The organism is Pallidibacillus thermolactis (genome assembly GCF_025660415.1).
GTDB classification, from domain to species: domain Bacteria; phylum Bacillota; class Bacilli; order Bacillales; family Caldibacillaceae; genus Pallidibacillus; species Pallidibacillus thermolactis.
Genome location: NZ_JAOUSE010000021.1, coordinates 1 through 44,800, shown reverse-complemented (window position 1 = coordinate 44,800; position 44,800 = coordinate 1). Strand labels below are relative to the sequence as shown.

General features: G+C 35.1%; 37 protein-coding genes and 2 other annotated features. Of the genes, 3 read left to right on the top strand and 34 right to left on the bottom strand.

What is annotated here, in order from left to right; translation table 11 throughout:
* Window positions 1–68 precede the first annotated feature (68 nt).
* The 26 genes from OEV82_RS08395 to citZ form a co-directional block, all read right to left on the bottom strand.
* Window positions 69–626, bottom strand: coding sequence for a hypothetical protein (locus OEV82_RS08395; protein ID WP_173661911.1), 558 nt, complete (start codon window positions 624–626; stop codon window positions 69–71).
* Window positions 593–2,470 carry a site-specific integrase gene (locus OEV82_RS08390; RefSeq protein WP_263061582.1) on the bottom strand — a complete coding sequence of 626 codons (1,878 nt, stop codon included), beginning with the start codon at window positions 2,468–2,470 and terminating at the stop codon, window positions 593–595. The genes OEV82_RS08395 and OEV82_RS08390 overlap by 34 nt, the downstream gene beginning before the upstream one ends.
* Complete coding sequence (locus OEV82_RS08385; RefSeq protein ID WP_263061581.1) at window positions 2,460–4,319, bottom strand: hypothetical protein; 1,860 nt, start codon at window positions 4,317–4,319, stop codon at window positions 2,460–2,462. Before OEV82_RS08385 ends, OEV82_RS08390 begins: the two co-directional genes overlap by 11 nt.
* A gap of 542 nt (window positions 4,320–4,861) precedes the next feature.
* A complete protein-coding gene (locus tag OEV82_RS08380) occupies window positions 4,862–5,794 on the bottom strand; it encodes a tyrosine-type recombinase/integrase (RefSeq protein ID WP_263061580.1) in 933 nt (310 codons plus the stop codon).
* 26 nt (window positions 5,795–5,820) lie between these two features.
* Window positions 5,821–6,192 (bottom strand): hypothetical protein, encoded by a 372-nt coding sequence (locus OEV82_RS08375; RefSeq protein ID WP_173660797.1) that lies wholly within the window; start codon window positions 6,190–6,192, stop codon window positions 5,821–5,823.
* Window positions 6,193–6,422: 230 nt separating this feature from the next.
* On the bottom strand, window positions 6,423–6,611 hold the full coding sequence (locus OEV82_RS08370; protein WP_263061579.1) for a DUF1294 domain-containing protein: 189 nt from the start codon (window positions 6,609–6,611) through the stop codon (window positions 6,423–6,425).
* 77 nt (window positions 6,612–6,688) lie between these two features.
* Entirely contained in the window at window positions 6,689–7,048 is a 360-nt protein-coding gene (gene rplT, locus OEV82_RS08365) for a 50S ribosomal protein L20 (protein ID WP_173660795.1), read from the bottom strand.
* A 39-nt stretch (window positions 7,049–7,087) separates the two neighbouring features.
* On the bottom strand, window positions 7,088–7,276 hold the full coding sequence (gene rpmI, locus OEV82_RS08360) for a 50S ribosomal protein L35 (protein WP_173660793.1): 189 nt from the start codon (window positions 7,274–7,276) through the stop codon (window positions 7,088–7,090).
* A 17-nt stretch (window positions 7,277–7,293) separates the two neighbouring features.
* Window positions 7,294–7,803, bottom strand: coding sequence for a translation initiation factor IF-3 (gene infC, locus OEV82_RS08355; protein WP_173660791.1), 510 nt, complete (start codon window positions 7,801–7,803; stop codon window positions 7,294–7,296).
* A gap of 79 nt (window positions 7,804–7,882) precedes the next feature.
* Window positions 7,883–8,020: a sequence feature (ribosomal protein L20 leader region), on the bottom strand.
* A gap of 239 nt (window positions 8,021–8,259) precedes the next feature.
* Entirely contained in the window at window positions 8,260–10,200 is a 1,941-nt protein-coding gene (gene thrS / locus OEV82_RS08350) for a threonine--tRNA ligase (protein ID WP_173660789.1), read from the bottom strand.
* A gap of 51 nt (window positions 10,201–10,251) precedes the next feature.
* Window positions 10,252–10,492: a binding site (T-box leader), on the bottom strand.
* Between the two features lie 93 nt (window positions 10,493–10,585).
* Window positions 10,586–11,428, bottom strand: a complete 843-nt coding sequence (gene ytxC, locus OEV82_RS08345) for a sporulation protein YtxC (protein WP_173660787.1) — start codon at window positions 11,426–11,428, stop codon at window positions 10,586–10,588.
* Between the two features lie 165 nt (window positions 11,429–11,593).
* Entirely contained in the window at window positions 11,594–12,526 is a 933-nt protein-coding gene (gene dnaI / locus OEV82_RS08340) for a primosomal protein DnaI (RefSeq protein ID WP_263061578.1), read from the bottom strand.
* A 12-nt stretch (window positions 12,527–12,538) separates the two neighbouring features.
* Entirely contained in the window at window positions 12,539–13,918 is a 1,380-nt protein-coding gene (locus OEV82_RS08335; protein WP_173660783.1) for a replication initiation and membrane attachment family protein, read from the bottom strand.
* Between the two features lie 20 nt (window positions 13,919–13,938).
* Complete coding sequence (gene nrdR, locus OEV82_RS08330) at window positions 13,939–14,409, bottom strand: transcriptional regulator NrdR (RefSeq protein ID WP_173660781.1); 471 nt, start codon at window positions 14,407–14,409, stop codon at window positions 13,939–13,941.
* A 281-nt stretch (window positions 14,410–14,690) separates the two neighbouring features.
* Window positions 14,691–15,716, bottom strand: coding sequence for a glyceraldehyde-3-phosphate dehydrogenase (locus tag OEV82_RS08325; RefSeq protein ID WP_173660779.1), 1,026 nt, complete (start codon window positions 15,714–15,716; stop codon window positions 14,691–14,693).
* A gap of 1,153 nt (window positions 15,717–16,869) precedes the next feature.
* Window positions 16,870–17,469, bottom strand: a complete 600-nt coding sequence (gene coaE / locus OEV82_RS08320; RefSeq protein WP_263061577.1) for a dephospho-CoA kinase — start codon at window positions 17,467–17,469, stop codon at window positions 16,870–16,872.
* 584 nt (window positions 17,470–18,053) lie between these two features.
* Window positions 18,054–18,710: a sporulation membrane protein YtaF gene (ytaF, locus tag OEV82_RS08315; RefSeq protein WP_263061576.1), complete on the bottom strand. Its 657-nt coding sequence runs from the start codon at window positions 18,708–18,710 to the stop codon at window positions 18,054–18,056.
* A 146-nt stretch (window positions 18,711–18,856) separates the two neighbouring features.
* Window positions 18,857–19,684, bottom strand: a complete 828-nt coding sequence (mutM, locus tag OEV82_RS08310; RefSeq protein WP_173657651.1) for a DNA-formamidopyrimidine glycosylase — start codon at window positions 19,682–19,684, stop codon at window positions 18,857–18,859.
* Window positions 19,685–19,837: 153 nt separating this feature from the next.
* On the bottom strand, window positions 19,838–22,468 hold the full coding sequence (polA, locus tag OEV82_RS08305) for a DNA polymerase I (protein ID WP_263061575.1): 2,631 nt from the start codon (window positions 22,466–22,468) through the stop codon (window positions 19,838–19,840).
* Between the two features lie 204 nt (window positions 22,469–22,672).
* Window positions 22,673–23,608 carry a protease modulator HflC gene (hflC, locus tag OEV82_RS08300; protein ID WP_173657653.1) on the bottom strand — a complete coding sequence of 312 codons (936 nt, stop codon included), beginning with the start codon at window positions 23,606–23,608 and terminating at the stop codon, window positions 22,673–22,675.
* Entirely contained in the window at window positions 23,601–24,572 is a 972-nt protein-coding gene (gene hflK, locus OEV82_RS08295; protein ID WP_173657654.1) for an FtsH protease activity modulator HflK, read from the bottom strand. Before hflK ends, hflC begins: the two co-directional genes overlap by 8 nt.
* Window positions 24,573–24,929: 357 nt before the next feature.
* The gene (pnpS, locus tag OEV82_RS08290) at window positions 24,930–26,690 is read right to left on the bottom strand and encodes a two-component system histidine kinase PnpS (protein ID WP_173657655.1); all 1,761 of its coding nucleotides are present in this window, start codon (window positions 26,688–26,690) and stop codon (window positions 24,930–24,932) included.
* Complete coding sequence (locus tag OEV82_RS08285) at window positions 26,687–27,400, bottom strand: response regulator transcription factor (protein ID WP_173657656.1); 714 nt, start codon at window positions 27,398–27,400, stop codon at window positions 26,687–26,689. The genes pnpS and OEV82_RS08285 overlap by 4 nt, the downstream gene beginning before the upstream one ends.
* Window positions 27,401–27,597: 197 nt before the next feature.
* Window positions 27,598–28,539 (bottom strand): malate dehydrogenase, encoded by a 942-nt coding sequence (mdh, locus tag OEV82_RS08280; RefSeq protein ID WP_173657657.1) that lies wholly within the window; start codon window positions 28,537–28,539, stop codon window positions 27,598–27,600.
* Window positions 28,540–28,668: 129 nt separating this feature from the next.
* The gene (gene icd, locus OEV82_RS08275) at window positions 28,669–29,937 is read right to left on the bottom strand and encodes an NADP-dependent isocitrate dehydrogenase (RefSeq protein WP_173657658.1); all 1,269 of its coding nucleotides are present in this window, start codon (window positions 29,935–29,937) and stop codon (window positions 28,669–28,671) included.
* Window positions 29,938–30,047: 110 nt separating this feature from the next.
* The gene (gene citZ, locus OEV82_RS08270; RefSeq protein ID WP_173657659.1) at window positions 30,048–31,160 is read right to left on the bottom strand and encodes a citrate synthase; all 1,113 of its coding nucleotides are present in this window, start codon (window positions 31,158–31,160) and stop codon (window positions 30,048–30,050) included.
* A 581-nt stretch (window positions 31,161–31,741) separates the two neighbouring features.
* Between citZ and ytvI the strand changes: the two genes are divergently transcribed.
* The gene (ytvI, locus tag OEV82_RS08265; RefSeq protein WP_263061574.1) at window positions 31,742–32,848 is read left to right on the top strand and encodes a sporulation integral membrane protein YtvI; all 1,107 of its coding nucleotides are present in this window, start codon (window positions 31,742–31,744) and stop codon (window positions 32,846–32,848) included.
* 53 nt (window positions 32,849–32,901) lie between these two features.
* Here ytvI and OEV82_RS08260 read toward each other — a convergent pair whose 3' ends face one another.
* The 8 genes from OEV82_RS08260 to dnaE all read right to left on the bottom strand — a co-directional run bounded on the left by OEV82_RS08260 (window position 32,902) and on the right by dnaE (window position 43,687).
* Complete coding sequence (locus OEV82_RS08260) at window positions 32,902–33,288, bottom strand: FxsA family protein (protein ID WP_263061573.1); 387 nt, start codon at window positions 33,286–33,288, stop codon at window positions 32,902–32,904.
* Between the two features lie 49 nt (window positions 33,289–33,337).
* Window positions 33,338–35,098 (bottom strand): pyruvate kinase, encoded by a 1,761-nt coding sequence (pyk, locus tag OEV82_RS08255; protein ID WP_173657661.1) that lies wholly within the window; start codon window positions 35,096–35,098, stop codon window positions 33,338–33,340.
* A 21-nt stretch (window positions 35,099–35,119) separates the two neighbouring features.
* A complete protein-coding gene (gene pfkA, locus OEV82_RS08250) occupies window positions 35,120–36,079 on the bottom strand; it encodes a 6-phosphofructokinase (RefSeq protein ID WP_173657662.1) in 960 nt (319 codons plus the stop codon).
* 330 nt (window positions 36,080–36,409) lie between these two features.
* Window positions 36,410–37,384 (bottom strand): acetyl-CoA carboxylase carboxyl transferase subunit alpha, encoded by a 975-nt coding sequence (accA, locus tag OEV82_RS08245; protein WP_173657663.1) that lies wholly within the window; start codon window positions 37,382–37,384, stop codon window positions 36,410–36,412.
* Window positions 37,384–38,244 carry an acetyl-CoA carboxylase, carboxyltransferase subunit beta gene (accD, locus tag OEV82_RS08240; protein ID WP_173657664.1) on the bottom strand — a complete coding sequence of 287 codons (861 nt, stop codon included), beginning with the start codon at window positions 38,242–38,244 and terminating at the stop codon, window positions 37,384–37,386. The genes accA and accD overlap by 1 nt, the downstream gene beginning before the upstream one ends.
* A gap of 74 nt (window positions 38,245–38,318) precedes the next feature.
* Window positions 38,319–38,945, bottom strand: coding sequence for a FadR/GntR family transcriptional regulator (locus tag OEV82_RS08235; RefSeq protein ID WP_173657665.1), 627 nt, complete (start codon window positions 38,943–38,945; stop codon window positions 38,319–38,321).
* A 14-nt stretch (window positions 38,946–38,959) separates the two neighbouring features.
* Window positions 38,960–40,189: an NAD(P)-dependent malic enzyme gene (locus OEV82_RS08230; protein ID WP_263061572.1), complete on the bottom strand. Its 1,230-nt coding sequence runs from the start codon at window positions 40,187–40,189 to the stop codon at window positions 38,960–38,962.
* 153 nt (window positions 40,190–40,342) lie between these two features.
* Complete coding sequence (dnaE, locus tag OEV82_RS08225; RefSeq protein WP_263061571.1) at window positions 40,343–43,687, bottom strand: DNA polymerase III subunit alpha; 3,345 nt, start codon at window positions 43,685–43,687, stop codon at window positions 40,343–40,345.
* Window positions 43,688–43,926: 239 nt separating this feature from the next.
* On the opposite strand from dnaE, the gene OEV82_RS08220 reads away from it, so the two are divergent.
* Together OEV82_RS08220 and ytrI are read left to right on the top strand one after the other, a co-directional pair.
* Entirely contained in the window at window positions 43,927–44,259 is a 333-nt protein-coding gene (locus OEV82_RS08220) for a YtrH family sporulation protein (protein WP_173657668.1), read from the top strand.
* Complete coding sequence (gene ytrI / locus OEV82_RS08215; RefSeq protein WP_263061570.1) at window positions 44,256–44,762, top strand: sporulation membrane protein YtrI; 507 nt, start codon at window positions 44,256–44,258, stop codon at window positions 44,760–44,762. The genes OEV82_RS08220 and ytrI overlap by 4 nt, the downstream gene beginning before the upstream one ends.
* The last annotated feature ends 38 nt before the right edge of the window (window positions 44,763–44,800 follow it).

The following is a 44,800-nucleotide window of genomic DNA, read 5'->3' as shown; positions in this document are numbered from 1 at the left end:
GCTATTCATTATAGCTTGTTCTTTATGAATCTTTGGGTTCAACTATCTCTAATTCCTTAGATATTATATCAACTGAAGGATACAATTTTTTTATTATTCTGATTAGCAACTTCCTTACGCAATTTATTGTTTTCAATTTCTAATTTTTGAATATCCTTTTGTCTATCTTCTATTTGTTGGATAAGACGTTTATTTTCAGCTTCCAACTTTTCTATATATAATTTCATTTCGAAGCTGTCAACTACTTTCTGTCTTAATCCATCTATATACATGGAAAGCTCCGCTTTTTCACTTTTGAGCTTTTTAGTCCTATTAATATTTAAAATGTCTTCTTTTTCAATTTCTTGAATTCGTTTTTCAATATAGAGTTTTAATGTATTTGTATTTAGGTTAATCTGACTTCTTGGTACTTTTGCCCCCGTTGAAACAGCGGAAATAGATAGTTTACTAGACTGCTTTATTTGTTCTTTTAATTGTCTTTGTTTCATACAGACCTTTTGTAGATATTCTTCTAACAAAATCAATTGTTCCTGTATTTTTGTGCTGCTAATTTCACTTAATTCACCAATCCCATATCTTAGAGTGTTTTCATTTACACATTCTTTAAGTTCAATGTCGATGCCCATTTGGTAATCTCCTCGTTAACATTTTCAATATCGGAAATTATGATTTCTAATTGTGGATAAGAAGATAAGATGAATTCTTTTCCTTTCTCGTTCAAAATAGAAAGAAGTAATTCATGCTCTTGTAAAACTCGGTTTTGATAAAACTTAATTAAAGAAGAATATTCATTCTCATAATCTCTTTGATACTTTGAATCCTGTTGAACTAATTCTTTATTATGTTGAACGATTTTTGACTTATCAATAAATCGTTTATAAGTGAAATCAAACGATTCAATATTAGGTACTTTTGGACTTAGAAAATACCATTTTTCAAAGGTTGCAAGACGATATTGACGCTCACACAACATTCCTAAATGTTTAGTACATACCCCAACGATACTTTCACGTAAGGGGTTATATTTTAAGGTATTGATAATTTCATCAATATCCTTAAAAATATTGAATTTCTTCTTTTTGAGAAATTTATTAATCTCTTCATATGCTTTTATTAATTCTGGTTCTGATAGTTCTTTTTTTATAAAGTGATTTTGATTGTTTAGTTCCAAACCTAAAGAAGTTCCATCATTCGTTGCCCGATTGAATAGTGTTTCCTTTATAAGTTCGTCTCTAAAATAATGCTTTGTCATTTCTTCAGACAAATGATTCATATGCTCTCTTATCCATTGCAAACTAACTTTATCTTTTAGGATATTAGCCACGGCTACTCTAAATTGATGAGGATTTAAAGTATAAAAAGTATCACCTATTTTAGGAACATTTGGTAAAGTTTTTGGGATTGTACCTTTTAAATAGCTGTCAATTTTCAGTAAATGTATTTGGGCTTTTTCATATTCAGAAATGTTATCAAACAATTCATTTTGATTTCTATAAAAAAAGGTATCAAAGAGATTATCAAACGTTGTCCGACCATATATCTTATTAAACTTGTTCAAAAATAAATAATTCGTGCTTCCTTTTTTTCTCATGTCTTTTGAAAGTTTCATAAGAGTTCGATAAGCCTGTACAGTTTCAGGAAAAGCGATTGTTTTAGTCCATTTGCCATTATTTTCAGCAGTTGTTTTAAAAGTAAAAAATTCAAGTATAAATGCTTTTGCTTTTTTGTTTAATATTGTTATGTCCTTTAATTTACCAGCTTCTAATCTGTGAAGTTCACCTTTTCTCATACCTGTGTGGGTTAAAATAACAATTAGACACGCCATCATACGATCTTGTTTTCTAAGGCTTTTATCCTTCATATCTTTTAAGGCACATTTAACAACAAGATTAAAAATTCTTTCTGGGATATTTGGTGTTTTACGGACCTCTTTTTCCGCTTTCCTTTCTGCTATCGGAACAGTAAGTATCTTTTGAAACTCCGATAAATCTATGTCATATCCAGCGAATTGAACTTCCTGTAAAAACCTACCAACACTTTTAAGAAGCATTGATAAATAGTTTTTTGTTAAATTATTTTTTTTAAGAGTTTCCACATATTCCTTAATGATCTCTGGTGATAGGTATCTTAAATCATACATATATTTTTCTTTTTCCAGATAAAAAATGAATCTTCTTATCTCACTGAATCTGCTATAAACTGTGCTGGTTCTATTTCGTTTATTAAACAGCTCACGCAGCATAATTTTTTTCAATAATACTCTAAACATTTTTGACTTGATAGGGGAAAAATCAAGTGGGTGTGCCTTTGGGTGTAGTTTATCGGCAATCTCCCATCTATTATCAGAAAACCTCAAATTTGTCCTAATCAAGAGGGGTGGTTCATCAATAAAATCACTTTTTAGGTAATTCTGTTGCCCGGATAATGTACTTGCATTATCTATATTCCACTCTATTTTCTCAGTGTTCATTTTCCCCCTCCTTAATCGAATACATTTTTGATAAGTAACTTCCATACAACTCCATCAAACCCGAATAAAAGTTCCTTTCAGCAACTGAGGTCGAATTTTCTTTATTTTTTTTATAAACTTTCATTTTCTCTTCAAAATAAGAACTACGTTCAATAGTTGTTACAAACTTTTTACAAGTCAAACACTTATAAAAACTATCTTCGTCCAGTTCAACTTTTATACATGATTCACTTGCACAATTACCAGCACCATGTTGAACAGGTGGTAAGTCTTTAACTGATTCAATATCAACAATTTCTCCCTGTAATTCATCATCCAAAATTGAAACTTCATAGAGTGCCTCAACATACCGTTTTGTATTCTCTCTATCACGATAATGTTTAGCTGCAACTCCGGCTGTGTTTCCCGTGATTACGCCAACCTCTAATGTTGAAATAAGACCATCCTCAACCATTTGCCAAGCTCTCTCAATATATGTATCTCGTAAATTATTAGGGCTGTATTGTAAACTAATTTTCTCTTGATCATATAAGTTTTTACAAATTTCTTTAAATAAACGATTAAATCTGTCCTTTAATTTAATCACTTTATTATCAAGATAGTAATGACTACAAATAAAAATATACTTTTTTAAAGGTGAATCTGCTTTTTCATAAATTGCTTGAGTTAGTTTTAAAGCCCTTTCAATTAATCGAATATGTTCTATCATGAAGACCTCTGTCTTATATTTTCTTCCGGAAGTCTTAGAGTAATATTTAATTGTGCCAAATTCACCACTTTCATCAATTGATACAACGCAATCTCTTTCTAATCCTAATATCTCACCGTGGCGAAGTTTTGTTTCAATAGATAATTGTAAAACAATTAATAATGTTTCATCTTCTTTATTCTTTACTCTTCGAGTAAATTCCTTTTGTATTTCAGTAAAGTCTTCTGATGGAATTGGAATTCCACCCTTATTTTCAATTTGAATTGAACTGAATTGGTCAATACTCAACATAGTAATGCTATATTTTCGTTGAATATGCTTTAGATAACTGCGTATGATACCAATTCGTGACTTGGTTGTTTTATCGTTGTATTTTTCATTTGATATGAGACTTGCATGATAGAAAATTAAAAATCTATTTGAAAAAGGTTTAACCTCACTTGATCCCAATAGTTTGTCGGATACCGTTAATGAAGGTTTTAAGGTCAATACTTTTAATTCATCTTGATAATAAATTTCTGCTTGATTTAAAAAGTCTACTAAGACATAAAATTGGTTGTAAGTACCTCGATATGTCAAATCAGATTTCCATATGTAATCTTTTAAGTCCTCTCTAAATTCGATATTGTGTACTTTTTCAAAGTTCATAAAAGAATTATTAATGTTTCCTATGTGAGTTCCACTTTTATTAAGGTCAGCAACAACAAACCATTTATCACATTCAGGATAGTCGCCTATTCCATTGGTGTTTACAACCTCATAGCCCTCTTCAAGACTTTTCTGATATAAGATATGAGTAAAAAGATCACTGTTGAAATAAAATGAATTGAATAACCTTTCTCCGTTTTCTTCTAAGTAAATATCATCTATGGATCTATAAAACATTGCAAGAAAAGGGTAGGCTTCATGTTTTCCGACAGGGTTATATTCTTCAATCATTTGTTTGAAAAAGAGCAATTGTTTTTTAAATGTATCTTTGTTAAAATCCTCAAACCTATCAATTTTGTAACCACTCAAACTATTCTCAAATAATGTAGTCATAACTCTATGATGGACGGTAAATTTGTAACCGCTTTTTTGATCAAAATCCTCTAAAAAACTTTTCATAATTCTAAATAAAAACTTATTCTCCGTAGGCATAAAAAAATTGCCGTATATGAACTTATTATGAGCGTGGTAGCCTACCTGTATAATTTGTCCAACCTTTGAATTAATCGGAAAATTGGTACTGATACTTCAATAAAAGGAGTTATATTAAGTTTTTTCTTACTTCTCACTTCAAACTCGTATGGCAAGAAAAGATTTCTATAATTTACTATAAACGATTTCACTTCGGGATTCGTAATCACATCAAAAGAGATGATATTTTGATATAAATTGCTAATCATCTCTCTTGATGTTTGAGAAAAATTACCAAGTTTAGAGATTTCATGAAAAATGAAACAATAATTTTCCCAATTAAAATCCTCTTGGCATCGTATGTATTTTCCGATAATTAACAAAATTTTTTAATATACAATAATTTCAAGTTTCCTCTTTTTGCTTTGAATTTCCGTTTCATCAGAATGTCGCAGGTATCCTTAGTTTGAAGCCATTGCCAAATAAAATTTTTTATTTGCAAATCGGATTCAAGAGATGCAATTATTGAGAAAATCGTCTCGTTTTCAATGTCAGTATAATAATCATTTGTTTTTGTCTTTATCATAAGTCTCTTTGTACCTTTCGTTGTTTTTCCTCAATAATTCTACTTTATCTTCATCATCAGGATTATAATAGGCTTCACAACTTTTCGGACTTGCATGACGAAGTTCTTTTTGCAGCTCTAAAATTTGCATTCCGTTTTTTACTCGATTCATAGCAAAAGCATGTCGAAAACGATGGCTTAGATTAGTAGATTTTGAACCTATATCTACATGAATCCCTGCTTCTTTGAAAATCCCCCGAAGAACATACCCCCATCCAGCCTGTGTAATAGGAGTATAGTGTTGGTGATTTAGAAAGATATATTGATTCTCATTGTTTACAAGGGGAGTCATACTAACCCTGTCTGCTTTTGCAATATTTTTTAGGTTTTCCCTTTTTATTGAACTTTTACTTAAAAGAATGTCATCTCTCGATTCGTCTATGTATTCTTGAATCAATTCTGCCATTTCTTCTTCTATTAGGACCGTCTGGTATCCAAGGTGATTACCTTGTTCTCTATACCAAGCATCATTATATTCATCTTTCGATGTAGGTGTTATAACCCCTTTGGCCCTTTGTGTAGGCTTGTCAGACATTCTATCACGGATGATGAGGTTATAATAACCTTCTTTATATGATGGCACTATATCTTCAAATGTTAGCCCTAAAACCTCTCCTATACGCAGCCCATAATTATACATCAAATCAATAATCACTTTTTCACGTATTCCATAGCTCTTTTCAATTACATCCATAATTCTTTCGTATTGATAAGGCTTTATGTATTTCGGAACAGATTGTTGCTTAAATACTTTTTTATTTGCCTTGTATCTTTCCTGTGTCCCTCTATTTGCATGTGCAAAGAATCCATTACCTATAGTTGTACCTATTGTTATCGTTTCAAACAAAAATGAATCTGTTAGGCCATACATTTTCTCTAAAAAGTTCCTATAAACATTTAGATAGTTGTTATATGTCTGATTGTCTCGTCTAACCCGAAGATCAACGCTCCTACACTACCTTCTTTTTTTCCCCCTTCTAAAAACAAGCGTAGATCCCTAATATCACTGTTAGTTAAATTTTGTGGATTATCAATATGTACAAGTTCCAAAAAAGAGTAGAACACCTTTAAAGCTGAAAAAGCAGTTTCTCTTTTTTTATATTTGTCATCGCCAATCTTTTCATTCAAATAGATATTGGCATCTTCTATTAAGTTTCCTTTTAAATCTGTTATTATGAAGTAAGTTTTCCTTCTTACGGTTGATAGCTTAATAAAGCCAATTATCCCAAACTTTTGGATAAGCTTCATTTTTACTGTCGTATCGTTCATAAACTGTTCCTAACGATGTTTGTCTATCCTTAATTACCCCCATATAGTTTTACCCCCATGGTATAAGGTCCTCGGTCTATCGACCTGCGGATACGCCTCCCGCTGTGGGCTACGTCCCCATCCAACTGCAATTAGACTTTTATGTTTTTCTTTATAACTGAATATAGACAATAACCCCACTAATCATAAGTATAGAACATCATAAAAAAATATCCAATACTTTCCTGAAATCATGTACAGATACTTGGCTTTTCATAACCGAAAGTCGTACCTACCGCTCCCATAAAAAAAGCAATAAGCCATAATGTTTTTTCTGGGATACGCCACATTTGTTTAACAGCTCGTCTTTTATCTAGCCCCATCACCAAAAAACCGATGACATTTACGATAATGAAAACTAGAGTGAAAATGTTTTCCAATAAGATCCCCCTATTCTTTTACCACACAAAATAAAACAGTCACTCTTCATAAGGAAGAATGACTGATTTCGTTAAACTTATTTATTTAATTGAGCTTTCGCTGCGTTTACTAACTCAGTGAATGCTTTTGGATCTGTAACTGCTAAATCAGCTAGCATTTTGCGGTTCACTTCGATACCAGCAAGTTTTAATCCATGCATTAAACGGCTGTAAGAAATACCGTTTTGACGTGCTGCCGCATTAATACGAGTGATCCATAATTTACGGAATTCACTTTTTCTTTTACGACGGTCACGATATGCATATACTAAAGATTTCATTACTTGTTGATTTGCAACTCTATATAAAGTATGTTTTGAACCGAAATAACCTTTTGCTAATTTAAGTACTCGTTTACGACGTCTACGCGTAACAGTACCACCTTTAACACGTGCCATAATAAAAACCTCCTAAAATTTCTTAAAGCTGTTTAAAAATTAGATCATATGTTTAATGCGTTTGTAATCTCCAGATGAAACGACTGCACTTTTACGTAATTTACGTTTTTGTTTTTGAGATTTATTTGCGAATAAATGGCTTGTATAAGCATGGGAACGTTTTAATTTACCAGTTCCTGTTCTTTTAAAACGTTTTGCTGAGCCTTTGTGTGTCTTCATTTTAGGCATGAGTATTCCTCCTTAAATTACTTATCCTTATCGGTTTTTGGTGCTAAAATTAAGAACATGCTTCGACCTTCCATTTTTGGTTTTGTTTCAATTGAAGCAATATCTGCACATTCTTCTGCAAATCGATCAAGCACCTTTTGACCAATTTCTTTATGTGTAATTGCACGACCTTTAAAGCGCAAGGAAGCTTTCACTTTATCGCCCTTTTGTAAGAACTTGCGAGCATTTTTTAATTTTGTATTAAAATCATGCTCATCAATTGTTGGGCTAAAGCGAACTTCTTTCATCGTAATTGTTTTTTGGTTTTTACGTTGTTCTTTTTCACGCTTTTGTTGCTCAAAACGGTATTTACCGTAATCCATAATTCTTGCCACCGGTGGTTTCGCGTTTGGAGCAACTAATACAAGATCGAGATTTCTGCGACTAGCGATTTCTAATGCTTCATTTTTTGACTTAATGCCTAATTGTTCGCCATTGGCATCAATTACGCGTAATTCACGAGCGCGAATGCCCTCGTTAACAATCATATCTTTGCTAATATTAAGACACCTCCAGAGATTGGTTGAATACCCTGTTTGAGTGAAGAAGGAACGCCTTGCATTTTATCCAATAAAAAAAGTGCAGGACTATACACCCGCACATCATTATTCTATGAATAACAAACATATCATCCGTTTGCTTAAACCTGTTAACAACTTTTAAAAGCGTTCTCCAGGTGAGAAGCGGGTGCCTCTTCTTTTACAAACATTGTATTCAATTTAACTTTCTCAATCTTAGCATATAATAGACATGATGTCAATAAGGCATGTTTATTTATTGCAACAGAGAAAATTATAGCAAACCTAATATAAAAATACAATAGTTTTTCTTTATTTCATATACAAATACGCCATTCACAGACTTCCTTTAAACTCCGCTCATTACTTATCGATAAAAAAGAAAGACCGTTTGATAAACGATCTTTCTTCACCGATTTGAAAATATTAACGAAGTACCCGTGCTTCTTCTTTTATTTGTTGTAGGAATTCGTTAAAGGCTACAGTTTCAGATTTTTTCTCACCATATTTTCGAACATTCACTGCATTTTCCTCAACTTCTTTATCCCCTACAACAAGCATATAAGGGATTTTTTGGATTTGGGCTTCACGGATTTTATAGCCCATTTTTTCATCACGAAGATCCAATTCCACTCTTATGCCTGATTTTTTCAATTCATCATGAATCGCTTTGGCATAGTCAAAATGAAGCTCATTCGAAACAGGAATCACTTTGGCTTGAACTGGTGCCAGCCAAGTTGGGAACGCACCTTTGTATTCTTCAATTAAATATGCAACGAAGCGTTCCATTGTTGAAACAACACCACGGTGGATAACAACTGGACGATGTTTTTCACCGTCTTCACCAATATAAGTTAAGTCAAATCGTTCAGGTAATAGGAAGTCAAGTTGAACTGTAGATAATGTTTCATCTTTACCAAGGGCCGTACGCACTTGAACGTCTAATTTCGGACCATAAAATGCCGCTTCCCCTTCTGCTTCGTAATAATCAAGGCCAAGGTCATCCATCGCCTGTTTTAACATACTTTGTGCTTTTTCCCACATTTCATCATCGTCGAAATATTTTTCCTTGTCTTCAGGATCACGATAAGATAGACGGAATTGATAATCTGTAATATTGAAGTCTTTATAAACTTCCAAAATTAACTCGACAACTCGTTTAAACTCTTCGTGTATTTGATCAGGACGAACGAAAATATGTGCATCGTTTAAAGTCATTCCACGAACCCGTTGCAATCCAGATAATGCTCCGCTCATTTCATAGCGATGCATCATTCCGAGTTCTGCAATACGGATCGGCAGTTCACGATAACTATGTGGTTCATTTTTGTACACCATCATATGATGTGGACAGTTCATCGGACGAAGCACTAATTCCTCGCCATCACCTAAATCCATTGGTGGGTACATATCTTCATGATAATGATCCCAGTGACCACTTGTTTTATACAAATCAACATTAGCTAACACTGGTGTATATACGTGGTCATATCCTAGTTCAATTTCTTTATCAACAATGTAACGTTCGATTGTACGGCGGATGGTCGCCCCTTTCGGAAGCCATAATGGTAAACCTTGTCCTACTAATTGGTTAATGGAAAATAGATCAAGTTCTTTACCGAGTTTTCGATGATCCCGTTCTTTTGCTTCCTCACGTATACGTAAATACTCTTCCAAATCTGCTTTTTTGAAAAAGGCAGTTCCATAAATTCGTTGCAACATTTTATTGTTACTATCGCCGCGCCAATAAGCACCAGCAATACTTAACAGTTTAAATTCTTTAATTTTACCAGTTGAAGGCACATGGATACCACGACATAAATCGAAAAATTCACCTTGTTCATAAAAAGTAACGGTTTCATCTTCCGGAATAGCTTCAATCAGCTCTAATTTGTACTCATCCCCAATTTCTTTATACTTTTGAATGGCTTCTTCACGACTCACCACAATCCGTTTAATCTCGAGATTTTCACTAATAATTTTTTTCATTTCTTTTTCGATTTTTGGAAGATCATCAGGTGTAATCGCTGGTTCTACATCAACATCATAGTAAAAACCATTTTCAATTGTTGGTCCTACACCTAATTTCACATTAGGAAAAAGACGTTTAATCGCTTGTGCCATTAAATGAGCTGTACTATGGCGCATAATATCAAGACTTTCTTCATCTTTATCCGTTAAAATTTGGATTTCTCCATCCTCTTCAATTGGAGTTCTTAAATCTAATAATGTTCCATTCAACTTACCGGCTAACGCTTTTTTTCTCAATCCAGGACTAATAGATTGAGCGATATCTTCCGTTGTTACCCCTTTTGGAAACTCCTTCACTGCACCGTCCGGAAATTGAATTTGAATGACATCTGACATCATCTTTACCTCCTTGAATGAATAACTGTGAAAAAAAAACTCGTCCCTAAAGCTAGGGACGAGTTGAATTTACCCGTGGTTCCACCCTGATTCCCACAAAGTACAATAATATATCGATCCTTTGTGGCTCAGTTCCAATAACGGTTGGTACCGTCAACTATTACTAGGACTTGCCGTTCACAGTTGAAGTTTAAAGGTGGTAAGTTATTTATCCGTGTTAGGAAGTTTCCAGCCACGACTTCCCTCTCTGTAAACCGTAATAAATAACCCATGTCCTTCGCATTACTTTTCAATGATGATTTCATTTTTATATGATAGTATTATAATCATTTTAAATATAAAAAGCAAGAAGCAAATGAACTTCTTGCATTGGAATGCACATTTTTTAAAATTTATTAGAAATAGAATAATTGCTAAACTCACGTAACGAAAGAATCGTAATTTTTTCTTCAAATATATTTTTTAATGTTTGAATGATACCGAAATCAGGGTGGTCAGTAAATAAATAAATATGTTCTGGTGCAATCGATATAAGAGGGGCAATCGTAATCGAATCAACATAGACAGGATGGTCAGAAAGCAATTTCCGGTCAATCCGTTTATTGAGTTCAGACCGTTTCATCAATTGTTTTTGTTCATTAAAAAAAGTAAAGCCATCATCATGAACTAAATAGATCGTTTTCATTTGTGGTTTTCGATTCATTAAAAAACTGCGAAGATAATGAATAAACGCTTGGTAATCCTGTTCCATTTTATATTCATCAATGGCCGTTTCAATATAGGAAGACAATTTTTCCAAGTACGTTCTTAATCGAAACATCACAAAGGCATCAAAGGAAAAAGAACGATTATGAAATAATAGTTCATTTAAAGCATGATCAATTTGTCGTTCTTCTTGTTCATGATTCATATCAACCGTAAGATCCTTTCGTTTCCCATCCAATATGGAGAAGAGTATATTAATAATTTGCATTTGCTCGTCTTCATCCGTATAAAAAAACTCTTCCTGAATCACTCGTTTGCACCAATCTACCCTTTTTTTATGCATAATTAGTTTTTTCAGTTGTTTATGTATGATCAAAAGTCCTTTTTCTCGATTTTGGTCATCCATTTGGATCGTTAGGTCATGAAAACCTTTTTGGACTTGGATCATGTTTGAATCGGATTTTTTAAATAAACTATATAAAAAATCCAATTCTTCTCTATTTTGAAATTGTATTTTAATCAAACTTCGTCCCCCCTGTGAGGCATTCCTGTTTTCATATATATGGGGGGCTTGGACGTTTTAGAAGTACGTTTTCTTTTTTTAAACATTTAGTCTCGTGAACAGTTCCTTTTCAGTAAATCAAGCTCGGGTAATCAAATTAGAACATACAATTCGGTTGAATACAGATTACTGCCGTTTATTCTCCCCGTCAATTGGAACTGGCTCTGCCAAATAGCGAATACGTTCAATTATACGGGCTGCTTTAACGACTTCTTCTTCTCCCCTTTGGGAGTATGTTAAATGTTGTTGTAATTGCTCTAAGTCAAAGTTCGATGTGAAAAAGGTCGGGAGTTTTTCCAACATTCGATGCTGCATAATTGGACCAATGACTTCATCCCGTGCCCAACTTGAGACAGACTCCGCTCCAATATCATCAAACATTAAAACCGGTATTGTTTTTAACATATTTAGTTTTTCATCTAACGTATGATTCCCGATCGCTTGTTTCATTTCACGGATCAATTCCGGTACATAGACAATAATGGAAGGAATGCCTTTTTCCGCTAATTCATGGGCAATTGCCCCAAGCAAGAACGTTTTCCCTGTCCCGAAGGCTCCGTAAAAATAAAACCCTTTTTGGAAGTTTTTCCCGTCATAATTGGCAATAAATTGTTCAACCTTCTGAACGGCTTTAATACGATTCGGTGTATCTAAAATGATGTTCGTTAAAGAGGCTTCCAATGTTTCTTTGGGCATATATAAACATTGAATAAGTTGTTCCGCTTTTTTTCGTTCCTCTTCCATAACCCGTAATCGACATGGAACATAATGGACATCGATACTATTGTTTTTCAAAACAAGTTCAGGTTCATAACCCTTCAATATATTTTTACACTCAGAAACAGACTCACAGCATTCGCAGTCTTTGCATTGAGATGTAAATTCATACAGTTTACCGAGACTGCGGTCAATCATTGACCGTGTCACTTCTCCTTGATGGTTAGCCAAAAAGGCTTTCACCCGATTATCATTCAAAACTTCCCTGCGCATCTCTTCATACCGTTTTTGAAAATCACCGCGTGCCGCCATTTTTTTTAACGTATCACCGATATTTTTCACCGGTATCACCTCCTATTTTTTATATTTTTTCAACCGTTCCTCTAATTTCTTCTTCTCGGCTTCAAAATCAAAATTTTCATCAACTTCCACCTGTTTCGTTTGACCACCGTTTTTAAGCCAATCAGGTACAGGTTCTTGTCTCGTTGTTCTTGTAGTTTTTCGTGGTGAAGATTTGATCTCTTTTTGCTGTTTTTGCCAATCAACGTACTTACGATGTTCGCTTTTAGCCAACTCCATGGCCTCTGTCACAGTTTTTACTTTTTTCCGAGACCAATGAGAAGCAATTCGTTCCACAAAGGATTTCGTCAATTTCATATCTGTACGCAACATACAATATTGAATTAATACGTTCACAACACCAGGGGTTAAATTTAGTTTCACCATAATTTCTTCAATTAGCCTTAAATCACTTTCAAGGGGCTCTGAACCTTCCGAAAGGTCGATTAATAGTTGTCTTGGACTAACCGTTTCCAAGTAGCGGATTAACCGCTCTTCTTGTGTTTTTGGCACATCGATATTGGCATAATAAATTGGTGATTGCGTCCGGTCCACTAATTTGGGAAGAGAACTATAATGTTCGATCGTATACCAATCCCTGGCAGCTTTACGCAAGGCTTCAATATCGATTTGATTTTGTTCATTAATTGCGCTGTATAAAATATTTTTCATTTGAATAGCATCTATTTCATATAGAAAAGCTAATTTGATAATCACATCTTTTACTTCTGTGGTAATCGCCTGTTTTGGAATGACCGATTCATTAAGCCCCGCGAGAAATAAATCAAAATCAAAATGTGGCGGTTGCACCATGATCGTTTCTGGTATTTCCTTTGTAGGATATTTTACTGTTAAATCATGTTCATCTATCTGGTCATGATAAGGAAAATGGGATGATGAAAAAACATCCTGAAACCCTTTCGTAATTTTATCGAATCCTGTTTTATCAATCACTTTATTGGCAAACGTCTGTTTTAAACGATTGTAATAATCGCGACCAACTTTTTGATATAAATAGATATTGAGTAAGCCATCCGTAAAAAATTGCTTTGGCGAAAGGGGAGGTTTCATCACATAAATAAACGAACGCAAATCTTCGTTTTCTTTCATATAAGTTTCCATTAACCCGATCGCTTCAAGTTTTTGCCTAGCTTCGTAAATTTGTGATAAATTTAAATCTAGCAAATTCATTAAATAGTAATGGGAAGCAGGCTCCGTTTCTAGTTTTCCATCTTCCACTTGATTCAATAAAGTAAAATATAAACTTATGCAAACAGGACCAATTAATGGTTGGTAAAGTAATGTTAGTACTTTGTTATCTCCAATATTTTGCATACCATCAATTGAAACGATGTATTGATCTCCGGGTATGATTTCTTTCCAATGTGGTTCCATAGAAACATCCTTTAAATATTTTATTCAGAATTAGATTGACCTTTTTTTAATATGTCTTTCAGTTCTTCAATAAAAACATTAATGTCTTTAAATTGACGATAAACCGATGCAAATCGTACATACGAAACTTCATCTATTTTTGCTAGTTTATCCATTACCATTTCTCCAATGGCTTCACTTTTTATTTCAGATACCCCGATATTCCGTATTTCACGTTCAATTTCTGCCGTTAAATCTTCTAACTGTTTAAAAGGAACGGGGCGTTTCTCACAAGCTTTGACTAATCCTCTTAAAATTTTATCACGACTAAATTCTTCCCGATTTCCATCTTTTTTAATAACGATTAATGGTGACTGTTCAACTCTTTCAAAAGTTGTAAAACGATGACTACATGACTCGCATTCTCTTCGTCTTCGAATTGATCGTCCATCTTCAACAGGTCTAGAGTCAATCACTCTTGTGTTATGGAAATTACAAGTTGGACATTTCATATTTTCACCTCTTCATCAATCTTTGTAACGAAAACTTTATGATAAACAGCCTCGATCTTTATCTTCTTAATAGAATAACATATCTTTCTTCTATAATTGAATTTTCCACGCTTTTATATCCCATTTCAATTTTACTATATTTCCAGGGAATAAGGAAAGGTATGATGATAGTCAAAAAGGGAGGTTCCTATTTCAGACGGGATTGGAACAATCTTAATTATATGTGGGGGAAAAATGAAAAATCCGCCATTTACATGACGGATCTTTAACAAATATATTTTTTACACTCGACTTGGTTCTTTTGCTAACTCATTTGCAACAAGTTTTACTAGATCAACGACGCGGCAAGAATAGCCCCACTCGTTATCATACCAAGCTAGTACTTTTACTTTATTACCTTCCATGACCATTGTAGAAAGTCCATCTATAATTGCGGAATTCTCATTTGTTGTAAAGTCAATGGAAACAAGCGGTTCATCAGTTATATCGAGAATTCCAGCTAATTCATTTCGACTCGCTTGTACAAAAGCTTCGTTCACTTCTTCTGCTGTCACTTCTCGTTTGACATCTACAACTAAGTCCACCAGTGAAACATCTGGTGTCGGGACGCGCAAGGCAATACCGTGTAATTTTCCATTTAAATGTGGTAATACTTTACCGATAGCCTTTGCAGCACCCGTGGTTGTTGGAATAATGGATTGTCCACAAGCGCGAGCACGGCGCAAATCTTTATGTGGGTTATCAATATTTTTTTGGTCATTTGTGTATGCGTGAACCGTTGTCATAAAACCGTTGTCTACACCAAACTTTTCATCAAGAACGCGGACTACTGGTGCTAGACAGTTTGTCGTACAAGAAGCATTGGATATAATGTCATGCTTCTCAATTTCTAATTTGTCTTCATTTACACCGACAACAATTGTAACATCTTCATTTTTTCCAGGTGCAGTTAGAACGACTTTCTTTGCTCCTGCCTTTAAATGAAGTGCTGCTTTTTCTCTGGAGTTGAATTTTCCAGTTGCTTCTATAACTATATCTATATTTAAATCCTTCCAAGGTAATTCTTCCGGATTTCGATTATTAACAAGCAATACCTTTTTACCATTCACAATTAAGCAATTTTCTCCGGCTGTTACATCCCCTTCAAATTTCCCATGAATGGAATCATATTTGACTAAATGTGCTAATGTTTCAGCTGGATAACTTGCGTTAACCGCTACAATGTCTAAGTCATGCGATTGGATTGCTTTGCGAAATACCATTCGCCCGATTCTCCCGAAGCCGTTAATTGCCACTCGATTAGTCATTAAAAAAGTGCCCCCTTGTAAATTTATGATACACATTTAGTTTGTTTTTCGTTAATTAGTATAACATATTTTATGAAAAAATAGCATATATATTTCCACTTTTTTAGAAAAATGTTGATTAACCTACGAAATTTAACACTTTATCAAAATTTCCTAGTAGATAAAAGGTTAAGAAAGAGGCACGAAGATATAATATGTTATACTAATGATCTGTCTATGAAATAAAGGAGCTGTCCATAAAGTCTGACATTGCGGATCATGGATAGGTATGTTGGCAAACGGATATCCAGTAGCACGAACTCAGCATCTCAACGCGCTAAAGGTGTTTGGGAAGAACGTCTGCTCGTATGCCTGAATCTTACACTTTCGGCAGACACGCTTTTGCTATTCCCGCTAGAGTCGCCACCAACTCTCTTGTAAAATCCGCTATATATGACTTATTGGACAGCCCCTTACAGTAACTGTTGTTGTACGTTTTAATGACTTCTATTTTTAGCAAGATAAGAAACACACAAGTATCTCACTTGATCCTACAGTTTCTGTTTTCAGAATGCCTTTGAAACCACTTTTTCGCAATTGCTCCAAAAGTTTCTGCTTTCAAAACGCCTTTGAACACACTTTTTCGTGATCACTCCGAAAATTTCTGTTTTCACCACATCTATGAACGCACTTTTTTATGCTCAATCCAAACATTTCTGTTTTCACCACGTCTTTGAACACACTTTTTCGTACGCAATCTAAACATTTCTGTTTTCATTACGTCTATGAACACACTTTTCCGTATGCAATCCAAACATTTCTGTTTTCAGCACGTCGATGAACACACTTTTTTGTGATCAATCCAAACATTTCTGTTTTCACCACGTCTTTGAACACACTTTTCCGTATGCAATCTAAACATTTCTGTTTTCACCACGTCTTTGAACACACTTTTTCGTACGCAATCTAAACATTTCTGTTTTCATTACGTCTATGAACGCTCTTTTTCATGCTCAATCTAAACATTTCTGTTTTCACCACATCTATGAACGCACTTTTTCGTGCTCAATCCAAACATTTCTGTTTTCAGCACGTCTATGAACGTACTTTTTCGTGCTCAATCTAAACATTTCTGTTTTCAGCACGTCTATGAACGTACTTTTCCAAGATCGCTCTATTGAATTCCCCATGAAGTTAAGATGGAGAGCAATTGTTGTTTCGTTTCTTCTAATGAGCCACGATTATCAATAACTGCATCGGCCAGTTTCTTTTTTTCTTCAATGGACATTTGCGATTGAATTCGTGCCTTTGCTTCTTGTTCTGTCAATTCATTCCGTTTCATTAACCGATCTAATTGAGTATTCTGATCAACATATACGACAATAACTTTATCTGTCATATACGTTAATTTACTCTCATAAAGCAATGGAATATCTAGAAATACTACTTTTTCTCCGCGGTTGAAAGCCGCTTCCTTTTGTTCGTTCATCCATTTCCGAACAGCTGGGTGAACGATGGAATTTAATAGTAATCGTTTCTCTTCATTGTTAAACACAATATTACCTAATCGTTTTCGATCCAATTCACCATTCGGTTGTAAAATCTCTTCACCAAATGCGTTAACAATTTTTGTATAAGCCTCTTCTCCAGGTTCAACAACCACACGAGCCGCAATATCTGCATCAATTACCGTGTAACCAAATTCTTTAACCATTTTTGATACAGTACTTTTTCCCGTTGCAATGCTTCCGGTAATCCCAATGACTTGTGACACAAAAAATACCCCCAATGATTATACTTTTTCTATTATTTTATCATTGGTGGGTAAAATGAAGCTAATAAGATATTTTCTTCAATTAACAACGATTACTTGATTGAAGTCTATCAATACTTATAGCCTTTTTATCATAGATTGTATGAATGTGATCACTTTTTCTTGTATGTTCGATAGATTTCTGTTTTCAACGCAGGGATGAAAGCCATTTATGACTTCATTTGAAAAAAAAACTAGTTTATGACAACGTTGAACGCATTTTTTAGATTCACCTACATTAAAACTGACTTCAGAACAGCTATGAACTCACTTTTTCGCCTTCACTTGCAATAAAACTGGTTTCATGACAACAATGAACTCACTTTTTCAGACTCATATACATTAAAACTGGTTTCAGAACAGCTATGAACTCACTTTTTCGCCTTCACTTCAATAAAACTGCTTTCAGCACATCCATGAACACGCTTTTTCCTCTCCACTTCCAAAAATACAGTTTTCATCGTACCAATAAAACATTCTACCTTTTAACACATCATATTTTCAGTGTTCACAACACTCCTATATCTACTTTCTGCAACAACACGCTAAATCTTCCAAAGTCCAATAAAAATCAGTAATAAACCAGGTAAAATAGAAATATGCTTCGCCCATTTATTCTCACCAATGGACTTTCCAAACCATGATCCAGCTACTATAAATATTGCACTCATCACTCCTACGGTAACGGCTAATAGAACCGGTGAAAAAGCGAGCATGGATGCACTTATTCCTGCACCAAAGGAATCAAGGGATAACGCCGTTCCTAAAAGAACAGCTTCAAAACCATTAATCGTTCCAGATTTATCCAGATCCGCTGTCATTGGTCTTTTCAAAATATGAATGACAACACCGATCGATTTTATCTCAAACTTTAACAATACCTTTTCCTCTTGCGATTGTTGAATCTGATATTCATGCTTTTTGTTTTCTTGTAATGAACGAAAACATTGATACAAAGCCCAAATACCTAAAAGAATTAATATACTACCACCAATCTTTTGACCTATATTCGGTGTCAAAAAAACGCCAAATAAACTTCCAAGCAACTCCGCAATATATAATGAAAACGAGGAACAGCAGGCAATTATAATAATCGCATATAGCGGAATTGCTATTCTTCTCATGCCGTACGTGAACCCTACATTAAAACTATCCATACTAACTGCAAAGGCAAGCAATAATAACGAATAGATTTCTAGCATGAAAAAATACTCCTTCCACGATAACGTTAGCTACATTATCGTATGAAAGGAGCCCTTCCCTCGTTCATTCAAATTAGGCGAATACACTAAGTTTTTTATCCTATTGCAAAAAATACAATATATAAGCGTTCATTACAATCGACGTTCTATTTCCGCTGACACTTCGGACAGAAATGTGTCCCACGACCGGCAACTTTCCTTTTTTCTATTGTCGTACCGCAACGTTTACAAGGTGTTCCTTCTTGAGCATAGGCATTTAATTCAAGTTGAAACATCCCAATTTGTCCCTGGGAATTTACATAGGAACGGATGGTGCTCCCGCCTTTTTCTACTGCCTCGCTTAGTGTTTCAATAATGGCTTGGTGAAGCTTTTTGACCTCGCCATGATCTAACGAACTTGCCACTCGCTCTGGATGTATTTGTGCCCGATAAAGTGATTCATCTACATATATATTCCCTAATCCAGTTACAATCGTCTGGTCCAGTAAAACCGCTTTTATATTCCGTGTCGTTTTTGCGATCTTCTCTTCTAAATAAAAACTCGTAAATTCCGCTGAAAAAGGTTCGGGGCCTAATTGGTTTAGCGGTTGGTGAAGCATTTCCTCTCCCTTCGGAAAAACATGCATCGTACCAAATTTCCGAACATCGTGATAGCGTAGCTGACTGCCATCTGTAAAAGAAAAGATAACATGGGTATGTTTATCCTTCGGTTGTTCACTCGAATAAACCCCATATTTTCCCTCCATTCGCAAATGGGAAACAAGGGTCATATCATCAAGATAAAACAGAATAAATTTCCCTCTTCGCCCCATGGAACGTATTGTTTGTCCCTTTAACATTACAGTAAACGCCTCTACATCAGGAGGATTTTTAATAATTTTCGGCCAAAACACATCGACATCTTCAATTTGTTTTCCGATAACAAGCGATTCCAACGTTCGTTTAATCGTTTCTACTTCTGGTAACTCTGGCATAGTCTCCTTTGCTCCCTTTATCACTTTGTTGTTTTATATCTATTTAAAAAAAGAGAACGCTATTAACAGATGCAAGTCTCTCTTAAGCGTATCAATGCACTGAAAATAGCGTCAATTGTTAATTTATGGTAAAAAATCTTTTAAAAGAAAAGATTATTTTGCATCAAACCATGTTGGACCATAGGAATAATCCACTTTTAACGGCACATCTAACGTAACAGCATTCTCCATCACGTCAGGTACAATTTCAATTAATTTTTCTATTTCATCCTTCGGTGCTTCAAAAATAAGCTCGTCATGGACTTGTAGGAGCAATCTTGCTTGTAGTTGTTCTTTTTCTAACCGAGCAGCCATATCAATCATTGCTTTTTTAATAATATCAGCTGCACTACCTTGAATCGGGGTATTCATTGCTGTCCGTTCCGCAAAACTTCGGAGATTGTAATTCCGACTTGTAATTTCAGGAATATAACGTCTCCGATTTAATAAAGTTGTTACATACCCTTTTAATTTTGCTTCTTGCACGATATCTTCCATATATTGCTTTACTTGCGGGTAACTTTGGAAATAACGTTCAATGAATTCACCAGCTTCTTTCCGCGTGATTTTTAAACTTTGAGAAAGACCATAATCACTGATTCCATAAACGATTCCAAAGTTGACCGCCTTTGCTTGTCTGCGCATATTGCTTGTCACTTCATCCTTTTCCACATGGAAAACGTCCATCGCTGTTTTCGTATGAATATCCATTTCATGTTTAAAAGCATCGATAAGACGTTCATCACCTGAAATATGAGCTAATACCCGCAATTCAATTTGTGAATAATCGGCTGAAAAGATGACCCAATCTTTTTCAGACGGAACAAAGGCTTGTCTAATTTTTCGCCCTTCTTCCATGCGAATTGGAATATTTTGTAAGTTCGGATCAGTTGAGCTAAGTCTTCCTGTCTGGGTTAACGCCTGTTGGAAACGAGTGTGAACCTTTTGATCTTCCGGATTCACCATTTTTAATAACCCTTCAATATATGTCGACTGCAGTTTGCCTAGTTGGCGATAATGTAAAATTAAAGCGACAATTTCATGCTTAGATTCCAATTTTTCAAGGACATCCGCTGACGTAGAATATCCTGTTTTCGTTTTTTTAATTACTGGTAAACCAAGCTTTTCAAATAAAATTACCCCTAATTGTTTTGGTGAATTAATGTTAAAAGTTTCACCAGCCAGTTCATATATTTTTTCCTCAATTGATTTTAATTGCTCCTTAAACTCATTGCCCATTTCTTTTAATCGATCGATATCAACACGCACTCCGACACTTTCCATATTTGCTAAAATAACAGAAAGCGGCATCTCTAGGTCTGTAAATAACGTATACTGATCATTTTTTTCAAGTTCTGAAATTAATCGATCCTTTAGATCATATATTGCTTTAGCTTTGCGTACGACCGTTTCTGCCCGCTCTTCATCAGTAAGGTTTTGCCTTTTTGCACCTTTACCATAAACGGTATCATCGGACTGAACTTGGTTGTAGTTATGGGCTTTTGCCACATCGCTAAAATCATGAATGTTTTCTGACGGATTCAATATGTAAGAAGCTAAAAGTAGATCAAATTCAATTCCTTGTATTCCGGTCCCCAATTTGTTCAAGGCGACAATGGTTCGTTTCGCATCATATACATATTTTCGCATCGATTCATCTTCTAACCATGCTTTTAAATCTGCCGATTGTTTTGCCACGTCAAATGGGATATAGAAGTTTCCTGCTTCATTACTAATTGAAAATCCTAATATAGGTGCGTAATGATAATTATCTTCAATTATTTCTACATAAAAAGCACTGTCTTCTTTTAATACATCTTTCGTCACATTTTCTACAATTTCATATTGTATTTCCGTTAAGGTGTCCTCTTCAATCGTGAAAGAATCATCTAATTTATCAAGTAATGACTGGAAACCAAGTTCTTTATATAATGTGACTAATTGGTCTTTATTCGGACCAGAATAGCTTGTTTCATCAATCCCCACTTCGATCGGTGCTTCCCTGTATATGGTTGCAAGTTTTTTGCTTAAAATGGCTTGATCTTTATATGTTGTTAAATTTTCCTTTAACTTTTTCCCTTTTACTTGCTCAATAGAGTCTAGTACCTTTTCTACAGATTCGAACTCTTTTAATAATTTGATTGCCGTTTTTTCTCCAATACCTGGAACACCTGGAATATTGTCACTAGTATCCCCCATTAAACCTTTCATATCGATAATTTGTAAAGGGGAGATGCCATATTTTTCTTGAATATGTTCCGGGGTATACTTTTCCATATCGGTTACGCCTTTTTTCGTAACGAGGACGGTTGTTTTATCGGTTGCAAGCTGTGTTAAATCCCGGTCCCCGGAGACAATTTTTACATCATAGCCTTTTTCTTCCGCTTGTTTCGAGAGCGTACCGATAATGTCATCCGCTTCGAAATTTTCTAATTCATAATGACGAATGCCATGAGCATCTAGCAGTTTGCGAATATACGGAAACTGTTCCGACAACTCTGGCGGCGTTTTTTGCCGACCACCTTTGTATTCCTCAAATGTTTCATGGCGAAAAGTCGTTTTTCCTGCATCAAAAGCTACTAACACATGGGATGGTTTTTCTTCTGCTAAAATTTTATCGAGCATCATCGCAAAACCATATATTGCATTCGTATGAATTCCTTTATCATTATTTAAAAGGGGTAGAGCAAAAAATGCCCGGTAAGCTACACTATTCCCATCAATCAAGACAATTTTTTTCTCCAATGTTTTCTACCTCCATCATCCATATTTGTTGAGGTAATGGATGTATTGTTTTGACCTCAGCCTGTTAAAAATCGATTCATCTTATATTTATTCCTAATGTAAAAAAGAAAAGCCGTCTTTCCTCTCCTTATTCTACCATGGACAATGCAGAAAAGGAAAATGACGGCTATGTATTCCTACGTATTCAATTTCTCTTGGTAAGCGTTATTCAATATATCCTTGAAGCAATCGAGCATAAGGTGAGTCTGACGGTAAAATAATCACCGTTTGATCATCGATCGTTTTCTTATAAGATTCTAAAGTCCGATAAAGATTATAAAACTCCGGATCCTTCGAGAAAGCATCATTATAAATTCGCGCTGCTTCACCTTCACCTTGAGCTCGAATCTCTTGAGCATCGGCTTCAGCTTTTGAAATCATTTCCGTTACTTGTTTATCCGTTTCAGCCATAATCGCATTTTTCCGAGCGTCCCCTTGGGATAAATAATCTTGTGCAGTTGATTCCCGCTCACTAATCATCCGTGTATATACTGACTGTTCGTTCTCTTCTGGTAAATCTGTTCGCTTAATCCGAACATCAATAACTTCGATTCCATATTTACTTTCTTTCAATGATTCATTTACTGCCTCTGTAACACGATCGTTTAAACTTGCACGGGAAGAAACTTCACCGTCGTTAATAATTTCTCCATATTCGAGTCGTCCAAACATTTCCCGTACCTCAGAATAAATAAATTCTGACATACGTGCCTCTGCACTTTCAACCGTTCTGGCATTCATGATCAAATCTTCAGGTTTAACAATTTTCCAAACGGCATAGTTATCAATAATAATTCGTTTCTTATCTCTCGTCGTAATTTCAGATTCATCAACATTTAACGTCATTTGGTATTTTGGTAATGTTGTTACTGATTGGATAAATGGAACTTTAAAATGAATACCGGGTTCATCAATCACTCGTGTAATCTCACCAAATTGACGGACAATTTTATATTCGCCTTCTTTAACAATAAACATATTCGTTAAAATAATCACCAAAAGGGCAATGATGAGGATGAAGAAAATTCCCATTTTAATCCATTTCCGAAATGGAAAATCTTTGCGTACTTTTTCCATATCAATAATATTATCGTTACTCATTATTTTCACTTCCTTCCTCATTTTCTTGTTCGGAAGTATTCGCATTCGGCTGTTGGGTATTTTGAATTGGATTAAGCGGTAAGTAGGTTAATGTTCCACTGTCATCGTTCATAATATAAATTTGCGCATCAGGAAGTACTCTTTCAAGGGTTTCAATCACTAAACGGTCACGTGTAACTTGTGGACTCTTCTTATATTCTGATAATAAGCTATTAAATACGGCTACATTACCACGGGCTTCTTCAATACGAGCAGCCTTTTCCCCTTCAGCTCTAGAAATAATGGCTTCGACTTCCCCTTCTGCTTCATTGATCTTTTGATTTTTATATTTTTCAGCCTCGTTTAATTTTGTTTGCATCGTTTCCCTAGCATCGGTTACTTTTGTAAATGCCTTTTGAACTTCATCATTTGGAAGCTCAACATCTTGTAATTTTACAGCTTGGATTGAAACACCGATATCATAGTCTTCCACTAATCGGGTTAACAACTCCCAAACTTCCGCTTCGATTTCTGCTTTACCATCGGTTAAAGCATCATCGATTTGAGAACTTCCAATAATACTCCGAAGAGATGCACTTGTTGCATCATAAAGAATTTCTCTTGGTTTTTCGGCATTAAATAAGTATTTCACCGGATCTGCAATTTTATATTGAACAACTAAATCTGCATAAACGATATTTTCATCCCCGGTGATCATTTTGGCATCTGCTTCGTTGGCTTCATCACCAAATCCAAATTGTAAACTATATGTTTCCTTTGATACTTTTTCAACCGATTGAATTGGCCACGGTAGCTTAAATTTCAAACCAGGTTCAGTGACGGTTTCCTCAGCTTTTCCAAAGGTTAGGATAACTGCTTGATCCGATTCATCGACCGTATACCAAGATGTAAACGCGATTAAACCTAATAAAATGATCCCAATAATGATTCCTGTAGTGACATAAATTTGTCTTAAACTCGCCATAAAACCACCCTTTCTTTTCAAACTCACTGCTAATATATACGGAATAAAATTAAAATAGTTTCATTTATTTCTATAAAATTTCTAAACTTCTTCTCATATGTCAAAATTAATACATTTTCGTATCAATTTTATATTTTTATATATTATAAAATAAAAATTCAAACATTTAAAACTTATTAGATTAAATATAAAAGCGATTAACAATGTTGTAAAAACAAAGAAAAGACGAAGTGGGGTCACTTCGCCTTTCGACATCCAGTTCTTGGATGATGGGGTTTTCATCATTATGATATCAACCCCTTGTAAACCCAATATAAAGTCGTTGTAAAAATATGTAAATGATTTGTGAACGTTTGCCTAATGAGGAAATTTCTTCTTTAGCTTCACGGTAAAGGTAGAGCCTTTTCCTAATTCACTCTTTACATCCAATTCGCCCTTATGAGCCTCAACTAAATGTTTCACGATAGCAAGCCCTAGTCCTGTACCACCGGAATATCGGCTTCTAGCTTTATCAACCCGATAAAACCGTTCAAATATACGAGGAATTTCATCTTGCTCTATCCCGATCCCTGTATCTTTTACCGATATTTCAACGTGGTCTTTGACATCTTTAATATAAACATCTACTCGACCCTTTGATGGTGTATAAGCTAATGCATTTGCCATTAAATTGATAAAGATTTGTTGTAATCGTGGCTTGTCACCTTCAATTGTTACGTCTTCCCCATGAATTTCCAAATGAATTTGTTTATCCTCTGCTTGTTGATCAAGTGATTCTTTCAGTTCTTTTAACATTGTTAAACACTTAACTTTCCCTATATTTAATTTGAACCCATCTTGTTCAATACGAGATAACTCAAGAAGATCGTGCGTCAATGATTGTAGTCGGTCGCTTTCTTTTAAAATAATTTGTAAAAATGATTTCAAGGCATTTTGATCATACATCGCACCGTCTAAAAGCGTTTCAGAAAAGCCCTTTATCGATGTAATAGGGGTTTTCAATTCATGGGAAACATTCGCCACAAAATCTTTACGAATCTGCTCTAACTTTTTTATATCTGTAATATCATGAAAAACAAGGACAATTCCTTTCCATTCATTATTAAAACTTATGATTGGAGCACCATAAACTTCAAAATGTTTTCGCTGTATATTAATCGGAATAATAACTTGTTTACGAATTTTTTGCTCAGTAAGGAAAACTTCTTCAATGATTTGTTTAATTTCCTTATGTTCAATGACATCTAAATAGTTCTTTCCAATAAGATCTTCATGCTGAATTCGAAAAACGTTGTTGTAAATTTGATTGCTCAGTTTTACATAACCTTTATCATCGATTAAGATGAGGGGGATTCCCATATTTTCAATGACGGTTGTTAATCGATCATTATGCATTTCTTGTTCTTTTGTGATTCGTTGTAAATTTCTTGCTAAAATATTGATCGATGTATTTAGCATGCTAAAATCACTATTATAATCTTCATAGGTTCTCGCTTGATAATTTCCTTTTGCAAGTTCAATTGCGGTTTTAACAGCAGATTCCACAGGTCTAGTAAAACTTGAAATAATACGGGAACTAATAAACAATATGATAAGAAAAGCTATGGTTAATATAATGAAAAGAATGAACCATAATTGATGATAGGCTTCCTTTAATGAATCATGCGTTGTAGCCAAAATTAATAGACCGTCCGGCTGTTCAACACTCCCAATGATTTCCCAATAATATGTAATGTCAAAACCTCGTCCAATATGCTCAATCCCGTTTTCATCTCTATGTATTTTTTTTACAATTCCAGCAATGACTTCATCATTTTTATAATAAAAATCTTCGTTCAAACCACTATCAAAAATGATATTTCCATCCAAATTCCGGATGGAAATTCTCGAGTCAGTTATATTCTGTAATAATTTAAAATCAGTTTCTTTAAAATTTGAGATGCCACCATTATTTTCAATTTGTTGCGCAATGAGTTGACCTTGTTTTTCGAGTTCTTTATGGTAGGTTTCTAAATATTGATTTTTAAAAAGTTGTCCTAAACAGAACCCTAAACCAATAAAGACAATGACAACCAACAAGAAAAGTGCAAATTGAAATTTAAAGCGCAACTTTTTCATCCTTTTGGCTCCTCAAGTTTGTATCCTAAACCACGAATGGTTTTAATATATTGGGGTTTTTTGGAATTCGCTTCGATTTTCTCACGTAAATGACTAATATGTACATCGACGATTCTTGTATCACCGGCAAAATCATAATTCCAAACGGCATTCAATAATTGATCACGTGTTAAAACTCTCCCTTTGTTTTGTGTTAAATATAATAATAGTTCGAATTCTTTTGGTGTAAATTCTAATAACTCATCATGAAGGTATACTTCATATTGTTCTGGCAAAATCACTAATTCACCAATTTTGATTTTCTTAATATGATCCTCTTCTTGCCCATTTGGATTAACAAAATTTTGTGTTCTTCGTAAGATGGCTTTTACTCTTGCAACAACTTCCCTTGGACTGAAAGGTTTTGTCATATAATCATCAGCACCAAGTTCTAGTCCTAACACTTTATCAATCTCATCGTCTTTTGCCGTCAACATAAGAATTGGTGTAGTAATTTGATCATTTCGAAGTTCTTTACAAACTTCCATCCCGTCCATTTTCGGTAACATTAAATCCAGTACAATAAAATCTGGGTTTTCATTCTTCGCCTTTTGTAATCCTGTTTCTCCATCATATGCTGTGATCACTTCATATCCCGCTTGACTTAAATTGTACTCAAGTAATGTTACAATTGATTCTTCATCATCGACAACTAAAACTTTTTTACTCATTCGACAGGTTCCTCCATTAATTTTAATAACCCCAATCATCCAACTCAATTTTATTATATCAACCTTACCATTTAAACAAAAGGAGTCTTAAGTATTACATTAAAGCGATCAAGTGAAGTTTTCGTATCTATACTATAAGGAAAAGGATGTATCCCATTTCTATTAAACAGTAAGGTGAGCAACACTTTGATTACGGACTATTGGTCTAAAATAGCCAGTACCTTTTTAACAGAATCTGCAGATTTTTTTAGTGCTGCTTTCTCATCATTTGTTAACTCTAATTCAATGATTTTTTCAATACCATTCGCTCCAAGAATGGTTGGGACACCCAAATAAAGATCTTGAAATCCATATTCCCCTTCTAGATAAGCAATTGCCGGTAAAATTCGACGTTGATCTTTTACAATTGCTTCAACCATTTCAACTAGTGAAGCTGCTGGTGCATAATATGCACTGCCATTTCCTAATAAACCAACAATTTCGCCTCCACCTGTTCGAGTTCTGGACACAATCGCTTCCAATCGTTCTTTAGAGATTAGTTTTTCTAAAGGAATACCGCCAGCATAGGAGTAACGAACAAGAGGAACCATATCATCACCATGACCACCTAATACAAACCCGGTAACATCTTTAACTGAAATATTTAATTCTTCTGCCACAAAGGCTCGGAATCGAGCAGTATCTAAAACTCCGGATTGACCAATCACTCTGTTTTTTGGAAATCCGGACTCTTTATAAGCGGTATAAGCCATCGCATCAACAGGATTGGTTAACACTAGAAGAATGGAATTTGGGGAATACTTGACAACTTCTTTTGTCACTTTTTTTATAATTTTTTCGTTCGTTTGAACTAAATCATCGCGACTCATGCCTGGTTTACGGGCTATACCAGCTGTAATAATGACAATATCCGAATTTGCAGTCTCTTCATATTTGGAGGTTCCATGTATTTTTGCATCAAATTGAAGGACTGGAGAGGCTTCATACATGTCAAGGGCTTTTCCTTTTGTCGGATTTTCCATTTGGGGAATATCAACGAGAACGACATCGCCTAATTCTTTTTGAGCAATTAAAAATGCTGTAGTTGCTCCAGTAAATCCAGCACCTATTACAGAAATTTTCTTACGTTTCAACGTCATTGTTTTGCCTCCTTACAGGATTATAAATACACAATGAGCTGTTCCTAGCAAACTTGATGCATATTCGGAACAGCTCATTGTAAAAACCTTATTAAATTCTATTTTTTAATTTTGAGTTTCAGAAAAGAATTATAGATTTCGAATTAATTCATCAGCAAATTCGGAACATTTAACTTCAGTTGCACCTTCCATTAAACGTGCGAAGTCATAAGTAACGACTTTGGAAGAAATCGTTTTTTCCACGGAACCGATAATTAAATCAGCTGCTTCTTTCCAACCTAGATGTTCTAACATTAATACACCAGAAAGTAGAACAGAAGATGGGTTCACTTTATCTAAACCTGCATACTTCGGAGCAGTACCGTGTGTTGCTTCAAAGATTGCATGACCAGTTTCATAGTTAATGTTTGCTCCTGGAGCAATACCAATTCCACCAACTTGTGCAGCTAGTGCGTCAGAGATATAGTCACCATTTAAGTTCATCGTAGCGACAACATCAAATTCACGTGGTCGAGTTAAGATTTGTTGTAAGAAGATGTCAGCAATAGCATCTTTGATAATGATTTTTCCTGCTGCTTCAGCTTCAGCTTGCGCTTTGTTTGCTGCTTCTACACCTTCTTTTTCTTTAATACGATCATATTCATCCCAAGTAAATACTTTATCGCCGAATTCTCTTTCAGCTAATTCATAACCCCAGTTTTTGAAGGCACCTTCAGTAAATTTCATAATGTTACCTTTATGTACAAGTGTAACTGATTTTCTACCTTCTTTAATTGCATAGTTAATAGCAGCACGTACTAAACGTTCTGTACCTTCTTTCGAAACCGGTTTAATACCGATACCTGAAGTTTCAGGGAAGCGGATTTTCTTCACACCCATTTCATTTTGTAAGAAATCTAGTACTTTTTTCACTTCAGGTGTGCCTTCTTTGTATTCAACACCAGCATAAATATCTTCTGTATTTTCACGGAAAATAACCATGTCTACATCTTGTGGTCGTTTTACTGGTGAAGGAACACCTTCAAACCAACGAACTGGACGTAAACATACGAATAAATCAAGTTCTTGGCGAAGAGCAACGTTTAAAGAACGAATTCCTCCCCCAATTGGAGTAGTAAGAGGTCCTTTAATGGCAATAATATTTTCACGAATGGTATCTAATGTTTCTTGAGGCAACCATTCACCTGTTTTATTGAATGCTTTTTCTCCAGCATAAACTTCTTTCCAAACAATTTTTCTTTCGCCGTTATAAGCTTTTTCAACAGCGGCATCAAGAACGCGAGATGCTGCAGCCCAAATATCTGGTCCTGTACCGTCACCTTCGATAAAAGGAATAATTGGATTGTTTGGGACATTTAATACCCCATTTGTTACTGTGATTTTTTCTCCTTGTGTCATGTATCTTTCCCTCCATCATCGTGATCAAAGGTTAGGAAACTAGTAACTCTCCTAACCTTCTATTCTATAGTAAATTCTCAATCTATGAGAATATACAAACGTAATTGTGATTATCTTTCCTCTAATGGAACATATGGACGTTTACCTGGTCCAACGTATTCTGCACGTGGACGGATAATGCGGTTATTTTCATATTGTTCCATAATATGTGCTAGCCAACCTGATGTACGACTTACAGCAAAAATCAATGTGAATAAGTCATGTTCAATTCCAAGACTATGGTATACAGAAGCTGAGTAAAAGTCAACATTGGCTGGTAATGGTTTTTTGCTTGTGACGAGCTCTTCTATTTTAACAGACATTTCATACCATTTTGGCTCGCCTGTTAATTTCGTCAATTTTTCAGACATTACTTTTAAGTGTTTGGCACGTGGATCCCCTTGACGATACACACGGTGACCGAAGCCCATAATTTTTTCTTTGTTAGCAAATTTTTCATTAATGTAGGATTCCACATGATCAATATCGCCGATTTCTGTTAACATTTTCATAACTTGTTCGTTTGCACCACCATGTAAAGGTCCTTTTAAAGCACCGATGGCCGATGCAATACCAGAATAGATATCAGATAAAGTAGCTACACATACACGTGCAGTAAAAGTAGATGCATTAAGTTCATGATCAGCATGAAGAACTAATGCTTTGTCAAACGCTTCCACAGCGATTTCATCTGGCTCTTCCCCTTTTAACATATACAGGAAGTTCGCTGCAAAACCTAAATCTTTGCGTGGTGCAACTGGTTCTAAGCCTTGTCTAATTCTAGCAAATGCAGTTACTACAGTAGGGATTTTAGCTTGAATGCGGATGGCTTTACGATAGTTCGCTTCAGATGTTTGTTCATCTGCTTCTTCATCGTATAAACCTAATACAGATATCGCACTGCGTAAGATGGCCATTGGATGGACATTTTTTGGATACGCTTTTAATTGTTCTATGACTTCATTTGGAATTTCTGCATTATTCGCCAATTGAATCTTAAAATCTTCTAATTCTACTTTATTAGGTAAACGACGATGCCATAATAAATAAACAACTTCTTCAAAAGATGCATTCTCAGCTAAATCATCAATATCATATCCAACATAAGTTAATTTGTCATCAATAATGGAACTGATTGTTGAATTCGCAGCAATTACCCCTTCTAAACCTTTTGTTGCTGTCATGAAACATTCCCCTTTCATTAAATTACTTATTTTAATAATTTAATCGTAATCCCCCTTGATTCGTAATGAATGGATAATGATAAGTATGTATCCATTTTTTTCCTCTTCAATGAACAACTATTCATTCAAGACGGAAAAATAAAATAGACGGTCATAATAAATTTTAGTATAAAATCATTGATTTTAAAAGTGAAAATGCTTACAAGAAACTTTTTTCAAAGAAGAAGAAATAGTCATTTTATTTATTTCTTTGAAACTATTATAACTAAAAAATCTCGATTTGTGAATGGAAAGTGACGAAAATGTGAATATTATATTATTTTTTCAAAAAAATTTTAATTCGATATGTTTTTAATATGTTTCGATTAAGTTCTTTTTTTCTGCCTGACGACTGATTTTTTCTATTTTAATCATTTTTGTGCGTTTGGTCACACTTTTTACAATCCACCCATTTTTTTAAAATTTGTTGAAATTGGTCTATTTTTTTCGAAAAAATTTTCAGCATAAAAATGGTCATTCAGTTTTATCTTGAGATTTGGACAATAAAATAGTAGTATCAGAACGTTTTAGGAGGAAATTTTTTGAATACGATCCATTTTTATCGCTTTATGAGATTTTCCTTTATCATTGGTATTATCATTCTTATCATTTTCGGAAGTTTTTACTTGTCCTCCTTGCTTTATCCATTTTTGCTGGCCTGGATCATTGCTTTTTTTATGAATCCGATCGTTAATTTTTTGCAAGTTTATGCAAGACTCCCAAGGGTAATCGCTGTTTTAATCGTTCTTATATTAATGTTTGGGTTACTTGCTAGTTTACTAACTTTGCTCATTGCACAATTGATCTCAGGTGCCAATTATTTTGCTGAAACATTACCAGATTATATTTACCAAATGGTTGGATTTATAGAAAATTGGATAACGAAAACTGTAATCCCTTTTTTTCAAGAAATCGGTAGTTTTTTAAACCATCTTCCTGATGATCAACAAGAAACAATTACGACAAAAATTAATGAACTAGGAACGAATATTGCTGGAACAATTGCAGGACTTTTACAAACGCTCCTCACAAAAATCCCGACGATTCTTTCTTGGTTTCCGAATGCAGCAACCGTTTTCTTTTTTACGATTGCAGGAACTTTTTTTATTAGTAAAGATTGGTACAAGCTGAAAAGAATGGTAGGAAAATATTTGCCGATGCCTTTTAAACAGAGCGGTATGAAAGTGTACTTAGAATTACGGAAAGCTTTGTTTGGTTTTTTTCGAGCTCAACTAATCTTGATTACCATTTCTGGCATTATTGTATTTGTTGGTTTGATAATTTTACGTGTCGAATATGCATTAGCCTTAGCGTTTATTATTGGATTAATCGATCTGTTACCATATCTAGGGACAGGCATTGTGTTTATTCCGTGGATCAGTTATCAATTGATCATTGAAAATTATTATTTAGGGATTGGATTAGCCGTCCTATATATCGTTATTATTGTCCAGCGGCAATTAATGGAACCGAAAATTGTTTCAACCAATATCGGTATCAGTCCGTTAGCTTCTTTAGTCTCCATCTTTGTCGGCATACAGATATTTGGCATTGCTGGGCTATTTATCGGACCGTTTATAGCTGTCATCATAAGTACACTTTATAAAACCGAGGTACTAAAAAACATTTGGTTATTTATTAAGGGATAATGTGGGGAATGTGGGGAATAAAAAAACAGGCTACTTTTTGTAGCCTGTATCCATTAACGAATAATAAAAGTGGTTGTCCGTTTCGCACGGTTTTTAAGCCACTTTATCAAAAAGGGTTTTACTAAAGCTCTTGTTGGCGGCAATAAGAAGATGAATCCCATAATGTCTGAAATAAATCCAGGAAGAATAAGCAGAATTCCACCCATCATAACGCAAAAGCCATCGAGCAATACTTCACCAGGTGGATGACCGTTTTGTAATGCAGCCCTCATTTTCTGCATAATTTCAAATCCTTGTTTACGAGCAAAAAATACGCCTAAAATCCCGGTTAACATAATGAGAAGGACCGTGTTCCATACACCTAATCTAAAACCTGACCAGAGAAGAACACCAATTTCCAATGCAGGAAAAATGATCATGATTGGGATCAACAATTTCATATATATCACCGCCAAAAGAAAAACAATTAAAGATCTCTGTTCTTTTTAATTATAAAACACGATTACGACCTTCGTAAATTAGACCAGTACTTGCGTCCACAGTTACGACTTGTCCCTCACTAAATATTTCAAAAGCATCTTTCACGCCTACAACAACCGGTAGTCCAAGATTTAAACCAACTACAGCTGCGTGACTAGTTAAGCCACCTTCAATGGTAATGATTGCACTACATTTTTCAATAGCTGGGACCATATCACGATCAGTCATATAAGTAACTAGGATTGAACCTTCCGTCACTTTTTCTAATGCTTCTTGACTATTTTTAGCAATTACAATTTTTCCAACTGCATGTTTTCTACCGATACCTTGACCTTTTACTAAAGAATTTCCTACAGAATGTACTTTCATAATATTTGTTGTACCTGCTTTACCAACAGGAACTCCGGCTGTAATCACAACCGTATCACCATGTTTTACAATGCCACTTTGTAGTGCTTGATTAACGGAAATATCTAACATTTCATCCGTCGAACTAGCGTCTTGTCCTATTTGTGGATAAACGCCCCAAACTAATGATAATTGATTTCTAACTTTTTCATGGTTTGTAACGGCAACAATCGGTGCTTTTGGACGATATTTTGATACCATACGAGCAGTACTTCCACTTTCCGTCGGTGTAATCACGGCATTAATATCTAAATTGATGACCGTGTGCGCGACAGATTGGCAAATGGAATCAGTAATATTATGATCAATTTCTTTACTACGTTGAGTTAAGATTTCTTTATGATCTAATGCACTTTCAGCTTTTAATGCAATGCTATGCATTGTTTGTACTGCTTCAACTGGGTAAGCACCTGCAGCTGTTTCTCCTGAAAGCATAATCGCATCCGTACCATCAAATATCGCGTTTGCTACGTCACTTGCCTCCGCTCTTGTTGGGCGAGGATTTCTTTGCATCGAATCTAGCATTTGTGTAGCAGTGATAACCGGTTTTGCAAATTTATTACATTTTTTAATAAGCATTTTTTGAACTAACGGAACTTCTTCGGCAGGAATTTCAACCCCTAAGTCACCACGAGCAACCATTAAACCGTCGCTGACTTCTAGAATTTCGTCGATATTATCGACACCTTCTTGGTTTTCAATTTTAGGGATAATGTGAATATCTGTTGCATTATGTCTTTCTAGGAGCTCACGAATATCTAAAACATCACTTGGACGGCGAACAAAGGATGCTGCAATAAAATCAATGCCTTGACTAATTCCAAAAATAATATCTTCGGCATCTTTTTGTGTAATACCTGGTAAATTAACGGATACGCCTGGAACGTTTACACCTTTTTTATTTTTTAACGTACCGTTATTTAATACTTTTGTAACAATCTCACCTTTATCTTTATGTATATCCGTAACTTCAAGACCAATTAGTCCATCATCTAATAGGATTCTTGAACCGATATGAACATCATCAATTAAGCCGCTATAAGTAACAGAAATTCTTTCAGGTGTTCCAAGTACTTCTTCCATAGAGATCGTAACTGATGTACCTTCTCTTAATTCAATGGCCCCATTTTCCATATTGTGTGTACGAATTTCTGGACCCTTTGTATCTAGTAAAAGCGCAACATGTTTACCTGTAATTTTTTCAGCTTCCCGGATATTTTGAATGCGTTGTTTATGTTCTTCATGGTCACCGTGTGAAAAGTTTAGACGGCAAACGTTCATTCCAGCTTCTATTAACTGAACTAATTTTTCTACACTTTCACTTGCTGGTCCGATGGTACATACAATTTTCGTTCTTCTCATATAAAAAATCCTCCTGCTAATTTAAATTGATAATTCTTTTGATAATTGAATAATACCCCGATCAATATAATGAGGTTGATCAATAATATCTGAAAAGGCATTGTCCACAATTTTATTTTCTACAATACCAACCGCTCTACCAGCTTTACCTTCCAATAAAAGTTCAACTGCGCGAGCTCCTAATCGACTGGCTAATACCCTATCACTGGCAGTTGGTGTACCGCCCCGTTGAATATGACCAAGAACAGATACACGTACATCTGAATCAATTTTCTCACGTAATTTTTCGGCTAATTCTACACCACTCATGACACCTTCTGCAACTACAATAATACTATGTTTCTTGCCTCTTAATTTCCCACGATTTAAACGTTCCATAATGTCATCAATACTTTCATCTTCCTCAGGAATTAAGATTGTTTCTGCACCACCAGCTAAACCGGAATAAAGTGCAATATCACCAGCGTCTCTTCCCATAACTTCAACAATGAAGGTTCTTTCGTGGGATGAAGCAGTATCACGTATTTTATCAATAGCATTGATTGCCGTGTTTAATGCTGTATCAAAACCAATCGTGATCTCTGTTCCAACAATATCGTTATCAATTGTCCCTGGTACCCCTATACACGGAAATCCTAATTTTGTCAAAGCATTTGCACCACGGTAAGAACCATCACCACCGATGACGATGAGGCCCTCAATCCCGAATTTATTCAACTGTTCTAATGCCTTTTTCTGTACTTCCACTTGAGCAAATTCAGGTAATCTTGCTGAACGAAGGATCGTACCGCCTCGTTGAATAATATCACCAACTGAGCCTAACTCTAATTTCGTAATATTTCCATTAACTAATCCATGATAGCCGTTATATACACCATAAACTTCCAAGCCATGGTAAATCCCCTTTCGAACAACAGCCCGAATCGCTGCGTTCATACCAGGTGAATCGCCGCCGCTTGTTAATACAGCAATTTTTTTCATCTTATCACCCCATTCGTAAAAAGTCTGAAAAATTTTTAAAACAAAACTTTGTTAAATCATTAACTTGACCCATAAATAACATACCATTATAAATATATGAAGACAATAAATTATATGACAGATTTATGAATGAAAAGGCATTCATAGAAAATGTTGAAATTCTTTAAAAAGTAAAATATTAAACTGATTTGATCTCTCCCCCCTTAATTTGGTAGAAATTTATATTTTCTATTCTCATAATCAAAATTTATAAATCTAATTCATCTTAATTCAGAAAAAAAGAACGCATCAAAAAGATACGTTCACAAAATCCTGCTCCATTTACAAACTTTATTTTATTTCAGTCGGTTCTTTTTCAAAGAAGACACCAATTTTCGCATATTTATCATAACGTTGCTCAATTAGTTCCTCTTGTGACAAATGGGATAATTCGATTAAAGCTTTTTCTAAAACAGAATCGATGATTTTCGATTGTTCTTCTACATTATGATGAGCGCCGCCTCTAACTTCCGGAATAATTCCTTCAATAATGCCCATTTCACGTAAATCGGTTGCGGTTATTTTCATTGATTCTGCTGCCCGCTTTGCTTGGGTCGCATCTTTCCATAAAATTGAGGCCGCTCCTTCAGGAGAGATTACCGAGTAAATGGAGTTTTCTAGCATATATACTCGATTTCCAACTCCAATACCTAAGGCGCCTCCACTTCCGCCTTCTCCGATGACAATACAAATAATCGGAACAGTAAAACCACCCATTTCAAATAGGTTTCTGGCAATCGCTTCACTCTGTCCTCGTTCTTCTGCTGCTTTTCCAGGATAAGCCCCTTTCGTATCGATAAAGCAAATAATTGGACGATTAAACTTATCCGCCTGTTTCATTAAACGTAATGCTTTACGATATCCTTCTGGATGTGGCATACCAAAATTCCGTCTAATGTTTTCTTTTGTGTCTTTTCCTCTTTGATGACCGATTACCGTAACAGGTCTACCTTTATATTTCGCAATTCCTCCAACGATAGCCTCATCATCACCGAAAACACGATCACCATGTAGTTCAAAAAAATCTTCAAATAAATAATCAATATAATCCAACGTTGTCGGTCGATTTGGATGACGTGCAATTTGTACACGATCCCATGGTTGTAAATTAAAATATATCTCTTCTTCTAAATTTTGAAGTCGTCTTTCCAATTTCTCAATTTCGGAAGATAAATCTACATCTGCTTTTTTCGTTATTTCTTTTAATTCATGAATTTTCTTCCGTAAATCAATGATTGGTTTTTCAAATTCTAACTCTTGTACCATTATTCCTCACCTCCATAGGAGTGAAGTTCCACAATGAGCGAAAGTTTCTCCTTCATGTCCTTACGATGGATGATTGCATCAAGTTGTCCATGTTGTAATTGAAATTCTGCCGTTTGGAAGTCATCTGGCAATTTTTCGCGTATAGTCTGTTCAATAATTCTTCTACCTGAAAAACCAATTAACGCACCGGGTTCAGCAAAGTTATAATCACCTAATGAAGCAAAACTTGCGGAAACTCCTCCTGTTGTCGGATGAGTCATGACCGTAATAATAAGTCCACCATGATCACTAAAACGTTTTAAAGCGACACTTGTTTTTGCCATTTGCATTAAACTAAGTACGCCTTCTTGCATTCTTGCTCCACCTGAGGCTGTAAAAATGATAAATGGGACCTTTAACTCATCTGCCTTTTCGATCGCACGTTTAATTTTTTCACCAACGACCGAACCCATACTTCCCATACGGAAATTAGAATCCATGACTGCAATCACAACTAATCGGTTGTCAATCGTTCCCGTCCCTGTTACGATCGCTTCATTCACTCCGGATTTCACTTTATCTTTTTCAAGCTTTTCCTTATAGCCTGGAAAGGATAAAGGATTTTCAGATTCTAGTTGGGCATCAAGCTCAACAAAAGAACCTTCATCAAGGACAAGATTTAAACGGTCAATTGCACCGATTGGGAAGTGATAATCACAATGTGAGCAAACCATAAAATGCTGTTCTAACTCTTTTGTGAACATTGCCTTTTTACATTCAGGACACTTTGTCATAATACCAACTGGTACATCACTTTTGGAGGGTGTTACAGGTATCGTTGCATATTTTTTCTTGTTTTTTGAAAATATATCTTTAAGCAAGGTTCTACCCCCTTGAATTCATAGCTTGTCTTAATTTTACGGTTACAAAATATAAGTATGCCATCTGTTTTGCTTTATTCCTCAGCTTGTTTTGTTTGTTGATCAAAAAAGTTCATATAGATTGAGATTGCTTGTTTAGTATCTACATGATGAATGGCGTTTAATAATTTCTTACATTGTTCAATTGAAATAGAATCGTTTTCCCTCTTAAAAGTGTTTTCGAAATTCAATAATGTTTGCCATATTTTTTCAAGCAAAACATTCCCTGTCGCTTCAATCAGTTTATTTACAAAACGAGTTCTACTCATTTCCTTACCCTTTATCCAATCTGCATCATCTATTTGTATTTTCTTCGTAATTAATTGAATAATGGCAGCGACTTCAAGCAATTTTCTTGTTTCAATTACATCGTTATCTGCATGTTCCCTCTGCAAAACAAACCAACCTAATAACTCTACTAGTTGGTGTTTATGAAAGTGACCGACATATGTCCCTTCGCCTCTTCTTGTTTCAATTAAACCTAACAATTCCATTGCCCGTAACGCTTCACGTACACTTGATCTCCCGACATTTAATGTATCTGCTAATTCGCGTTCTGATGGTAGCTTATCACCGGGCAATAAATTTTTTTCATGAATAATTCCTTTTATTCTTTCTAATATATTTAAATAAACCTTTGACTGACTTTGTTGATTCTCCATCATATCACTCACTATTATTTAATCGTAGCTAACTGTCTAGTTTTCTCATATACTTCACGGGGATCCACTTCTTTTTGAGCGACACCCGTTTCAATTGCAGCTTTTGCAACCGCTTCTGCTACTGCTGGAGCAACATTTGGATCAAATGGTTTTGGTAAAATATAATCTTTGGAAAGTTCATGATCTTGTATTAACCCAGCAATGGCATATACAGCCGCTAATTTCATATCTTCATTGATTTGTGTTGCACGGACATCTAAAGCTCCTCTGAAAATTCCCGGGAATGCCAATACATTATTCACCTGATTCGGATAATCTGATCGACCAGTACCAATGACAGCTGCACCGGCTTCAATCGCTTCTTCAGGCATAATTTCCGGATCAGGATTCGCCATCGCAAATATAATTGGATTTCGATTCATTGTTTGTATCATTTCTTTCGTTAAAACACCTTTTACAGATACACCAATGAAAACGTCAGCACCTTTAATAACTTCAGAGAGGCTACCTGTTTTTCTCTCTCTATTCGTAAACTTAGCGACTTCGTCTTTTTGTGGATTCATTCGATACGGACGGCCTTCATAAATAGCCCCTTTTGTATCACACATGATCATATTTTTTATGCCATAATGGTGCATTAATTTAATAATCGCAATTCCGGCGGCACCTGCCCCGTTTACAACGACCTTTAGATCTTGCTTGTTTTTTCCTGTTAATTTCAATGCATTGATCAAACCGGCTAACGTTACAATGGCAGTCCCATGTTGATCATCATGGAAAACAGGTATATCCATTTCTGCTTTTAACCGCTCCTCAATTTCAAAACATTGTGGAGCAGCTATATCTTCCAGATTGATACCCCCAAAGTTGGCTGCTAATATTTTTACAGTTTCAATTACTTTATCAACATTCGTAGTATTTAAGCAAAGTGGTATGCTGTCAACTCCGGCAAAGCTTTTAAAAAGGATGGCTTTCCCTTCCATTACGGGTAAGGCAGCTTCAGGACCGATATTCCCTAACCCTAAAACAGCTGTTCCATTTGAAACCACTGCTACCGTATTGCCCTTCATTGTGAAATCATAAACTGTTTCAGGTCGATTAAAAATAACTCGACAAGGTTCTGCTACTCCTGGTGAATAAGCTAAACTTAAATCTTTTGCATCTTTTACAGGTACCTTGGAATGAATTTCCAATTTCCCTTGATGCTTTTCGTGTAATTGTAGTGCCTCCATTTTTAAATTCATTTTTCCCACTCCTAAAGGACAATTTTATTTTTAATCTCTTCCTAAGTGGTCTGACCAGAAGTATATTTAAAATAATATATCATAACCAATTTAATTGTAAAGTTTTATTTGACTTTCTTACTGAATGAATAAAAAAAGCAATGTTGCACAGATCTACTTAAGTACAACATTGCTTGTTCCGAACAACGCACGAATTGCCTCGATTACCTTGTTATTCGGATCAATCCACTGATTGGATTGTAACCGGACCGTTTTTTTCGTTTTTTCAAAGTATAAAATCACTGGTGTATTTCCATTATTTTTTTTCAAAATTTGATCGAGCTCAACTAATCTTTCCTGTGCCTGTCTTTCCACAGTAATTTTAATAAACAAGCGGTGATTTCCAGTTCGTTTTTTTAACTCTTCCACATGTTCTGCTTCACGAATAACAAACTGCTTATTTCCCTTTCTTCTCTCCATATAACCAGTTAAAAAGACGGTTTCTCCTTTTTTTAGAAATACCATTGATTTTTTGTATACATCTGGAAAAACAACAGCTGAAATTTCATCGGTTTCATCACTGATTTGGAGAAAAGCCATTGCTTCACCATTTTTCGTCCGTATTCTACGTTCTTCTTGAATATAAGCAGCAATTTTTACAGTCTGTTTTTCTTTCTCTATCTCATCAATAAAAATTGCACCGTGAAGCTGGAATATTTCACGATTAATCGATACAGGATGTTCGGATATAAACATCCCTAGTACTTGTTTTTCATTTTGTAATTTTAAATCGAGCGGCATCGGTTCCACTTCAACATATTTAGGCTGTATTCCTAAACTCTGGAAAAATTGAATATCCATTTGATAATCATCTGGTTTCATCAATTGGGCATGTTCAATGGCGACGTCTAAAGTTGCGAGTAATGTGGCCCGGTCTTTTCCAAATTCATCAAAGCTGCCAGCATAGATAAGATGTTCAATGGTTTTTCGATTCACAACCTTTAATGAAACACGTAGACAAAAGTCAAAAAGATCATGAAATGGCCGTTCTTTTCTCGCAGTCATAATTTCCTTAAGTGCTTGTATGCCAACACCTTTAATGGCGGCAAGACTAAAACGAATACGATTATTCTCGACTTCAAACCGATAACTACTTTTATTTATAGACGGTGGTTTCAGGGTAAAACCTAGATGCCTTAGTTCTCTAGCATAGCTCGTTATTTTATCTTCATTGCCAATGACGGATGTTAAAAGACAAGCCATAAAATGGAGTGGGAAATGAGCCTTTAAATAAGCCAATTGATATGCGAGCATACTATAGGCTACAGCATGCCCCCGTGGAAATCCGTAATCAGCAAATCGAACAATTAAGTCATAAATATTATGGGCAACTTGTTCATCATAGCCTTTCTTTTTTGCACCTTCAACAAAATGATGTCGTTCTTGATCAAGAATATGGCGTTTCTTTTTGGAAACAGCCCTTCTTAAAAGATCCGCTTCCCCCAATGAGAAACCTGCCATTTTTGAAGCAATTTGCATAATTTGTTCTTGGTATACAATCACCCCATAGGTCGGTTGTAAAATCTCTTTTAAATCTGGATGTGGATACACAACCGTTTCCACTCCATGCTTTCTTCGGATGAAAGTTGGGATGTTCGCCATTGGACCTGGTCGATACAGCGCATTAACAGCAACGATATCTTCAAAATTTGTTGGTTTTAACTGGACTAATACATTACGCATCCCATCCGATTCCAATTGGAAAATCCCCGTCGTCTTTCCAGCTTGCAATAGTGCAAAAGTCTTTTCATCATTAATCGGAATGGCTTGTAAGTTTATTCTTCTGTTTTCCTTATAATGAATGCTTTTTAAAATAGCTTCGATCAGGGATAAATTTCGCAAACCTAAAAAGTCCATTTTTAACAAGCCAATTTCTTCTAAGGTGCCCATCGGAAACTGAGTTAATAACACTTCCCCTGAACCTGTTTGTAATGGAATTTGTTCAATTAATGGCGCGTCGCTAATAACAACTCCAGCTGCATGGGTCGATGTATGACGCGGTAATCCTTCAATTTTGCATGCAATTTCAAAAATCGTCTTTATTTTTTCATGCTGTGTTAATTTTTGCAGTTCTTTCGATTCTTTCCGTGCATCCGTCAACGAAATTCCTAGTTTATTTGGTATACTTTTGGACAGTTGGTTTATCTCCTTATTTGTTAAGCCATAGACACGAGCGGCATCTCGAATAGCGGCCTTTGCTGCAAAAGTACCAAAGGTAATAATTTGGGCCACATGATTTTTACCATATTTTTCTGCTACATATTCAATGACTTCATCTCGCCTATGGTCAGGAAAATCAATATCGATATCAGGCATAGAGACACGTTCTGGATTTAGAAAACGTTCGAACAATAAATGAAATTTGATTGGATCTACATCGGTAATATTTAAGCAATAGGCAACGAGGCTTCCAGCTGCCGAACCCCTTCCTGGACCTACGGTAATCCCATTTTCTTTAGCAAATTTTACATAATCCCAAACGATTAAAAAGTAATCACTATAATGCATTTTTTTTATGGTTTCTAATTCATACGTTAACCGTTCTTTATAAACATCTGTCGGTTGTGGAACACGTTCTTCTAACCCTTGCCAACATAACTGAGCCAAGTAATCGTCACTTGATTGATTTTTCAAAGGATATTTCGGCAGTAATTGTTGATGAAAGGGTAGTTCCACATGACATTGTGCGGCAATATCGATCGTGCTCTGTAGAACTGCTTGATGATTTTGAAAAAAAGTTTTCATAGTGTCCGCTGATTTTACATAGTATTCCCGTTCCAATTTATCCTCTTGTAGATCATCAAGCTGTACATTTTCACGAATGGCAATTATAGCTTTCCATGCCGGGTAGTCTTCTGGATTGGCGAACATAGCCTTGTTTGTAGCTACAACCGGGATATTAAAGTTTTGATTAATTTGTAAAATGTTTTCCATTAATCGATGATGTTCTCGAGTAGGAAATGGTTGAATGGAAAGAAAAAAAGAATTTGGTTCAAACAACTGTTGATAATATTTAGCTTTTTCAACTGCTGCCTCAAGTTCCCCATTCAGAATTAATCCTTCTATTTCCCCTTCTATCCCCGGTGATATCGCAAATAACCCTCTATGATAAGCTCGTAACCATTTCAAAGGAATCCCTTGGGGCGATTTCGTTTGAATTGCACTGGATATTTTCATTAAGTTTTGATACCCTTCCCAATTTTTAGCAAGCAAAATAAGTGAGTAAGAAACTTCTTTTTCCTCAGAAACGAGGATATCTGCAGTCAAACCGATAATAGGCTGTATATTTTGAGCAACACAGGCTTTATAAAATGGAACAACCCCATATAAAACATTTCGATCCGTTAAGGCAACGGCACGATAACCTTTTTTCTTTACTTCGCTTACAATAGTTTGAGGTGTCATCGTTCCCGATAATAGGGAATAAGCACTATATGTATGTAGGTGAACAACTGACATCGTTTTCCCCACCGTTCTTTCATTTCTTTTTGTTTAGCATTTGTTTAATTTTAAGCTTTAGTCCTCATATTCGAACCGTATAATTTTTTAATTCGAATCTTTTATCCACATTATAGCACATACGTTCCCTATTGTATGTTAGAATGTTTCACTTTCTATTCATATTTCCGGTCAATGAACAATAAATTAGTGATAAGGACAAGCCGATTTCTTAACCTTATAAAGGGTGTGAACAGTTTATGACAGAAGCTTTTGTTCCGACGTTTATCCATAGTTTTTTTATCGCTTTAGGGGTACTACTCGGAGGTTCATTGATTGGCGGATTAGCGGCTTTTTTAACGGGACAACCTCCATTAACCGAAATATATAGACTGGCAAACAGTTTAAGAATTTGGGCGATTGTTGCTGCGATTGGCGGAACATTCGATGCTGTCTATAGTTTTGAAAGAGGACTGATGGAAGGTGAGACAGACAGTTTGGTTAAGCAAATCTTTCTTATATTGTCTGCCTTTGGAGGTGCTCAAACTGGTGCTTTATTAATTAATTGGTTAACACAGGAGCATATATCATGAGAGTACCATCATTTTATCGTTCAAAAAGCTTCCAACGTATGCTATTTGGCGCTGTAATAGGTGCGATCTTAAGTTGGCTCTTTTTTTTATATGTTTATGGCCAAATGCAAGAAGAACAAGTAACGACAATTCGAAAACAACAAGAACAAATCGCCAATCTAGAAAAAGAAAAGAATATTTGGCAGGAAGATTTTAAAAAATTAAATGAAAAGAATAAAGAATTACTGACCGTTCAAGAATTATCTATCAAAATAACAAACGCTAGTAAATATAAAATTGATCCATTAAGTTTATTTGAAGCCGAGGAAGAAATAAAAAAAGAAGTGGACTCTACTATTTTAGCCAAAAATTTAGATGAATTATTTAAAGATCGAGGACTATTAATTAAACTAATTGAAAATAAACCGATTGAAATCAGCGACCGAAAATACAAACTAAGCGTAAAAAAGTTTATTCTTTATACGACTGTTATTATTGAAGTGGAACTGTCCCTTGCTGATTAAATCTATTGTTTAAAAAAACAATTGGCAAATAATGCCAA

What these genes read in the sequence shown, in the direction of transcription:
- OEV82_RS08395 (WP_173661911.1), bottom strand. Translation starts at nt 626, where the DNA reads ATGGGCATCGACATTGAACTTAAAGAATGTGTAAATGAAAACACTCTA.
- OEV82_RS08390 (WP_263061582.1), bottom strand. Translation starts at nt 2,470, where the DNA reads ATGAACACTGAGAAAATAGAGTGGAATATAGATAATGCAAGTACATTA.
- OEV82_RS08385 (WP_263061581.1), bottom strand. Translation starts at nt 4,319, where the DNA reads ATGCCTACGGAGAATAAGTTTTTATTTAGAATTATGAAAAGTTTTTTA.
- OEV82_RS08380 (WP_263061580.1), bottom strand. Translation starts at nt 5,794, where the DNA reads ATGTATGGCCTAACAGATTCATTTTTGTTTGAAACGATAACAATAGGT.
- OEV82_RS08375 (WP_173660797.1), bottom strand. Translation starts at nt 6,192, where the DNA reads ATGAACGATACGACAGTAAAAATGAAGCTTATCCAAAAGTTTGGGATA.
- rplT (WP_173660795.1), bottom strand. Translation starts at nt 7,048, where the DNA reads ATGGCACGTGTTAAAGGTGGTACTGTTACGCGTAGACGTCGTAAACGA.
- rpmI (WP_173660793.1), bottom strand. Translation starts at nt 7,276, where the DNA reads ATGCCTAAAATGAAGACACACAAAGGCTCAGCAAAACGTTTTAAAAGA.
- infC (WP_173660791.1), bottom strand. Translation starts at nt 7,803, where the DNA reads ATGATTGTTAACGAGGGCATTCGCGCTCGTGAATTACGCGTAATTGAT.
- thrS (WP_173660789.1), bottom strand. Translation starts at nt 10,200, where the DNA reads ATGTCAGATGTCATTCAAATTCAATTTCCGGACGGTGCAGTGAAGGAG.
- OEV82_RS08335 (WP_173660783.1), bottom strand. Translation starts at nt 13,918, where the DNA reads ATGGAACCACATTGGAAAGAAATCATACCCGGAGATCAATACATCGTT.
- nrdR (WP_173660781.1), bottom strand. Translation starts at nt 14,409, where the DNA reads ATGAAATGTCCAACTTGTAATTTCCATAACACAAGAGTGATTGACTCT.
- OEV82_RS08325 (WP_173660779.1), bottom strand. Translation starts at nt 15,716, where the DNA reads ATGACTAATCGAGTGGCAATTAACGGCTTCGGGAGAATCGGGCGAATG.
- ytaF (WP_263061576.1), bottom strand. Translation starts at nt 18,710, where the DNA reads ATGCTAGAAATCTATTCGTTATTATTGCTTGCCTTTGCAGTTAGTATG.
- mutM (WP_173657651.1), bottom strand. Translation starts at nt 19,684, where the DNA reads ATGCCAGAGTTACCAGAAGTAGAAACGATTAAACGAACGTTGGAATCG.
- hflC (WP_173657653.1), bottom strand. Translation starts at nt 23,608, where the DNA reads ATGAGTAACGATAATATTATTGATATGGAAAAAGTACGCAAAGATTTT.
- hflK (WP_173657654.1), bottom strand. Translation starts at nt 24,572, where the DNA reads ATGGCGAGTTTAAGACAAATTTATGTCACTACAGGAATCATTATTGGG.
- pnpS (WP_173657655.1), bottom strand. Translation starts at nt 26,690, where the DNA reads ATGAAAAAGTTGCGCTTTAAATTTCAATTTGCACTTTTCTTGTTGGTT.
- OEV82_RS08285 (WP_173657656.1), bottom strand. Translation starts at nt 27,400, where the DNA reads ATGAGTAAAAAAGTTTTAGTTGTCGATGATGAAGAATCAATTGTAACA.
- mdh (WP_173657657.1), bottom strand. Translation starts at nt 28,539, where the DNA reads ATGACGTTGAAACGTAAGAAAATTTCTGTAATAGGTGCTGGATTTACT.
- icd (WP_173657658.1), bottom strand. Translation starts at nt 29,937, where the DNA reads ATGACACAAGGAGAAAAAATCACAGTAACAAATGGGGTATTAAATGTC.
- citZ (WP_173657659.1), bottom strand. Translation starts at nt 31,160, where the DNA reads ATGACAGCAACAAAAGGTTTAGAAGGGGTAATTGCTGCGAATTCAACA.
- OEV82_RS08260 (WP_263061573.1), bottom strand. Translation starts at nt 33,288, where the DNA reads ATGAAATTGTTGATCCCAATCATGATCATTTTTCCTGCATTGGAAATT.
- pyk (WP_173657661.1), bottom strand. Translation starts at nt 35,098, where the DNA reads ATGAGAAGAACGAAAATTGTATGTACCATCGGACCAGCAAGTGAAAGT.
- pfkA (WP_173657662.1), bottom strand. Translation starts at nt 36,079, where the DNA reads ATGAAAAAAATTGCTGTATTAACAAGCGGCGGCGATTCACCTGGTATG.
- accA (WP_173657663.1), bottom strand. Translation starts at nt 37,384, where the DNA reads ATGGTACAAGAGTTAGAATTTGAAAAACCAATCATTGATTTACGGAAG.
- OEV82_RS08235 (WP_173657665.1), bottom strand. Translation starts at nt 38,945, where the DNA reads ATGGAGAATCAACAAAGTCAGTCAAAGGTTTATTTAAATATATTAGAA.
- OEV82_RS08230 (WP_263061572.1), bottom strand. Translation starts at nt 40,189, where the DNA reads ATGAATTTAAAAATGGAGGCACTACAATTACACGAAAAGCATCAAGGG.
- dnaE (WP_263061571.1), bottom strand. Translation starts at nt 43,687, where the DNA reads ATGTCAGTTGTTCACCTACATACATATAGTGCTTATTCCCTATTATCG.
- OEV82_RS08220 (WP_173657668.1), top strand. Translation starts at nt 43,927, where the DNA reads ATGACAGAAGCTTTTGTTCCGACGTTTATCCATAGTTTTTTTATCGCT.
- ytrI (WP_263061570.1), top strand. Translation starts at nt 44,256, where the DNA reads ATGAGAGTACCATCATTTTATCGTTCAAAAAGCTTCCAACGTATGCTA.